At 70.6% G+C, this 55,199-nt stretch carries 55 protein-coding genes, 1 tRNA gene and 1 pseudogene (1 of these 57 cut by a window edge); 19 read left to right on the forward strand and 38 right to left on the reverse strand.

Going from position 1 to position 55,199, the window contains the following annotated elements; genetic code table 11:
* From pyrE to repSA, 10 genes are all read right to left on the reverse strand, one after another.
* Positions 1-261, reverse strand: the start of a protein-coding gene (gene pyrE, locus ACFYZB_RS24310; protein ID WP_351209770.1) for an orotate phosphoribosyltransferase. Its footprint begins 288 nt before the window's first position; the window shows 261 of its 549 coding nt (coding positions 1-261); its start codon is at positions 259-261; its stop codon lies off the left edge, out of view.
* 10 nt (positions 262-271) lie between these two features.
* On the reverse strand, positions 272-1,060 hold the full coding sequence (locus ACFYZB_RS24315) for an aldose 1-epimerase (protein WP_388762206.1): 789 nt from the start codon (positions 1,058-1,060) through the stop codon (positions 272-274).
* A 37-nt stretch (positions 1,061-1,097) separates the two neighbouring features.
* A complete protein-coding gene (locus tag ACFYZB_RS24320) occupies positions 1,098-1,841 on the reverse strand; it encodes an SRPBCC family protein (protein ID WP_388762209.1) in 744 nt (247 codons plus the stop codon).
* Between the two features lie 97 nt (positions 1,842-1,938).
* Positions 1,939-3,576 (reverse strand): polyamine aminopropyltransferase, encoded by a 1,638-nt coding sequence (locus ACFYZB_RS24325; protein ID WP_388762212.1) that lies wholly within the window; start codon positions 3,574-3,576, stop codon positions 1,939-1,941.
* 98 nt (positions 3,577-3,674) lie between these two features.
* Complete coding sequence (locus tag ACFYZB_RS24330) at positions 3,675-4,199, reverse strand: DUF2617 family protein (RefSeq protein WP_388762215.1); 525 nt, start codon at positions 4,197-4,199, stop codon at positions 3,675-3,677.
* A 320-nt stretch (positions 4,200-4,519) separates the two neighbouring features.
* On the reverse strand, positions 4,520-4,852 hold the full coding sequence (locus ACFYZB_RS24335; protein WP_388762218.1) for a hypothetical protein: 333 nt from the start codon (positions 4,850-4,852) through the stop codon (positions 4,520-4,522).
* 287 nt (positions 4,853-5,139) lie between these two features.
* On the reverse strand, positions 5,140-5,661 hold the full coding sequence (locus ACFYZB_RS24340) for a hypothetical protein (RefSeq protein WP_388762221.1): 522 nt from the start codon (positions 5,659-5,661) through the stop codon (positions 5,140-5,142).
* Positions 5,662-5,923: 262 nt separating this feature from the next.
* On the reverse strand, positions 5,924-7,186 hold the full coding sequence (locus ACFYZB_RS24345) for a tyrosine-type recombinase/integrase (RefSeq protein ID WP_388762224.1): 1,263 nt from the start codon (positions 7,184-7,186) through the stop codon (positions 5,924-5,926).
* Positions 7,186-7,380: an AlpA family transcriptional regulator gene (locus ACFYZB_RS24350; RefSeq protein WP_263211546.1), complete on the reverse strand. Its 195-nt coding sequence runs from the start codon at positions 7,378-7,380 to the stop codon at positions 7,186-7,188. The genes ACFYZB_RS24345 and ACFYZB_RS24350 overlap by 1 nt, the downstream gene beginning before the upstream one ends.
* Complete coding sequence (gene repSA / locus ACFYZB_RS24355) at positions 7,377-8,774, reverse strand: replication initiator protein RepSA (RefSeq protein WP_388762669.1); 1,398 nt, start codon at positions 8,772-8,774, stop codon at positions 7,377-7,379. The genes ACFYZB_RS24350 and repSA overlap by 4 nt, the downstream gene beginning before the upstream one ends.
* A gap of 683 nt (positions 8,775-9,457) precedes the next feature.
* Between repSA and ACFYZB_RS24360 the strand changes: the two genes are divergently transcribed.
* From ACFYZB_RS24360 to ACFYZB_RS24375, 4 genes are all read left to right on the forward strand, one after another.
* A complete protein-coding gene (locus ACFYZB_RS24360; protein WP_388762228.1) occupies positions 9,458-10,195 on the forward strand; it encodes a GntR family transcriptional regulator in 738 nt (245 codons plus the stop codon).
* Positions 10,196-10,592: 397 nt separating this feature from the next.
* Positions 10,593-10,895: a hypothetical protein gene (locus tag ACFYZB_RS24365; RefSeq protein WP_388762231.1), complete on the forward strand. Its 303-nt coding sequence runs from the start codon at positions 10,593-10,595 to the stop codon at positions 10,893-10,895.
* A gap of 178 nt (positions 10,896-11,073) precedes the next feature.
* Positions 11,074-12,258, forward strand: coding sequence for a pyridoxal phosphate-dependent aminotransferase (locus ACFYZB_RS24370; protein ID WP_388762234.1), 1,185 nt, complete (start codon positions 11,074-11,076; stop codon positions 12,256-12,258).
* Between the two features lie 109 nt (positions 12,259-12,367).
* The gene (locus tag ACFYZB_RS24375) at positions 12,368-13,561 is read left to right on the forward strand and encodes a hypothetical protein (RefSeq protein ID WP_388762237.1); all 1,194 of its coding nucleotides are present in this window, start codon (positions 12,368-12,370) and stop codon (positions 13,559-13,561) included.
* A gap of 15 nt (positions 13,562-13,576) precedes the next feature.
* On the opposite strand, the gene ACFYZB_RS24380 is transcribed toward ACFYZB_RS24375, so the two are convergent.
* Positions 13,577-14,110 carry a YbjN domain-containing protein gene (locus ACFYZB_RS24380; protein WP_351209756.1) on the reverse strand — a complete coding sequence of 178 codons (534 nt, stop codon included), beginning with the start codon at positions 14,108-14,110 and terminating at the stop codon, positions 13,577-13,579.
* Between the two features lie 268 nt (positions 14,111-14,378).
* A complete protein-coding gene (gene clpB, locus ACFYZB_RS24385; protein ID WP_388762240.1) occupies positions 14,379-16,976 on the reverse strand; it encodes an ATP-dependent chaperone ClpB in 2,598 nt (865 codons plus the stop codon).
* A gap of 118 nt (positions 16,977-17,094) precedes the next feature.
* Between clpB and ACFYZB_RS24390 the strand changes: the two genes are divergently transcribed.
* On the forward strand, positions 17,095-17,487 hold the full coding sequence (locus ACFYZB_RS24390) for a PPOX class F420-dependent oxidoreductase (protein ID WP_351209752.1): 393 nt from the start codon (positions 17,095-17,097) through the stop codon (positions 17,485-17,487).
* Positions 17,488-17,645: 158 nt separating this feature from the next.
* On the opposite strand, the gene ACFYZB_RS24395 is transcribed toward ACFYZB_RS24390, so the two are convergent.
* Entirely contained in the window at positions 17,646-17,981 is a 336-nt protein-coding gene (locus ACFYZB_RS24395; protein WP_351209750.1) for a hypothetical protein, read from the reverse strand.
* Positions 17,978-18,193, reverse strand: a complete 216-nt coding sequence (locus tag ACFYZB_RS24400; RefSeq protein ID WP_388762244.1) for a hypothetical protein — start codon at positions 18,191-18,193, stop codon at positions 17,978-17,980. Before ACFYZB_RS24400 ends, ACFYZB_RS24395 begins: the two co-directional genes overlap by 4 nt.
* A gap of 154 nt (positions 18,194-18,347) precedes the next feature.
* Between ACFYZB_RS24400 and ACFYZB_RS24405 the strand changes: the two genes are divergently transcribed.
* Genes ACFYZB_RS24405 through ACFYZB_RS24415 form a run of 3 tightly spaced genes read left to right on the forward strand, consistent with a single transcriptional unit; the run spans position 18,348 to position 21,348 of the window.
* Positions 18,348-19,331 carry a helix-turn-helix transcriptional regulator gene (locus ACFYZB_RS24405; RefSeq protein ID WP_388762247.1) on the forward strand — a complete coding sequence of 328 codons (984 nt, stop codon included), beginning with the start codon at positions 18,348-18,350 and terminating at the stop codon, positions 19,329-19,331.
* 29 nt (positions 19,332-19,360) lie between these two features.
* The gene (locus tag ACFYZB_RS24410; RefSeq protein ID WP_388762672.1) at positions 19,361-20,362 is read left to right on the forward strand and encodes a helix-turn-helix transcriptional regulator; all 1,002 of its coding nucleotides are present in this window, start codon (positions 19,361-19,363) and stop codon (positions 20,360-20,362) included.
* Positions 20,359-21,348 carry a helix-turn-helix transcriptional regulator gene (locus ACFYZB_RS24415; protein WP_351209744.1) on the forward strand — a complete coding sequence of 330 codons (990 nt, stop codon included), beginning with the start codon at positions 20,359-20,361 and terminating at the stop codon, positions 21,346-21,348. Before ACFYZB_RS24410 ends, ACFYZB_RS24415 begins: the two co-directional genes overlap by 4 nt.
* On the opposite strand, the gene ACFYZB_RS24420 is transcribed toward ACFYZB_RS24415, so the two are convergent.
* Both ACFYZB_RS24420 and ACFYZB_RS24425 read right to left on the reverse strand, forming a co-directional pair.
* Complete coding sequence (locus ACFYZB_RS24420; RefSeq protein ID WP_388762250.1) at positions 21,311-22,357, reverse strand: LuxR C-terminal-related transcriptional regulator; 1,047 nt, start codon at positions 22,355-22,357, stop codon at positions 21,311-21,313. The genes ACFYZB_RS24415 and ACFYZB_RS24420 overlap by 38 nt on opposite strands.
* Before the next feature lie 332 nt (positions 22,358-22,689).
* On the reverse strand, positions 22,690-23,796 hold the full coding sequence (locus tag ACFYZB_RS24425; RefSeq protein WP_388762253.1) for a sugar ABC transporter substrate-binding protein: 1,107 nt from the start codon (positions 23,794-23,796) through the stop codon (positions 22,690-22,692).
* Positions 23,797-24,091: 295 nt separating this feature from the next.
* Between ACFYZB_RS24425 and ACFYZB_RS24430 the strand changes: the two are divergent.
* Positions 24,092-24,669, forward strand: a pseudogene (locus ACFYZB_RS24430) (hypothetical protein); the annotation flags it as partial.
* A gap of 157 nt (positions 24,670-24,826) precedes the next feature.
* Here the strand turns inward: ACFYZB_RS24430 and ACFYZB_RS24435 are convergent.
* From ACFYZB_RS24435 to ACFYZB_RS24455, 5 genes are all read right to left on the reverse strand, one after another.
* The gene (locus ACFYZB_RS24435) at positions 24,827-25,276 is read right to left on the reverse strand and encodes a heat shock protein transcriptional repressor HspR (RefSeq protein WP_351209734.1); all 450 of its coding nucleotides are present in this window, start codon (positions 25,274-25,276) and stop codon (positions 24,827-24,829) included.
* 3 nt (positions 25,277-25,279) lie between these two features.
* Positions 25,280-26,452, reverse strand: a complete 1,173-nt coding sequence (dnaJ, locus tag ACFYZB_RS24440; protein ID WP_351209732.1) for a molecular chaperone DnaJ — start codon at positions 26,450-26,452, stop codon at positions 25,280-25,282.
* Positions 26,453-26,497: 45 nt separating this feature from the next.
* Positions 26,498-27,157, reverse strand: coding sequence for a nucleotide exchange factor GrpE (gene grpE, locus ACFYZB_RS24445; protein WP_388762257.1), 660 nt, complete (start codon positions 27,155-27,157; stop codon positions 26,498-26,500).
* Positions 27,157-29,004 carry a molecular chaperone DnaK gene (gene dnaK / locus ACFYZB_RS24450; RefSeq protein WP_055705133.1) on the reverse strand — a complete coding sequence of 616 codons (1,848 nt, stop codon included), beginning with the start codon at positions 29,002-29,004 and terminating at the stop codon, positions 27,157-27,159. Before dnaK ends, grpE begins: the two co-directional genes overlap by 1 nt.
* A 94-nt stretch (positions 29,005-29,098) precedes the next feature.
* Positions 29,099-30,142, reverse strand: a complete 1,044-nt coding sequence (locus tag ACFYZB_RS24455) for an MraY family glycosyltransferase (protein WP_388762261.1) — start codon at positions 30,140-30,142, stop codon at positions 29,099-29,101.
* 174 nt (positions 30,143-30,316) lie between these two features.
* Here ACFYZB_RS24455 and ACFYZB_RS24460 point away from each other — a divergent pair, with 174 nt between their 5' ends.
* The 3 genes from ACFYZB_RS24460 (at position 30,317) to ACFYZB_RS24470 (ending at position 35,000) form a co-directional block, all read left to right on the forward strand.
* Complete coding sequence (locus tag ACFYZB_RS24460; protein ID WP_388762264.1) at positions 30,317-32,599, forward strand: (Fe-S)-binding protein; 2,283 nt, start codon at positions 30,317-30,319, stop codon at positions 32,597-32,599.
* A gap of 200 nt (positions 32,600-32,799) precedes the next feature.
* Positions 32,800-33,198 carry a hypothetical protein gene (locus ACFYZB_RS24465; RefSeq protein ID WP_388762267.1) on the forward strand — a complete coding sequence of 133 codons (399 nt, stop codon included), beginning with the start codon at positions 32,800-32,802 and terminating at the stop codon, positions 33,196-33,198.
* Positions 33,199-33,239: 41 nt separating this feature from the next.
* A complete protein-coding gene (locus ACFYZB_RS24470; protein ID WP_388762270.1) occupies positions 33,240-35,000 on the forward strand; it encodes a DUF4012 domain-containing protein in 1,761 nt (586 codons plus the stop codon).
* 104 nt (positions 35,001-35,104) lie between these two features.
* Here the strand turns inward: ACFYZB_RS24470 and ACFYZB_RS24475 are convergent, their stop codons facing one another.
* Genes ACFYZB_RS24475 through ACFYZB_RS24490 form a run of 4 tightly spaced genes read right to left on the reverse strand, consistent with a single transcriptional unit; the run spans position 35,105 to position 39,401 of the window.
* On the reverse strand, positions 35,105-35,635 hold the full coding sequence (locus ACFYZB_RS24475; protein WP_388762272.1) for a low molecular weight phosphatase family protein: 531 nt from the start codon (positions 35,633-35,635) through the stop codon (positions 35,105-35,107).
* 25 nt (positions 35,636-35,660) lie between these two features.
* Complete coding sequence (locus ACFYZB_RS24480) at positions 35,661-37,262, reverse strand: polysaccharide biosynthesis tyrosine autokinase (RefSeq protein WP_388762274.1); 1,602 nt, start codon at positions 37,260-37,262, stop codon at positions 35,661-35,663.
* A gap of 37 nt (positions 37,263-37,299) precedes the next feature.
* Positions 37,300-38,373 (reverse strand): hypothetical protein, encoded by a 1,074-nt coding sequence (locus ACFYZB_RS24485; RefSeq protein WP_388762276.1) that lies wholly within the window; start codon positions 38,371-38,373, stop codon positions 37,300-37,302.
* Entirely contained in the window at positions 38,370-39,401 is a 1,032-nt protein-coding gene (locus ACFYZB_RS24490; RefSeq protein WP_388762277.1) for an NAD-dependent epimerase/dehydratase family protein, read from the reverse strand. The genes ACFYZB_RS24485 and ACFYZB_RS24490 overlap by 4 nt, the downstream gene beginning before the upstream one ends.
* 237 nt (positions 39,402-39,638) lie before the next feature.
* Between ACFYZB_RS24490 and ACFYZB_RS24495 the strand changes: the two genes are divergently transcribed.
* A complete protein-coding gene (locus ACFYZB_RS24495) occupies positions 39,639-40,229 on the forward strand; it encodes a sugar transferase (RefSeq protein ID WP_388762279.1) in 591 nt (196 codons plus the stop codon).
* Positions 40,230-40,242: 13 nt separating this feature from the next.
* Here ACFYZB_RS24495 and ACFYZB_RS24500 read toward each other — a convergent pair whose 3' ends face one another.
* Positions 40,243-41,136 carry a hypothetical protein gene (locus ACFYZB_RS24500; protein ID WP_388762282.1) on the reverse strand — a complete coding sequence of 298 codons (894 nt, stop codon included), beginning with the start codon at positions 41,134-41,136 and terminating at the stop codon, positions 40,243-40,245.
* Between the two features lie 344 nt (positions 41,137-41,480).
* Between ACFYZB_RS24500 and ACFYZB_RS24505 the strand changes: the two genes are divergently transcribed.
* From ACFYZB_RS24505 to ACFYZB_RS24515, 3 genes are read left to right on the forward strand one after another with little or no spacing between them, the layout of a single operon-like run.
* A complete protein-coding gene (locus tag ACFYZB_RS24505; RefSeq protein WP_388762675.1) occupies positions 41,481-42,323 on the forward strand; it encodes a glycosyltransferase family 2 protein in 843 nt (280 codons plus the stop codon).
* Between the two features lie 4 nt (positions 42,324-42,327).
* Positions 42,328-43,650, forward strand: a complete 1,323-nt coding sequence (locus ACFYZB_RS24510) for a hypothetical protein (RefSeq protein WP_388762285.1) — start codon at positions 42,328-42,330, stop codon at positions 43,648-43,650.
* On the forward strand, positions 43,647-45,116 hold the full coding sequence (locus ACFYZB_RS24515; protein WP_388762287.1) for an oligosaccharide flippase family protein: 1,470 nt from the start codon (positions 43,647-43,649) through the stop codon (positions 45,114-45,116). The genes ACFYZB_RS24510 and ACFYZB_RS24515 overlap by 4 nt, the downstream gene beginning before the upstream one ends.
* Before the next feature lie 82 nt (positions 45,117-45,198).
* Here ACFYZB_RS24515 and ACFYZB_RS24520 read toward each other — a convergent pair whose 3' ends face one another.
* The 5 genes from ACFYZB_RS24520 to ACFYZB_RS24540 all read right to left on the reverse strand — a co-directional run bounded on the left by ACFYZB_RS24520 (position 45,199) and on the right by ACFYZB_RS24540 (position 48,735).
* A complete protein-coding gene (locus ACFYZB_RS24520; RefSeq protein ID WP_388762289.1) occupies positions 45,199-46,341 on the reverse strand; it encodes a glycosyltransferase in 1,143 nt (380 codons plus the stop codon).
* A 19-nt stretch (positions 46,342-46,360) separates the two neighbouring features.
* Positions 46,361-47,146 carry a WecB/TagA/CpsF family glycosyltransferase gene (locus ACFYZB_RS24525; protein WP_388762291.1) on the reverse strand — a complete coding sequence of 262 codons (786 nt, stop codon included), beginning with the start codon at positions 47,144-47,146 and terminating at the stop codon, positions 46,361-46,363.
* Complete coding sequence (locus ACFYZB_RS24530; RefSeq protein ID WP_388762293.1) at positions 47,140-48,135, reverse strand: NAD-dependent epimerase/dehydratase family protein; 996 nt, start codon at positions 48,133-48,135, stop codon at positions 47,140-47,142. The genes ACFYZB_RS24525 and ACFYZB_RS24530 overlap by 7 nt, the downstream gene beginning before the upstream one ends.
* A 121-nt stretch (positions 48,136-48,256) precedes the next feature.
* A complete protein-coding gene (locus tag ACFYZB_RS24535; RefSeq protein ID WP_388762296.1) occupies positions 48,257-48,535 on the reverse strand; it encodes a hypothetical protein in 279 nt (92 codons plus the stop codon).
* On the reverse strand, positions 48,532-48,735 hold the full coding sequence (locus ACFYZB_RS24540) for a hypothetical protein (RefSeq protein WP_388762298.1): 204 nt from the start codon (positions 48,733-48,735) through the stop codon (positions 48,532-48,534). The genes ACFYZB_RS24535 and ACFYZB_RS24540 overlap by 4 nt, the downstream gene beginning before the upstream one ends.
* A gap of 134 nt (positions 48,736-48,869) precedes the next feature.
* Here ACFYZB_RS24540 and ACFYZB_RS24545 point away from each other — a divergent pair, with 134 nt between their 5' ends.
* On the forward strand, positions 48,870-49,124 hold the full coding sequence (locus tag ACFYZB_RS24545; RefSeq protein ID WP_388762301.1) for a GntR family transcriptional regulator: 255 nt from the start codon (positions 48,870-48,872) through the stop codon (positions 49,122-49,124).
* 34 nt (positions 49,125-49,158) lie between these two features.
* Here the strand turns inward: ACFYZB_RS24545 and ACFYZB_RS24550 are convergent, their stop codons facing one another.
* Entirely contained in the window at positions 49,159-49,482 is a 324-nt protein-coding gene (locus tag ACFYZB_RS24550) for an antibiotic biosynthesis monooxygenase (protein ID WP_208899728.1), read from the reverse strand.
* 117 nt (positions 49,483-49,599) lie between these two features.
* Between ACFYZB_RS24550 and ACFYZB_RS24555 the strand changes: the two genes are divergently transcribed.
* Positions 49,600-50,622, forward strand: coding sequence for a YIP1 family protein (locus ACFYZB_RS24555; protein ID WP_388762304.1), 1,023 nt, complete (start codon positions 49,600-49,602; stop codon positions 50,620-50,622).
* Positions 50,623-50,688: 66 nt separating this feature from the next.
* Here the strand turns inward: ACFYZB_RS24555 and ACFYZB_RS24560 are convergent, their stop codons facing one another.
* The 3 genes from ACFYZB_RS24560 to ACFYZB_RS24570 form a co-directional block, all read right to left on the reverse strand.
* Positions 50,689-51,195 (reverse strand): phosphoribosyltransferase, encoded by a 507-nt coding sequence (locus tag ACFYZB_RS24560; protein ID WP_388762307.1) that lies wholly within the window; start codon positions 51,193-51,195, stop codon positions 50,689-50,691.
* Between the two features lie 13 nt (positions 51,196-51,208).
* Entirely contained in the window at positions 51,209-51,784 is a 576-nt protein-coding gene (gene dcd / locus ACFYZB_RS24565) for a dCTP deaminase (RefSeq protein ID WP_055705140.1), read from the reverse strand.
* A 159-nt stretch (positions 51,785-51,943) separates the two neighbouring features.
* Positions 51,944-52,102: a hypothetical protein gene (locus tag ACFYZB_RS24570; protein WP_388762310.1), complete on the reverse strand. Its 159-nt coding sequence runs from the start codon at positions 52,100-52,102 to the stop codon at positions 51,944-51,946.
* A gap of 280 nt (positions 52,103-52,382) precedes the next feature.
* On the opposite strand from ACFYZB_RS24570, the gene ACFYZB_RS24575 reads away from it, so the two are divergent.
* A tRNA-Gly gene (locus tag ACFYZB_RS24575) sits at positions 52,383-52,456 on the forward strand.
* A gap of 49 nt (positions 52,457-52,505) precedes the next feature.
* On the opposite strand, the gene ACFYZB_RS24580 is transcribed toward ACFYZB_RS24575, so the two are convergent.
* The 3 genes from ACFYZB_RS24580 to ACFYZB_RS24590 are packed head-to-tail and all read right to left on the reverse strand — an operon-like array spanning position 52,506 to position 55,194.
* Positions 52,506-53,675: a tyrosine-type recombinase/integrase gene (locus ACFYZB_RS24580; protein ID WP_388762312.1), complete on the reverse strand. Its 1,170-nt coding sequence runs from the start codon at positions 53,673-53,675 to the stop codon at positions 52,506-52,508.
* Positions 53,675-53,887 carry an excisionase family DNA-binding protein gene (locus ACFYZB_RS24585; protein WP_388762315.1) on the reverse strand — a complete coding sequence of 71 codons (213 nt, stop codon included), beginning with the start codon at positions 53,885-53,887 and terminating at the stop codon, positions 53,675-53,677. Before ACFYZB_RS24585 ends, ACFYZB_RS24580 begins: the two co-directional genes overlap by 1 nt.
* Positions 53,884-55,194 (reverse strand): replication initiator, encoded by a 1,311-nt coding sequence (locus ACFYZB_RS24590; RefSeq protein WP_388762678.1) that lies wholly within the window; start codon positions 55,192-55,194, stop codon positions 53,884-53,886. Before ACFYZB_RS24590 ends, ACFYZB_RS24585 begins: the two co-directional genes overlap by 4 nt.
* Positions 55,195-55,199: the final 5 nt, after the last annotated feature.

A 55,199-nucleotide genomic window follows, 5' to 3' on the forward strand; every position in this document is an offset into this window, starting at 1 on the left:
CCCGCGCGCGGCGGCGGCGTGCAGCATGGCGGCCGCCACCGGATCGGCGCCCATGGTCAGGCCGCCGACCGCGTCGAACTCCAGGTCGGCCGTCAGGTCCAGGAGCACCTGGCCGACCAGCGGGGCGGCCTCGCCGTCGAGGGTGATGCGGCGCAGGTCGACGTAGTAGTCGGCCTCAAGACCCGAGGAGAGGGTCACCTTGCCGTGCACCACGGCCTTGTCCTTGATCTGCTGCAGCAGCGCGCCACGTACGTCCGTCATGCCGACCAGCTTAAAGGCGCCGCCAGCTCCAGGTCGTCGTCGCCTCCAGTGGCTCCAGCGGGGTGACCAGGCGCGGGAGGGTGTTCAGGCCGTTGGGCGGGCCGGTCTGCGGCTCCACGCACACGGCCTCCGCCTGCTCGTCGTAGACGACCACCCACTCCTCGCGGCTGGTCACCTTCAGCTGAAGCCGTCCGGGCCAGGTGAGGGTGACGTCGACGCCGCCGGGCATGCCGAAGCAGTCGTCCCAGGGACCGGGCTCCGGGTCGATCCGGTTGCCGGTGGGCAGATGGTCGTCCCCGCGCTCCTCCTGCCAGGCGGGCTTGAAGTCGACGGTCACGTCCGCACCGCCCAGGTTCCGGTTGAACCAGGGGTGCCAGCCGATCTGCGCCGGGAAGGAGTCGTCCCGCGCCTCCACGGACATCGTCAGCGTCAGGCCGTCCTCGGCGAGCGTGACGACCTGGGTGACGCGGCCGGGGTGCGGCCAGGGGTCGACCAGGTCGTACGTGATCACCGCCTCGTTCTCCGCGACGCGCGCGGTGCGCCAGGCGCCGTCGCGGGCGGTGCCGTGGATGGCGTGCGGCGGGGAGTTGAGCGGCATCTGGCGGACGGTGCCGCCGTCCAGGAAGCGGCCGTCCCTGGTGCGGCCGCACCACGGCACCATCGGGAAGCAGCCGTAGCGGTGGCCTTGCCTCAGCAGTTGGAGGGCGTCGACCTCGAGGCTGCTGATACGGCCGCCGTGGGCGGGGCTGACGCGTACTTCTGCGTTGCCCGCGGTCAGCGTGATGTCTTCGTTACTCACGGGAAGAGGCTACTGGGGGAGACGGGGGCGCTTTCGCTCAGCGGCGTTTGCGCAGTGCCCGGCTGACGACGATCGCCGACGCCACTACCAGCGCCGCCGCCGGAGCCGCCCAGCGCAGTGCCGATGTGGCCGTGACCGTCTGGGGTGCCGGCACGGGTGCGTAGCGCCCCCGCGGCGGGGCATGGTCGACCTCCTCCGCGCTGCGGCCGATCATCGTCCGGCGTGCGTGCGCGGCCTCGGCGGGCGGCTCGCCGGTGTCGGCGAAGTCCTCGGCGAGGCGGTCGGCCGCCGGGTCCAGGGACGGCGGCGGGATCTCGGCCTCGAAGACGGAGGTCTGCCCGGCCTCGGCTTCCGGCGCCTCCTGGGGCGCCGCCAGGTTCTCCACGAAACGGTTCAGCAGGCGGATCAGCGCCGCGTGGACCGCGTCCGGCGGGAGCTCGGCGATACGGCCGTCCGCGTCCGCCGTGCCCTCGACCGTGACCGTCGTACCGCCCTCGGCCTCCGCGAGGCGCAGGGTGAGGGCGAGTTTCACCGCGCCGGTGCCGCGGGCCTCGGTGGCGTCGGCCTCGACGGCGTACGTGCCGTCCTTGCGGGCGACCACCCGGGCCGTACCCCGGTAGGTGACGGAGTGTCCCTGGACGCGGAGCTTCAGGCGTCCGGCGACGGGTTCGGCACCGGCGTCCTGTTGCAGGCCGGGGACCGCGCGGGCGACGCGCGCGGGGTCGGCCAGGGCGGCTCTGAGCGGCTCGAGCGGGACCGCGACGAAGACCTGGTGCTCCATGTCGGGTGAGCCTACCCAGGTGTAACCGGAAATCACCCTCGCCCGACCGGCTCGCCGGCACCCCCGACCTGGCTCGCCGACACCCCCGACCGACTCCTCAGTACCGCGGATGCACCAGCGTCGACGCGGGCAGCCCCCCGATGCGGGTCCGCTGCGCCGCCCGCGCGTCCGCCGTCAGGTCCGCCTGTGTCAGGGTGCGCAGGGGCCCGTTGGCCAGTCGCAGCGGTGGCGGAGTGGTCCCCGGGCGAGCCAGCAGGAACCCCCAGTCGTGCGGGGCTCCGGACGCGCCCGCCGAGCGGTCGGGGCCGGCCGGGAAGCCGGAGTCGTGGCCGAGTACCCGGTAGGGGGAGCCGGCGAGGCCGGCGGCGCTCAGGGTCGCGGCGACCGTCCAGAAGACGCGGGGGCGGCTGGTGACCGACCCCGCGTGGACGACGAGCCGGCCACCGGGGGCGAGGACGCGGCGGGCCAGGCCGTAGAACTCCTGGGAGTAGAGCTTGGTGCTGGCGGTGATGCAGGGGTCGGGGAGGTCGGCGATCACCACGTCGTACCGGGCGGGGGGTGCACCGCGCAGCCAGCCGAGGGCGTCGGCGGTGGTGGTGTGGACGCGGGGGTCGTCGTAGGCGTGGCCGTTGGCGGCGGCGAGGCCGGGGTCGTGGCGGGCCAGGCGGAGCAGGCCGGGGTCGAGTTCGACGACGTCGACGCGGCGCACTCCCCCGTGGCGCAGCACCTCGCGGGCGGCCAGGCCGTCGCCGCCCCCGAGGATCAGCACGCGCGCGTGCGGGCCGTCGGACATGGCCGGGTGGACGAGGGCCTCGTGGTAGCGGCGTTCGTCGCGGCCGCCGACGCGGAGCCGGCCGTCCAGGAAGAGGTCGAGGGGCTTGCCGCCGGTGCCGCCGGCGAGGACGACCTCCTGGACGCCGGTCTGCTCGGCGACCCGGACGTCCTTGCCGTAGACGGCGTGCCGGGCAGCGCGTTCGAACTCGTCGGCGAGGGCCGCGGCGGAGGCGAGGACGCCGAGGACGGTGAGGCCGACGAGGAGCAGGGTCCAGCGGGCCCGGCGGGTGAGGTCGCGGCGGAAGAGACCGAGGACCAGGGCACCGCCGGCCACGACGTTGACCGTGCCGGTGAGCAGCGCGCCCGTCAACTGGCCCAGGACGGGCAGGAGAAGGAAGGGAAAGGCAAGGCCGCCGACCAGCGCGCCGACGTAGTCCGCCGCGAACAGGTCGGCCACCGCGCCGCCCGCGTCCTGGTGGCGGATGCGCTGGATCAGCTCCATCAGCAGCGGGACCTCGGCGCCGATGAGCAGGCCGATGGCGAGGGAGAAGGCGACCAGCAGGCAGCGCGGGCCCTCGGCCCACACCCCGCCCCAGCCGCCGGTCCAGGCGAAGACGGCGTACAGCGCCATCGCGCTGCATCCGCCGATCAGCGCGAGCGCGGTCTCGATCGCGCCGAACCCGGCCGCCGCGTGCCAGCGCAGCCGCTTGGCGCCGAGGGAGCCGATGCCCATCGCGAACACCATCACGGACAGCACGACGGAGGCCTGGGTGACCGAGTCACCCATCAAGTACGAGGCGAACGCGACGAGTTCGAGTTCGTAGACGAGTCCGCAGGCCGCGCAGACGAAGACGCACACAAGGACCAGGAACCGCCCGGTGCCGGGCCGGACGGGCAGCCGGGCGGGGCCTGTCCAGGACGGCGGGCAACCCGGTTGCGCGGGAGCGTGCGGATCGATCACGCTGCGACGTTACGTCACACGCTCGGTACGCTTCGTCACCCACACGTGTGGATCTGAAGGCAGTTGACGTGTAAGGGGTTTATGTCTGCGCGGCGCGCTCAGTTCAGTTGTGCGGTCGGCACCCGCACCCCGACCCGGGTCCGGGTGGCCACCAACTGCCCGTCCTGCGGGTAGGCGTGCCAGGTGCGCCAGTGCACCTGGCCCTCGTGGCGCTGGGCCAGCATCGCGGTGAAGGCGTGCGGGCTGCCCGGGAAGACGCCGGCGAGGCCGTGCGGATGGTCGGAGACGAGGGCCAGCAACTCCTGGGCGCGGCCCGCGAACGAGCCGGGGGTGAGCACCTCGACGCGGGCGGCGAACTCGTACTCCCAGTCGCCGACGCGCTTGGCGACGCCGAGGGGCAGCGGGGTGCTGGAGCCGGGGATGCAGGCGACCGTCTCCGAACAGCGGCCGCGCTCCTCGTCCAGCAACACCTGGTGGGACGCGCCGAGCAGTCTCAACTGGAGCTTCGCCCCAGTGAGTTCGAGGTCGAGGGTGGCCAGGGCCGGCAGCGGCTCGCGTCCCAGGGCCCAGGCCAGGTCGGCAGCCCGTGTATCGGTGTAGGAGGTGTTCAGGGTCGTGAGCATGGATCGGCTCCGCTAACACGCGATGAGGGGGGAGATCTGCCATGTCAGCCCAGCCGGCTCGGCCGGGGCGGGAGGTCTCAGGGACGTCCGAGGGGCTGCGTTGGCGGTTTAGAGGGAATCATGGACAGTGGCGCCCCGACAGCGTTTTTACCCAACTTCGTGGGGTTTCCATCCCTCAGAGGGCTCCACAGTTCAACTGTTCAACCATGGCGCACGCCGGGCGCGCCGAACGAACGGCGAGCGCCCGCCGGCCGTCCTCGTCCGGCGGGCGCTCGCATGCGGCCCGGATACGGCTCCCCCGGGAGCTCGGCTGCCCCGTGTCAGCTGCCTCCCCCGCATCCGCCCCCGCCGCACGACGAGCCTCCGCCGCAGGAGGAGTGGCCGCCGCAGGAATGGCCGCCACCACAGGAGTGGCCACCGTGGTGGCCACCGTGGTGCCCGCCCGACGAACCGGAGTCGGTGCCGCCCGCCCACCAGCTGCCGCTGCCGTCGTACGCCGAGGACGAGGACGACGAGCGGTACGACCCGGACCGGCCACGGCCGCTCTTGCCGAGCGACACCTTGCGCTGCCGGCTCCCGGTCCGGGCGCCGGCCAGCGCCGTGACGGCCACGAACGCGGCCACGACCAGGATGAAGATGATGCCGACGACCATGGCGTCACCCTCCTTCCGTTCCCCCGAAGCGGTCCCTCGTGGACCGCGGTGACCGGCAGATGCCCGGCCGCCTCGGGGCGCAAAGCAGAGTTGAGGAACTTCTGAGGATCGGCAACGGGAAAAGGCCCCTGACCTGCGCACATTGGCAGTTCAGGGGCCGACCGGATGTCACTGGGCCGCCTGCGGGCCGTGTTCATCCTGCATGACGTGCGGAAGCGGTCGGTGGATAACTACCTGTTGGCAAGCAGAGACGACCGGCAGCATGCGAGGACTGGCTGCACGTCAGGTCATGCCGTTGTGCCGTTGTAGCAGACCACCCCGGCGGTGAGTGTCTGAGGCCCGCTGCCGGTGTTTTTGGCGATCGCCGTCCAGCCACTCGAACCCGGGCCAACACCCGGCTGAATTTCAGAGGCCGTTACCTGCCAGGAGTCACCGGGGTTTTCGCTGAAGCCGCCTCCCGTGGGCGCCTTCCCATTCGGGCAGGTCGCAGTCGCAATAGCCACCTCTCCCGGCTGCACGGTAGCGTTCCCGAATTCGGTATCAAACCCGGTCAAACCACCGCCACTCGGGGGTGGCGTCGGGGTCGAGTTCTCATTGCAAGTCACGGTCTGCTGGTTGTTGTTGCCAAGCAGGTTGATCTGCAAGCCACACACCGCTGGCGACAAGATACGCGACAACCGTCCGCCGTCCTGAGCATGGGCGTTGCCGACGCTCAAGCTGCTGATAGCAGCTGCCGCCGCCACGGCCATGGTGAGCCGGAGGGTCTTCCGCACGCCACTCTCCCTCATCTCGAAACTGATTTCGACCATTCATGATGAATGTACTTTTCGGGAGTTTGCGGCTACCGAATCGACATGCGCATAGTCAGCCGTTTGATCGGTGGTGGGGCGGCCACAAGCACTAAGGACCATCTGATACCCAGGACTGTGCGGCGGACCACGAACGGATCCACAGCCGAAATCGCGGTGCCGGTGACCGTGCCGTGGTCGCCACAGTCGGAAGCTCTTGAGTGATGGTCCGTGGCGTACGACGGGCTTAGTGATCAGTTAGGGCTTCCCGTCGCGCCGTGCCTCACTCTGTCAACCGTGGGTCCCGGTCCTCCCCGGAACTGCGCTGGAACACCCGGTCGATTGCCCGACGGGCGCGCTCTCGACTCTCCGGCATTAGGTGCGCGTACACCCGCAGCGTCAGCCCCGGGTCAGCATGGCCCATGTACTCGCTGACGGCCTTGATGTTCTCGCCCGCGTCCAGCAGCGCGGATGCATAGAAGTGCCGGAGGGCGTGCATGCCGTGCTCGCGTGCCGACTCGTACTTGCCGTCGTCATCTGCTTCCGGGATGACACCAGCGGCGGCGAGAGCGGGCTTCCACTCCTTGCCGTTGAAGTTGCTCCGCCACACCATTCCCCCCTGCTCAGCCGTGAAGATCAGCCGGGCCGACACCTTCGGCCCTTCGGGCACGTCCCACGGCAACGTGATCTCTGCGGGTTTGAAGGCGTCCATGTGCGCCCGGACGGCTTCCGCGACGGAGCTGGGCAGCGGCACGGCCCGTTTCTTGCCTCCCTTGGGGAGGGCGAAGACGGGGTGACCCTCCACGTGCTTGATCTGCCGCACCACGTGGAGGGTGCGCCCGTCCACGTCGATGGCGTCCTCGGCCAGGCCGAAGACTTCCCCCTGGCGGAGTCCGCATCCGGCGCCGACGTCGACCATCGCTCGATACCGCTCCGGAAGGGCCGCTCGTACGGCGAACACCTGGGCGGGTACCCACGGGACTACCGGGTGCGCGTCTGGCTTGGGCCGTCGCACGGTCCGCGCGCTGCACGGGTTGCGCGACAGTAGCGAGTCGTCCACAGCAGCAGACAGGACCGACTGAACGTCCGCGAAGATGTTCCGGGTGTAGGAGGCACTCACGCCGGGCTTCGCTTCCAGTGCGGCCAGGAGCTCCCGGATGTGTTCGGGCCGGAAGGTCCCGACCGGTCGAGAACCAAGCACCGGGTAGACGTGCAGCCGGAGGCGCCGGCCGAGTTCCCTTCGGGTCATCGGGCTGGACGTCTTGCAGTCCAACCACTTCTCGGCGTACTGCCGGAACGTGATCCGCACGGACTTGGGATCGGTGTACTGGCCGCGCGTCATGTCGGTCTCGATGGCGCTGAGCCACTTCTCAGCGAGGCGCTTCTTGCCGTCGGGGAAGCTCTTGGACTTCTCGGTGCCGTCGGGGCCGACGTACCGCGCGCGATAGCGCATTCCGGTGCCGTAACGGTCGGTCTTGACGCGAACGGTCTTACCGTCGGCGCCCCTCTGAGCCCTGTACCAGCGGTCTTGGATGTGGCCAGCCATCAGGCGGCCCCTTCCATGAGGGACTCGACCCAGGCCCGCACGTCTTCGGGGTCGAACCGGAGATGCCGGCCGACGCGGAAGCCACGGGGTCCGGTGCCCTTGCGGCGCCACTGGTAGACCGTGTCGACACTCGGCAGACGGAGCATGACCACCAGGTCTTCCGGGGTCAGGTACTGGTCAGGCAGACGCCTCATGCGCACACCTCCCAGTCGTCCGAGTCGGGCATGTCGGCGAGCGCTTCGCGTGCTGTCTCTCGGTTCAGTCGGATCTCCTTCGCGATCGTGGCGGCGAGCCAGGATTCACCGGGGGTGTGGCCCTGTCCGGCGTACGTCCAGTGGGCGAGCACGAGCGTGGAGCCCTCCGTGTCGTCGAGGTCTTCGGAGAGCCCGCGTTCGCGGCGTTCCTGGCGGGCGCGGTAGTCGGCACGCACCTGGCGCAGGGCGCTGAGGGTGGTGGAGTAGCGGCGGGACTTGGTGGAGAAGTGCCCGCGGAAGCCGAGCATGTGAGCCCAGCGGGCCAGTAGCCGTTCGGGGTAGGCGTCGTCCAGGTCCCAGCAGGCTTCGATGAGCCGCCGGGTGTGGGCGGGCAGTGGCAGCCGATCGAGTTCTGACAGCTCCCCGATCCGGTGATCCACCGTGCCGGTGGTCTCGGCCGCTTTGGTGGCGTACTTGGCCACGTAGGAGGCGACGGCCTGTTCGGTCAGTTCCTCCTGCCCGAGCGCGCCGATGGGCTGCACGTCGACCTGAGAGCCCCACCGCAGGACGCGGGCCGGGTGGTCACCGGAGGCGGGCACGGGGACGGAGACCCGAGCGGCGGCAGCCTTGATCGAGGAGTCCAGGAGAGCGACCGTGGCCCATGCCGGCGGGGCGGTGTCGGGGCCGTCCGGGCCGTCGAGGCGGACCACGGCGTGGAAGTGGACGGAGCCGCGCTTCTGGAACTCGGCGACCTTGCCGAAGGAGACCCGGCACACCTCCCGTAGGGCCGTCTGGGTCAGGCCCGCGCGGGCGGCGATCTCGCGGCGGAGGTAGACGGTGAAGCGCCGCCACAGGTCCCCGGCGTGGTTGTTCCACAGCACCGCGCCCGCGTAGTCGTAGCGCTCCGGGTCCAGGGCTGTGCCCAGGGCGGGGTCGTCCTCGGCGTGGGAGATACCGCAGCGGCAGTGTCCGGAGTCGGGCCGGTTGTGCACGGGGCCGAAAGACGGAGCCGTGAGGGTGGCGAAGACGCGGGGGTGATCCCGCACGGTGGCGGGTACGTCCTTGCGTTCGTCGCCGGTGATCCCGGCCCGGATCAGGTGGTAGGTGTCCCCGGCGTAGGTCCAGGCGCAGGCCGGGCAGCGGGAGGCCCGCCGGTTGCCGCAGGCGACCCGGAGCATGCCGCCCGGCTCCTGCTCGGTGCTGTAGGAGTAGAGGACGTCCCCGGTCACGCGGTCGCGGGTGATCGTCTCGCCCCGCAGGCGGATCGGGTGGGCGCAGCCGCCCGTGCGGCGGATCTGTTCCTGCCAGCGGTCGAAGCCCGGCGAGTTCGCCACCCGGAGCAGGTCAGCGAGAGTGATCGGGTCGGTGCCCAAAGAGGCCGCAGCACCAGCCACGGCCTCAGGGGCGACGGGGAAGACCGTCACGCAGCCACCCCCAGCTCACCCACAGGGAGCGGTTCAGGGGCGGTCTGACCGCCGAACGTGCGGTCGGCGGGGCAGATCATGTCACCGTCGTGGGTGAGGACGCGCAGGTCATCGATGCGAACCCAGGTCCACAACGGGGCATGTGTGCGACAGCCAGGGCAAGCTACCGGTCGGTCCAGCAGGTCCAGGCAGGACGGGAACACGCTCATGCTCAGACCTCCACCTCTCCGGTTCCGACGCAGATCGGGCACCAGATGTCGAAGCCAGTGGTGTCGTAGCCGGTGCCGCCGCAGTCGGCGCACTCGTCCCAGGACCGGTTGGCGTACTCGCTCGTGCACTCGGCCGGGTTCGAGCAGCGCCGCTCACCACAGATGGGGCATGCTCGGCCGCCGCGCACCAGGCGAACAGGCGTCCGGGTCGGCCCTAAGACGGGCGGAGCGGCAGGCGTGATGAGGCCGGAAGCGGGCATGATGAAGCTCCCTTCACAGGGGCCAGGGGCGGCGGTTCTTCTTGGCGGTTGAGCGCCGCCCCTGGGCAGACGAGTTAGTGCCAATTCCCACCTGTCGGAGCTTGGGGGCACAGCTCTATAGTGTTTTAGAGCACCCACAGCGTCAAGAGGGTGTTCTAAAGTGCTCTAGAAGGGAGCTGTGCACATGGCCGGGAACTCGCCTGCGCTGCCGCCGTATCGGCGCATTGCGGTGCAGATCAAGAACCGGATTGAGCGCGGCGAGTTGCAGCCCGGAGATCGCATCCCGTCGGTCCGCGAGATCGTTCGCGACGAGGGTGTCTCGGTGGCTACCGCTACGCGAGTCGCGTCCGTTCTGCGGGCAGAGGGATACGCAGAGACCATCCCAGGGATTGGAACGGTGGCGCGTATGCCGAGCAAGCTCACGACCGGACCTGATCGACTTCAGTTGCAACGGACCACCGGCAGCGGCTTCAGGCCCGGCGAGCGGGTGGAGATCATCAGTGCTGAGCTAGTCCCTGCCAACGCCGAAGTCGCTGACGCGCTGGAAGTGGAGGAGGGGACCCAGGTGGTCCAGCGCCGACGCCGGTACCTCGATGAGGATGGGGTGGTTGCCCTGTCCACGTCGTGGCTTCCGGGGGAGTTGGCGGAGGCGGCACCGGAACTGATCTCAACGGGGCCACTCCCGAAGATGACCTTCGGGTTGATCGAGGACCGGACAGGCCGGCGGGCGGTGAAGCGCCGGGACTCGGTGTCGATCGAGGAACTGCCGGAGGACGTTGCGCCGCTTCTGGCCCTTGATCCCGGCACCCCTGTACTGAGCATGGCGAACCACTACTGGGACCAGAACGGGCAGATCACCGAGTACGCCCGGGACTACATGGGGCCAGGGCGCATCCTCGCGGCGGAATACGACCTCCAGTAGGCAGCCTCAGCCACCGGGATGCTTCGCAGCTCCAGTTACAGGTTTCTCTACCTCATCAAGCACCCGTCGTCGCTTCGCTCCTCCGGGCGGGCGCGGGCGGCCGGCGGCGCCCGCGCTCATGTCTCCGCCCCGCTCGGCACCGCCGGCCGCCCGCTCCCGCCCAAGAGGCAGGCACACCGTGCATGAGGTCAGAACACGTCGTGGCTGGGGCGGTCGGCTCCGCGACTTTAGCCAGCCACTTTGGCGCGAGCCTCGAAGATCATGGCCCCAACGTCGTGCTTTACCGGGCAGGTCCACAGACTGCCCGACGCGCCGGAAGCTTACGGGGCCATGATCACTCGCGCCAAAGCAGCTCCCGGCCAAAGTCGCTACGCCGACCGCTGGATACGGTGCACGCATGCATTCTGGCGAGCTGACCCCAACAAGTGGCCACCGTGATCCGCTCCTGAGCACACTGGCAGAAGCCATGGCGCACCTCGTGGCAGCAGTGGACACCAGCACAGATGAGGAAGCCTCGCCGGACGCGGCGTCCACATGGTTCGAGTATCCGGCGTACCTCTTCGGCCGCCTCAGCGCGGAAGATCGGCACCGACTCGCAGACCTGTTCCGCGAAGCGGCCATGAAAGAGCCGGAAGGGCCGTGGCGCGAGGCCCTGCTGGCTGTCCCGGACGGGTTCGGCCTTGACGAGGACGAGGACTGAGCCACAGGCACAACTGCGGTACAGCGGGGCCGTCTGTGGGCCGTCCGAGGGCGGCCGACGACGACAGATGACGACAGCCGAGGACAGCCCTTCCCCTGGTGAGCGATGGTGGGTTGGATACCGGCGCAGGCGCCCATCAGCGAAGCAGTGTTGAGGAACTCCAGAGCTTGGGCGCAGGATGGCCGCCATGACCTCCAGCGCACGCCCTCACCTCAATCGCCGGCTCGCCGGGTTCGGCACGACGATCTTCGCCGAGATGTCCGCGCTCGCCCTGTCCACCGGGTCGATCAACCTGGGCCAGGGCTTCCCCGACACCGACGGCCCGGAGGAGGTCAGGGAGGCGGCCGTACGGGCACTGCGCGACGGCCGCGGCAACCAGTACCCGCCGGGGCCGGGCATCCCGGAGCTGCGCACCGCGATCGCCGCGCACCAGCGGCGCCGCTACGGGCTGGACCACGACCCCGACACCGAGGTACTGGTCACGGCGGGCGCGACGGAGGCGATCGCGGCCGCGCTGCTGGCGCTGGTGGAGCCGGGCGACGAGGTCGTGGCCCTGGAGCCGTACTACGACTCCTACGCGGCGAGCATCGCCATGGCGGGCGGCACGCGCGTACCCGTGACCCTGCGCCCGCACGAGGGCTCCTTCCGCCTGGACCTGGACGAGCTGCGGGCCGCCGTCACCGGCCGCACCCGGCTGCTGCTGATCAACACCCCGCACAACCCGACCGGCACGGTCCTCACGCGCGCGGAGCTGGCCGCGATCGCCGAGCTGGCGGTCGAGCGGGACCTGCTGGTGGTGACGGACGAGGTGTACGAGCACCTGGTCTTCGACGACGCCGAGCACCTGCCGCTCGCCTCCTTCCCCGGCATGCGCGAGCGCACGGTGACGATCGGTTCGGCCGGCAAGACGTTCTCCTTCACCGGCTGGAAGGTCGGCTGGGTGACGGCCGTGCCGGAGCTGGTGAGCGCGGTCCGTTCGGTGAAGCAGTTCCTGACGTACGTCTCCGCGGGCCCCTTCCAGTACGCGGTCGCCGAGGCGCTCGCCCTGCCCGACGCCTACTTCGAGGAGTTCCGCCGGTCCATGCTGGCCCGGCGGGACATCCTCGCGCAGGGGCTGGCGGAGGCGGGTTTCGAGGTCTTCCGGCCGACCGGCACGTACTTCATCACCACCGACATCCGCCCCCTCGGCGAGAAGGACGGCTTCGCCTTCTGCCGGTCCCTGCCGCGGCGGGCCGGCGTCGTGGCGATCCCCAACGCCGTGTTCTACGACGACCGGGAGGCGGGGGCGCCGTTCGTGCGGTTCGCGTTCTGCAAGAGGGAGGAGGTTCTGCGGGAGGCGGTGGAGCGGTTGCGGGCGATGTGAGCCCGCGCCTTCGGGGCGGTTCTCCGTGTACGCGACACAGGTGAACCCGTGCCGCACTCGGCCGCCGCCTGCTCGCTTCCGCACCCGCGCCCTTGCAGGGTGCGGTGATGTGACCCAGGCCAGCACCACCCTCGCCCCGCCCGTAGCCGCGCGGAAGCCGGCGCAGCGAGACCGCGCCCGGCCCTCCCTCGCCCGCGCGGGCGGGGTCGCCGTGGGGCTCTTTCTCGGTGTGCGGCTCACCGGGGTGGCCGTGCTCGCCCTCGTCGCGCACATCGCCGGCCGGCACCCCCTGCACCTGCTCGGCCGGTCCTGGGACTCGGTCTGGTACCTGGGCATCGCGGCGCACGGCTACGGTCACGACCTGCCCTCCCACGACCCGGGCCCGCACAGCGACCTCGCGTTCTTCCCGTTGTACCCGGCGCTGCTGCGGGCGGTGACGGCGCTGGTCCCGGTCAGCGGTGGCGTCGCGGGGCTGCTGATCTCGTGGGCCGGGGCCGCGGTGGCCGCCGCCGGGATCCACGCGGCCGGCTCCCGGTTGCACGGGCGGGCCACCGGTGTCGCGCTGGTGCTGGTGTGGGGGCTGCTGCCGCACGCGGTGGTGCTGTCGATGGCGTACACCGAGCCGGTGCTGACCGCGTTCGCGGCCTGGTCGCTGTATGCGGTGCTGGCCGGGAACTGGGTGTGGGCGGGTGCGCTGGCGGCCGGCGCGGGGCTGGCCCGGCCGAACGGGTTCGCGGTCGCCGCCGCGGTGCTGGCCGCGGCCGGGGCCGAGGTGTGGCGGCGCCGCGGAAGGGTTTCCCACAGGCTGTGGACGGGCGCGGCGCTCGCCCCGCTGGGCTGGACGGGCTATGTGCTGTGGGTCGGGCGGCGCAAGGGGGATCTGTTCGGGGGCTACTTCGAGGTGCAGCGGCTGTGGGGGTCGACGTTCGACTTCGGGCACGGCTCGCTGCAGTTCGTGCGGGCGATGCTGCTGCACGGCAGCCCGTTCGTGTTCCCGATGGCGCTGGTCCTGGTCGCGGCGGCGACGGTGCTGTACGCGCTGCTGCTGCTGGACCGCGCTCCGCTGCCGCTGCTGGTGTTCAGCGGGGTGCTGCTGCTGGTCGCGCTGGGCGGGTCGGGCTTCTTCGAGTCCAAGCCGCGCTTCCTGCTGCCGGCGTTCCCGCTGCTGCTGCCGCTGGCCCGGGGCCTGGCGCGGACGGCGAGAGCCCGGCCCTGGCACGCGACCGTGCTGGTCGCGGCCCTGGCCGGGCTCAGCTATGTCTACGGCGCGTACCTGGTGGTGTACGCGCAGGCACCGCTGTAGGCGGTGGGGCGGCGCCTACTCGCCGTCTTCCTCGGGGTTCTCGTCCGCCTCGTTGACCTCCTGCTCCAGGCCGAGCTGCTCGACGAGCCACCGGTCGAACTCGATCGCGGCCCGCACCCAGCTGACGGTCGAGGAGACGAAGTGGTTGATGTCGACGCCCGTGCCGATCAGCATCTGGGCCTCGCCGATCAGCCGGACCGTGCCGTCGTCGTGGGTGTGGGTGTACACCTTGGGCCACAGGGTGCGGCGGTTCCAGTCGTCGACGGACTCCAGCAGCTGCGGCTTCTCGTCGATCTTGTGCGGCCGGTCGTAGAAGGTCCGCACCGAGAAGACGGCCTGCTCGGCCTCTCCGCGGAACATGAAGTAGGTGCGGAACTGCTCCCACGGAGCCGCGAGGTCACCCTCCTCGTCGACGACGTACTTCAGCTCCATCTGGTCGAGGAGCTGCTTCACGAGGTCCTGATCCGGGACGACGGGGCCCGCCGGTCCTTGGGGCTGCGGTTCGGGCTGGCCCCCGAAGTTCGGAATCGAGGACGGGTCGATGCTCACCGTGTTTTTCCCTTCATGCGGATTCCGCCATCCTCCCCCATGCGGGGAGGGGGGTGGCAAGCCCCGGCGGGGCCTGTCAGCCTTCGGCTGACAAGATCCGGCTGGTCGGGTGGACGGCCGGTGAACCAGTGGGGTCGGCGGATCTCCGTCCGGACCCGAACGGCGCGGGCGGCGACGGGCCGCCGACGCGGACGCGGTCACGGTGCAGGTGACGTACGAGGGCCCCGGCCGGGCCCTCGTACGGTTCACCGCGTTCAGCGTGTGAGCGTCACAGCGTCTTGCCGGTCGCCGGGCCCACCAGCAGGCCCTCGCCGAAGCGGTCGACGCGGACGGTGTCGCCGTCCTTGATCTCGCCGGCGAGGATCTCCTTGGCGAGGCGGTCGCCGATGGCGGTCTGGACGAGGCGGCGCAGCGGGCGGGCGCCGTACGCCGGGTCCAGGCCCTCCTCCGCCAGCCAGGCCAGCGCCTCGGGGGTGACGTCCAGCGTGAGCCGGCGCTCGGCCAGGCGCCTGCCGAGCCGGTCGATCTGGAGCTGTGCGATCCGCTCCAGCTCGGGCTTGGTCAGGGCCGAGAAGACGACCAGGTCGTCGAGGCGGTTGAGGAACTCCGGCTTGAAGGAGCTCCGGACGACCTCCAGGACCTGTTCCTTCTTCTCCGCCTCGCTCGTCAACGGGTCGACCAGGAACTGGCTGCCCAGGTTGGAGGTGAGCACCAGGATGGTGTTGCGGAAGTCGACCGTGCGGCCCTGACCGTCGGTCAGGCGGCCGTCGTCCAGCACCTGGAGCAGGATGTCGAAGACCTCGGGGTGGGCCTTCTCCACCTCGTCCAGGAGGACGACGGAGTACGGGCGGCGGCGGACGGCCTCCGTGAGCTGGCCGCCCTCCTCGTAGCCGACGTAGCCGGGAGGCGCGCCGACCAGCCGGGCCACGCTGTGCTTCTCGCCGTACTCCGACATGTCGATGCGGACCATGGCCCGCTCGTCGTCGAAGAGGAAGTCGGCGAGCGCCTTGGCGAGTTCGGTCTTGCCGACGCCGGTCGGGCCGAGGAAGAGGAAGGAGCCGGTGGGGCGGTCGGGGTCGGCGACGCCGGCCCGGGAGCGCCGTACGGCATCGCTCACCGCGCGGACCGCCTCGGTCTGACCGATGAGCCGCCTGCCCAGCTCGTCCTCCATGCGCAGCAGTTTCTGCGTCTCGCCCTCCAGCAGGCGGCCGGCCGGGATGCCGGTCCAGGCGGCGACGACGTCCGCGATGTCGTCGGAGCCGACCTCCTCCTTCACCATGGTGTCCCTGGAGGCCTCCTCCTCGGCCTCGGAGGCGGCCTCCAGCTCCTTCTCCAGCTGGGGGATCTCGCCGTACAGCAGCTTGGCGGCGGTGTCGAAGTCGCCGTCGCGCTGGGCGCGTTCGGCCTGGCCGCGCAGGTCGTCCAGCCTCTCCTTCAGCTCACCGACCCGGTTGAGGGACTGCTTCTCCTTCTCCCAGCGGGCGGTCAGGTGCCGCAGCTCCTCCTCCTTGTCGGCGAGGTCGCGGCGCAGCTTGTCCAGGCGGGCGACGGAGGCCGGGTCGGTCTCCTTGGCGATCGCCAGCTCCTCCATCTTCAGCCGGTCGACGGCGCGCTGGAGCTCGTCGATCTCCACCGGCGAGGAGTCGATCTCCATGCGCAGGCGGGAGGCGGACTCGTCGACGAGGTCGATGGCCTTGTCGGGCAGGAAGCGGGAGGTGATGTAGCGGTCGGAGAGGGTGGCCGCGGCGACCAGCGCCGAGTCCGCGATCTGGACCTTGTGGTGGGCCTCGTAGCGGCCCTTGAGGCCGCGGAGGATCGCGATCGTGTCCTCCACGGTCGGCTCGGCGACCAGTACCTGCTGGAAGCGGCGCTCCAGCGCGGGGTCCTTCTCGATCCGCTCCCGGTACTCGTCCAGGGTGGTGGCGCCGACCATGCGCAGCTCGCCGCGGGCCAGCATGGGCTTGAGCATGTTGCCCGCGTCCATGGCGGAGTCGCCGCCGGCACCGGCGCCCACGACGGTGTGCAGCTCGTCGATGAAGGTGATGATCTGGCCGTCGCTCTCCTTGATCTCGGACAGCACGGCCTTCAGACGCTCCTCGAACTCGCCGCGGTACTTGGCCCCGGCCACCATCGCCCCGAGGTCGAGCGCGACCAGCCGCTTGTCCTTCAGCGACGACGGCACGTCACCCTTCACGATGCGCTGGGCGAGCCCCTCCACGACGGCGGTCTTGCCGACGCCGGGCTCGCCGATGAGGACGGGGTTGTTCTTGGTACGGCGGCTCAGCACCTGGACGACACGCCGGATCTCCTGGTCCCGCCCGATGACCGGGTCGAGCCGGCCCTCGCGGGCGGCGGCGGTGAAGTCGGTGCCGAACTTCTCCAGGGCCTTGTACTGGCCCTCGGGGTCGGCGGTGGTCACGCGGCGTCCTCCCCTGGCCTTCTTGAAGGCCTCCAGCAGCTTCCTGGCGTCGGCGCCCTGCTGTGTGAGCAGCTCACCGGCCCGGCCGCCCTTCGCGGCGATGCCGATGAGCAGGTGCTCGGTCGACAGGTACTCGTCACCGAGCTCCTTCGCGCGCTCACCGGCGTCGGCGAGCACGGCCAGCAGCTCGCGGTTGGGCTGCGGGGGCGCGACGGTGGACCCGGTGACGCTGGGCAGCGCGGCCAGCAGCTTCTCCGCCCCGGCGCGTACGGCGGCCTGGTCGGCCTCGACGGCGGCGAGCAGGTCGGTGATGTTCTCGTTGTCCTGGCCCTGCAGCAGGGCCAGCAGCAGGTGGGCAGGGGTGAGGTCCGGGTGCCCCTCGGCCACGGCCCGGTTGCCGGCCGCGTTGATCGCGTCCCGGCTCCTGTTGGTCAGCTCGGCGTCCACGTCGTCCGTTCTCCTCCTCGGGCACACTCTCCACTGCTGACCTAACCAGCGTACACAAAGTTGAGTCTATTCCGCTCAAGGCAGAGGGGAAGGTCCTGCGGGGACTAGGTTGCGGAGCATGGCGATCCACTCCGAGCAGTACCTGGCGTTCTGGCGGGAACGCCATCTGTGCACCCTGACGACGCTCCGGCCCGACGGCAGCCCCCATGTGGTGCCGGTGGGGGTGACGTACGACGCGGAGGCCGGGCTGGCCAGGGTGATCACCAACGGGACCAGCGCCAAGGCGGGACATGTGCGCGCGGCCGGACCGGAGGGCGCCCGGGTCGCGGTGTGCCAGGTGGACGGCCGGCGCTGGGCCACGCTGGAGGGGCGGGCGCGGGTACGGACGGAACCGGAGCGGGTCGCGGAGGCGGTACGGCGCTACGCCGAGCGCTACGAGCGGACGCCGAGGCCGAATCCGGCGCGCGTGGTGATCGAGATCGAGGTGGAGCGAGCCTTGGGGAACGGCTGAGACGACCGAAAACTTTCAGCCACCCTGGAACCGGTCCCATACCGTGAAAAACCGTGGAATGTCCGCAGAAAACTGCAGCGGCGTCACCGTGTTCAGGTCACGGTGACGCCGCTGCGGGGGGAAGCACCTGAGCGATCTTTTACGACGGGGGAATCGCGTCAGGCACTGCGGGGGGTGGCTGAGATGGTCCTCAGGTCCTGGTCCGTCGGCTCGGCGAGCCGGTGGTCACGCTGGTCGAGGTTCACAAAGATCATTCCGTACCGGATGGCACACCGCACGGGCTGGGGGGCGCCACGCGGCTTGCGCAGGCACCGGTACGCCCGCACGTCCTCTTCCTCGTCCCGCGTCACGACGACCGGCTCACCGAACACGGTCACCATCAGCGAGTCGCCGCTGTGGGGGATGGCGGTGACCAGGTCGATGAAGTGCCAGCCGGAGCGGTAGGCCGTGGCCATTTCGCGGCGGAAGGAGCGGTCGTCGGGTGGAGTGGTCATGCTGCCGCGTCCGCCGGAGTCGACCAGCCGACGTCCGAGCTGCCGCCGGCCACGACGTCCCAGCCGACGTCCGAGGGGCTGCCACCGGCCACGACCCCCCAGCCGACATCCTGGGCCGACGTGTGCGCGGTCTTGGTCGGGCTACCCCAGCCGACGTCAAGAGGACCAGCCGCACCGCTGGCCAGCGCGACTACGAAGGCAGTGGCAAGCACCGAGCGAAGCATTCTCTTTTTCATGGTCGGCTTCGTCCTCACTTGATGGCTTCCTCTCCCCCGTCTGACAAGACGATGGCTCATTCAGGCACGTCAATGCCACACAGGAGATGCATCATGTTCCTGCACGTTCAGGACCCTGGGGGGTGGAGATTTGCCAACTAAGCGCACAAAACCGACACATCCTCATGACATCACAGCCCTGTGCGCCGACGGTTCGCGTCTCTACGCCAGTGCTCTCAGTTCCGGACGTATCTCCCGGCAAGAGGCCGAGAACGCGCCCTGTCTGCTCGAGTTCGCCCTGCTCCACCCCGATCCGGACGATCCGGGCTGGCTGCGCCCGGTTCCTCCGTCCGTCGTGCTCGCCCAGCAACTCCAGCCCCTGGAGCGTGAGATCCAGGACCGGCGCCGCGCCACCCTGGAACTGGCGGACACCTTCCAGCCGTTCCTGGACATCAGTGCCCAGAAACCGGCGACCACGCACGCGATCACCGTGCTCGAGGGCATAGACCGCATCCACGCGGCGCTCGACGGGGCCATCGCCGAGGCCCGGACCGAGGTCCTGACCGTGCAGCCCGGGGGCAGCCGGCCGGAGCACATCCTCAGTCAGGCGCTCAAGCGCAGCAAGCCGCTGATCGAGCGGGGCATCTCCATGCGCACGCTCTACCAGCACACCGTGCGGCACAGCCAGAGTACCTACGCGTACATGGACCAGATGGCGGGCGCCAAGGTCGAGATCCGCACGCTCGAGGAGCTGATCGAGCGACTGATCATCTGTGACACGTCCGTCGCCTTCATCCCCGCCCAGGACGACCGGCAGGTCGCCCTGGAGCTGCGCCACCCCGGTCTTGTGCAGTACCTCATCAAGGTCTTCGAACAGCTCTGGCAGCGGGCCACCCCGCTGATGGACGAGGTGCCCTACGAGTCCACCCCCGAGGGCATCACCGGCGTCCAGCGGTCCATAGCGAAGCTGCTCATCGAGGGGCATGTCGACGAGGCGATCGCCCGCCGCCTCGGTATGAACGTCCGCACCTGCCGGGCCCACATCGCCAAACTGGCGGCCGCCCTGGGCAGCGGCAGCCGGGCCCAACTCGGCTTCCTCATCGCGCAGTCCGGCATCCTGGACCGGGAGAGCTGACCGTGGTGCCGGGTCAGGGGATCGGCGCGGTGGGCGGATCGCCGCACCCCGCACACGGTGCCGAGGAACTGTGCGCCCCGGGACGGGAGTTGTACCTGCGCGCCCTGCGTGAGGGACACCTCTGCCGTGCCGAGGCGGAAGCGGTTCCCTGTCTGCTCGCCCTGGGGCTGCTCCAGCCCGCCGTGGCCGACCTGGACCGGTTCGAGCCCGTACCCGCGGCCGTGGCCCTGCAGGAGCTGTTGCGCACCTCGGCGGAACGCATCGCCGACGAACGCCGGCGGGAAACCGGTCTCGCGCAGACCTTCGAGCCGCTGCTGCGGGCGAGCGCCGACCACGCCGGTGGCTTGGGAGAGGCACCGGACATCCGCGTCCACTGCGGCCTCGACCGGATCAACCGGGCCATCTCCACGGCCATGGCCGACGCCCGCGAAGAGCTCCTGTCGATCCAGCCGCACGTCGCCCACACCAGCATGCCGCTGGAACGGCGGGCCCTCTCCCTCCGCCGCGACCAGGCCCTGCTGGACCGGGGCGGCCGTATCCGCACCCTCTACCAGCACACCCTGCGCCACGCTCCCTCCGTCCACAGCCGTTACGAATCGCTGCGGGGCGATGCGGAGGCCCGCACCCTGAACGAGGTCACCGAGCGGCTGATCGTCCTCGACCGCGGCGTCGCGTTCCTCCCCGCGAACAAGGACCGCACCCTCGCCCTGGAAATCCGCATCCCCGCCCTGGTCGACTTCTTCGTGACCGTCTTCGACCGGCTCTGGCACCTGGCCACGCCCCTGTACCGGCAGACCGCCCGGCAGCCGTCCCCGGACGGCGTCACCCCCCGCCAACGCGCCATCGCCGCCCTCCTCGTCGAGGGCCACACCGACGCCGTCATCGCCGACCGGCTCGGCATGAACGTCCGCACCGCCCGGCTGCACATCGCCAAGCTCGCCGCCACCCTCGGCAGCGAGAGCCGCGCCCAACTGGGCTACCTCATCGGGCAGTCCGGCATTCTCGACGAGCGGGGCGAGGTGAGCGCGTGACGCACCGGGAGCACGGGGTCGAGGAGTTGTGCGCCGCCGGGGAGGAGGTGTACGAGCGGGCCCTGCGGGAGGGGCGGATACCCGCCGGCGATGCCGCCGAGGTGCCCTGTCTCACCGACTTCGGGCTGCTCCACCCGGTCCTGGACGACGTCGGACTGCTCGAACCGGTCGCGCCCGCCGCGGCCCTGCACCGGCTGCTGCGCGCCTCCGCGGCCCGGGTCGCCGAGGAACGGCGGCGCGAGGACCGGCTGGTGGAACGGTTCGGGCCGCTCCTGCGGATCGGCGTGGGACAGCCGCCCGGCACCGGTACCGAGCCGGCGATGCTGCGCCTGCTCAGCGGCACCGAGCAGATCAACCGGGCCATCACGGACGCGATGGTCGACGCCACCGAGGAGTCCCTGACCATCCAGCCGCACGCCGGCCTCACCGGCCCGCGCGGAGAGACGGCCCGCGGCACCGCGTTCGGGCGCGACCAGGCGCTGCTGGACCGTGGCGGCCGTATCCGCACCCTCTACCAGCACACCCTGCGCCATGTGCCGGAGGTGTACGGGCCGTTGGAGCACTTCCGGCGCGGCGACACCGAGGCCCGCAGCCTGGACGAGGTGCCGGACCGGCTCATCGTCATCGACCGCAAGGTCGCCTTCCTCCCGGCGGACGACGACGGCACCCTCGCCCTGGAGGTCCGCCACCCGGCCCTGATCAAGTACTTCGTGACGACCTTCGAGCGGCTGTGGCGGCTGGCCACGCCGATGTTCCCGAAGGCGGTGCAGCCCCCGTCGGTGAACGGCGTCACGCCCCGTCAGCGCGCCATCGCCGCCCTCCTCGTCGAGGGGCACACCGATGCCGTCATCGCCGACCGCCTGGGCATGAACATCCGCACCGCCCGGCTGCACATCGCCAAGCTCGCCGCCACCCTCGGCAGCGACAGCCGGGCCCAGCTGGGCTATCTCATCGCACGCTCGGGGATTCTTGATCAGGAGCCGTGAGCGCGCCGGCCGGCAGTCCGGACCCGCGGTGGCCGTCCAGGCCGACCTGGGCGATCCGGACGCCCAGCTGGGTACGGCTGGCCGCACCCAGGGTCTCCGACAGCCGGGCGATGTGGGCGCGGCAGGTGCGCACGCTGATGCCGAGCCGTTCGGCGATGACGGCGTCCTGGTGGCCCTCGGCGAGCAGCGCGGCGATGGACTGCTCGCGGTGCGAGATGCCCTCGATGCCGGTGTCGGGGAGGGGGGCGGTGAGCGGGATGGCCAGGCGCCAGAGCCGCTCGAAGACCGTCACCAGGTAGGCGACCAGGGCAGGGTGGCGCAGTTCCAGGGCCATCGTCCGGTCGGCGTTGGCGGGGATGAAGGCCACCGTGCGGTCGAAGAGGATCAGGCGGTCGATCACCTCGTCCAGGGTGCGGGCCTCCACCGTGTCGCCCATCAGCTCCAGGTAGTTGAGCAGGCCCTGGCCGTGCCGGGCCACATGCGTGTACAGGTCGCGCATGCGCACCCCGCGGCCGCGCAGGGCCAGCGCCCGGTGCAGCCCCTCGGTCAGCTCCGCCTCCCGGCGGATGCCGCCGGGCTGCACGGTGAGCACCTCGGTGGTGCACGCCTCGGTCGCCTCGTCCATGGCGGCCTGGATCCGGGAGAGCCCGTCCAGCACCCGGATCGCGCTGCCCTCGGCCGGTGCGGACAGTGCGCCCAGCTGACGGCCGAGTCCGGCGTACCACTCGAAGGCGGCCACCGCCGAGCCCACCCGGCGCTGGCTCTCGCTGACCTCGTCGTAGACCCCGCGCAGCAGCCGGGTCATGACCTCCTGCGGGGAGGTCGGCACCAGCCAGTCCATGTCGTCGGGGTCCGGGTGCAGCAGGGCCAGCTCCAGCAGGCAGGGCACCGTCTCGGCATCAGTGCGCGGCACCCGCCCCCGGCGTACGGCCCGGGAATAGACCCGGTCGCCGGCCGCGCACAGTCGGTCGGCGCCGTGTGGATGTTCCTCCGCCCCGCGCCCGGCCATCGCCCATTTCACCCCCGGTGTGCTGCCACTTCCGCAGCGCAACTATGCGCGGGCGCCGACCGGGTCCGCAACACGGCTCTCCACAACAGGGCCGCCGCAAAACGCTGTTATGTCCGGGTATCGGCCAGGCTCCGCCCCTCGCATTGCAACAAGCTGATGGTGGTGGGGCGGACCGCGTCACGGCATCGTTGGTCCCGCTTCCCCCGGGTGTCACTCCAGCACCCGGACCGGCCCCCGGCCCGGCACCCCCGCCCCGCCGGGGCCGTGCCCCGCGCCCACGGGGGTGGCGCGGGGCGGGAGCACTCCGCGGAAGTGCGACCTGCTCCGGGGGCCTACTTCAGGCCGAGCGCCGCGCAGGCCGCCTTGTACTTGGGCGTGCAGATGTCGGCCACCGTGTAGATGCCGTCCGCGACGACCGTCGACCTGATGTTGCTCTTGGTCAGGGCGACCGGCTGGATCAGCTTGGACGGGATGCCCTTGGTGGTGGGACTGTCGACCTTGTCCTGGGTGAGCGCGTCGAACTGGATGTCCTGGCCCTGGACCTTGGCGACGGCCATCTGCGCGGCGGCCTCGGCCTCGTCCGGGTAGGCCTTGTAGACGCTCATGTACTGCTCGCCGGCGACGATCCGCTGGACCGCGTCGAGTTCCGCGTCCTGGCCGGTGACCGGGGGCAGGCTCGTGACACCGGCCGCCTTCAGGGCCTTGATGACACCGCCGGCCATGCCGTCGTTGGCGGCGTAGACACCGGCGATGTTGCTCTTGCCGATCGCGGCGATGGCCTTGGCCATCTCGGTCTCGGCGAGCTCCGGCTTCCAGTCCGTGGTGTCGTACGTCTCCGCGATCGTCACCTTGCCGGTCAGCTCGGAGAGCGCGCCCTGCTTGAACTGCTTGGCGTTCGGGTCGGTGGGCGAGCCGTTCACCATGACGACCTTGCTGGAGGTGTCGGCGCTGGAGCCGAGGGCCTCCAGCAGGGTGCGGCCCTGCACCTCGCCGACGAGCTCGTTGTCGAAGGAGACGTAGGCGTCGATCGGGCCCTCGGCGAGACGGTCGTAGGCGATGACCGGGATGCCCGCGTTTTTGGCCTTCTGCACCTCGGGGGCGATCGCGTGCGAGTCGACCGCGTCGATCATGATGATGTCGACCTTCTCGTCGATCATCTTCTGCATCTGCGAGGCCTGCCGGGTGGCGTCCGCGTCGGCGTTGGCGTACTCGACCTTGCCCTTCTTGCCCGTCAGTTCGGCCACCTTGTTCTGGATGATGGGGTAGTCGAACTTGTCGTAACGGGTGTTCGCCTTCTCCGGCAGCAGCAGACCCACGGTGATGTCGTCGCCCTTGCTCGGGCTCGCGCTCGCGCCGCTCCCCGTGGCTCCCAGCACGCCACAGCCGGCGAGCGAGAGGGTCATCGTGGACGCGGCCACGGATATGGCGATACGACGCATTCGAGGGCTCACTTCAGGTGCGTTCCGGACGTAGGGCTGCTATACGACCCAGGTGTCTGAAAAGACAACGCGGAGGCCGCACCCGGCGTCAAGCGGAACTACTTAACGAGTCCGCAACACCACGCTCAGCTGACCCTGTGAAGGGCGAGCGGAATCACCTCCAAACTCTCTTTACGGACCCTCCATTCAAAGACAGCCCATGGGTCGGCAAAGATCGGTACAACCAACCCGGTTCACCGCGAGTCGTGATCACCGGCGGCCGTGCTCCGCTCTTCCGACTCGGCCAGAGGACCGAATGAACCCAGCCAGACGCGCGACCGCCACGGCCGTCGTACTCGCCACCGCCGGCGCCCTGCTGAACGCGGTCACCACGCCCGCCTCCGCCGCGGTGAACTGCGCCTCACCCGCGTACAAGCGGACGTTCTACGCCAACACCACGTTCTCCGGCACACCGAAGAAGACGGACTGCGACACCGCCGTCGACCAGAACTGGACCGGCGCGCCCGCCTCGGGGCTGCCGAGGGAACCTCGGGCACACGGGCGAAGACCGTCTGCGTCACCGTCCCGGCCGGCACCCACACCCTGCGCGTCGACCACGTCGACTGGACCGGCGCCGCGAGCGTCAGGTTCGCCTGCACCCCGCGCACGTCCGCCACCGTCGACGAGGTCAAGCCCCTTGTCCCGACCGGCACTTCGGTCACTTACGACACCGCGACCGGAAAGGCCCGGCTCGCCTGGGCGAAGAACAAGGAGATGGACCTCGCCGGCTACCGCCTCTACCGGCGGCCGAAGGGCTCCCCGTACCCCGCCGAGCCGCTGGCCGCGACCGCCGCCACCACCTACACCGACACCCCGCCCGCGACCGGCGGGACCCGTCTCGTACTACCGGGTGGTCGGGGTCCGCGCCGACGGCACCGAGACCGCGCCCGCGCATCCCTACCGGATCCGGCCCGACCTGCTCTGACCCGTCGACCCGGCGGAACGCCGAAGGGGCCCGCGGTCTCCCGCGGGCCCCTTCACCGTGTTCCCCTCAGTCCTGCTGCCGCCCCTTCGGGCGCCACACCACCAGCGCACTGGTCTGCTGGACCTCCTGGTACGGGACCAGGTCGCGGCGGTAGGAGGCGTGGACGGCGGCCTCGCGCTGCTGCATCGCGGCCGCCGCGCCGTCCAGGGCCGCCTGCAGCTCCGCGACGCGGGACTGCAGCGCGGCGACCTGGTTCTCCAGTTCGATGATCCGCTTGATGCCGGCCAGGTTGATGCCCTCGTCCTGCGACAACTGCTGCACCTGGCGGAGCAGTTCGATGTCGCGGGCCGAGTAGCGCCGGCCCCGCCCGGCGGTGCGGTCCGGGGAGACCAGACCCAGCCGGTCGTACTGGCGCAGCGTCTGCGGGTGGAGTCCGGAGAGCTGGGCCGCCACCGAGATGACGTAGACCGGGGTTTCCTCGGTCAGTTCATACGGGTTACGTCGACGGCCGTCCATCTCTCAGTCTCCCTTCGCGGCCTCGAACAGCTCCGCCCGCGGATCCTCGCCCGCGGTCGCCTCGCGATACGCCTCGAGCGCTTCACGAGCCTTCCCCGACACGTCCTCGGGCACACGCACCTCGACGGTGACCAACAGGTCGCCGCGGGTGCCGTCCTTGCGGACCGCGCCCTTGCCCCGGGCGCGCATGGTGCGGCCGTTGGGCGTGCCGGGCGGCAGTTTCAGGGTGACGGGCGGGCCGCCGAGGGTCGGTACCCGCACCTCGCCGCCGAGGGCCGCCTCGGGATACGTCACCGGCACGGTGACGGTGAGGTTGTCGCCCTTGCGGCCGAACACGGGGTGCGCGCCGACGTGCACGACCACGTACAGGTCGCCGGCCGGGCCGCCCCGCTCGCCGGGCGCGCCCTTGCCGCGCAGCCGGATGCGCTGGCCGTCGGTCACCCCGGCCGGGATGCGGACCTGCATGGTCCTGGACGACTTCGCACGGCCGCTGCCCTTGCACTCCATGCAAGGGTGCTCGGCGATCAGGCCGCGGCCCTTGCAGTCGGGGCAGGGGTCGGTGAGCGAGAAGCCGCCGCCGGAGCCCCGGGCGACCTGCCCGGTGCCGACGCAGGTCGGGCACACCCGCGGCGTGCCGTTCTTGTCGCCGGTGCCCGAGCAGGCCTTGCAGGGCGCCTGGGAGGACATGCGCAGGGGCACCGTGGCGCCCTCGATGGCCTCCGTGAAGCTCAGCGTGACCTCGGTGTCGATGTCCTGGCCGCGGCGCGGCTGGGTGCGCGTCGTCCCCGTGCCGCCGCGGTTGAACAGGCCCCCGAAGACGTCACCGAGTCCGCCGCCGAAGCCTCCGCCCTGGGTGGTGGTCCCGCCGCCTCCGAAGAGGTCGCCCAGGTCGAAGTTGAAGGAGCCGCCGGCGCCCGGCCCGGGGCGGAAGCCGCCGTTGCCGAACAGGGCGCGTGCCTCGTCGTACTCCTTGCGCTTCTTGGGGTCGCCGAGTATGTCGTTCGCCTCGGAGATCTCCTTGAAGCGCTCCTCGGCCTTGGCGTTGCCCTTGTTGGCGTCCGGGTGGAACTCGCGGGCGAGCTTCCGGTACGCCTTCTTGATCTCGGCCTCGGTGGCGTCCTTGGGGACGCCGAGGACCTTGTAGTAGTCCTTCTCGATGAAGTCCTTGGTGCTCATCCCCGACGTACCCCCTTTCTCGGCTTCCCCGTGGGTGTCTTCACGTCAGCCCTCGTCCGGGCCACCGTTCTCCTTGTCGTCGGCCTGCTTCGCCTCGGTCTTGTCCTCGGCCTCGGCCTTGACGGTCTGCGCGCCGGGCTGCGGCTCGGCGACAGCCACCCGCGCGGGGCGGATGGTGCGCTCGCCGATGCGATACCCGGGCTGCAGGATCGCCACGCAGGTCGTCTCGGTGACGTCCGGCGCGTAACTGTGCATCAGGGCCTCGTGGATGGTCGGGTCGAAGGGCTCGCCCTCCTTGCCGAACTGCTGCAGGCCCATCTTGGCCGCGACGGTCTCCAGCGACTCGCCCACCGACTTGAAGCCGCCGACCAGTTCGCCGTGTTCCCGCGCGCGGCCGATGTCGTCGAGCACGGGCAGGAGTTCGGTCAGGAGGTTCGCGACGGCGATCTCCTTGACCGTGATCCGGTCGCGCTCGACCCGGCGGCGGTAGTTCTGGTACTCGGCCTGGAGGCGCTGGAGGTCCAGCGTGCGCTCGTTGAGCGCGGTGCGCACCTGGTCCAGCTGGGCCACCAGACCCACGTTCTCGTTTCCGTCCCCGGCCGGGGCCGCCCCCTTCTCGGGGGCGGCCTTCGACTCGGCGTCGTCGGGGGTGGCGCCGGAGGGGACGTCGGGCTTCTCGTCAAAACCCGGGGTCTCCTCCGTCATTACGCGGCTCCGTCCTTGCGCTCGTCGTCCACGATCTCGGCGTCCACGACGTCGTCGTCGGCGGCCTTGCCGCCCTGAGCGGCGCCCTCGGGGCCGCCCGCGGCCTGCGCGGCCTGGGCGTCGGCGTACATGGCCTGGCCCAGCTTCTGCGAGACGGCGGCGACCTTCTCGGTGGCGGTGCGGATCTCGGCGGTGTCCTCGCCCTTGAGGGCTTCCTTCAGCTCGCCGACCGCGGCCTCGACCTCGGTCTTGATCTCGCCGGGGACCTTGTCCTCGTTGTCCTTGAGGAACTTCTCGGTCTGGTAGACCAGCTGCTCGCCCTGGTTGCGGGCCTCGGCGGCCTCGCGGCGCTTGTGGTCCTCCTCCGCGTAGCGCTCGGCCTCCTCGCGCATGCGGTCGACCTCTTCCTTCGGGAGCGAGGAGCCGCCGGTGACGGTCATCTTCTGCTCCTTGCCGGTGCCGAGGTCCTTCGCCGTGACGTGCATGATGCCGTTGGCGTCGATGTCGAAGGAGACCTCGATCTGCGGGACGCCGCGCGGCGCCGGCGGCAGACCGGTCAGCTCGAACATGCCGAGCTTCTTGTTGTAGGCCGCGATCTCGCGCTCGCCCTGGTAGACCTGGATCTGCACCGACGGCTGGTTGTCCTCGGCCGTGGTGAAGATCTCCGAGCGCTTGGTCGGGATCGTGGTGTTGCGCTCGATCAGCTTGGTCATGATGCCGCCCTTGGTCTCGATGCCGAGGGACAGCGGGGTGACGTCGAGCAGCAGGACGTCCTTGACCTCGCCCTTGAGGACACCGGCCTGGAGCGAGGCGCCGATGGCGACGACCTCGTCCGGGTTCACACCCTTGTTGGCCTCCTTGCCGCCGGTCAGCTCCTTGACGAGCTCGGCGACGGCGGGCATACGGGTGGAGCCACCGACGAGCACGACGTGGTCGATGTCGTTGATGGAGATGCCGGCGTCCTTGATGACGTTGTGGAACGGCGTCTTGCAGCGCTCCAGCAGGTCGGCCGTCAGCTGCTGGAACTGGGCGCGGGTGAGCTTCTCGTCCAGGTGCAGCGGGCCCTCGGCGGACGCGGTGATGTAGGGCAGGTTGATCGAGGTCTCGGTGGAGGAGGACAGCTCGATCTTGGCCTTCTCGGCGGCCTCACGGAGGCGCTGGAGGGCCATCTTGTCCTTGGACAGGTCCACGCCGTGACCGGACTGGAACTGCTTGACGAGGTAGTCGACGACGCGCTGGTCCCAGTCGTCACCACCGAGGTGGTTGTCACCGTTGGTGGCCTTCACCTCGACGACGCCGTCGCCGATCTCCAGCAGGGACACGTCGAAGGTGCCGCCACCCAGGTCGAAGACGAGGATGGTCTGGTCGTCCTTGTCGAGGCCGTAGGCCAGCGCGGCGGCGGTCGGCTCGTTGACGATGCGCAGGACGTTCAGACCGGCGATCTCACCGGCCTCCTTGGTCGCCTGACGCTCGGAGTCGTTGAAGTACGCCGGGACGGTGATGACCGCGTCGGTCACCTTCTCGCCCAGGTAGGCCTCGGCGTCCCGCTTCAGCTTCTGCAGGATGAACGCGGAGATCTGCTGCGGGTTGAAGTCCTTGCCGTCGAGCTGGATCTTCCAGTCGGTGCCCATGTGGCGCTTGACGGAGCGGATGGTCCGGTCCACGTTGGTGACCGCCTGGCGCTTGGCGACCTCGCCGACGAGCACCTCACCGTTCTTGGCGAAGGCGACGACGGACGGCGTGGTCCTGGCGCCCTCGGCGTTGGTGATGACGGTGGGCTCGCCGCCCTCCAGAACGCTGACGACGGAGTTAGTCGTGCCCAGGTCGATGCCGACCGCACGTGCCATGGTTGATTCCTCCAGCTGACTTGAGTGGAACGGACTCAAGTGTGCACGACGGCCCCCGCCGGGTCAACAGACCTGAGTCGGCGCGACTCAAGTCTTATCCGTTCCTTACACGCAACTGGCCGGTCGCCTGCTCCCTGACCTGCGTCGATGGCCCGCGCCGAGGTGTCTGGGCGGGGATACGGACACGGATGCGAAGGAGTACGAGAACGGCGAACAGCACCCCTCCGGCCACCCACAGCACGGCCCCCTCCCCCGTCCACCCGGTGTGCACCAGCACGCCGACGAGCACCGCCGAGAAGCAGCCCGCCCCCAGCAGCACGACCGACCCCGCCGGGGTGAGCCCGAGCCCACGCAGCCGGTGCGCGAGGTGGTCGGGGCCACGCCGCAGCAGCGGACGCCGGGCCAGCCCCCGGGCGAGGACGACCAGGACGGCGTCGGCGAGGGCGACCGCGGCGAGGCAGAACACCACCGCGGCGCTCGACCTGAGGGCGTACCCCGCGCGCGTGAAGACGACGGACGACGACAGCAGGAACCCGGTGAACAGCGAGCCGCAGGCGCCGAGCCCGATCCGCGCGGGAGGCCAGTTGTGCATCAGGAAGCCGGTCAGGGCGGCGGCCAGGACGCTCAGCAGCACGGCGAGCCCGTCCATCACCTCGGCCGCCGCACAGGCGCCGGCCCCGAACGCGGTCACCACCCCGACCGTCCCGGCCAGCCCGTCCGCGTGATCGAGCCCCTTGAAGACGAGCGAGGCGAGCACGATCCAGCCGACGGCGAGCAGGCCGCCCAGTACGCCCGTCTCGTCGTACGGCACCACCCAGGCCGCCGCCAGGGCCGTACCGGCGACGAGCACGCGCGCGCGGAGCCGCCAGACGTCGGCGACCAGGCCCAGCGCTGCGACCACGGCGGCGGCGACCAGCAGCTCGTCGACCCCCTCGCCGAGCGGCGCGATCCCGGTCCGCTGCCCCACCCAGGCGACGAGACAGGTGACGGACACCACCGCGAGCCCGCCGAGCAGCGGCAGGCGCCGCTGCCGGCGCCGGTCGACGATGCCCGCCCGCAGCGCGGGCACCCTGAGCAGCGCCGCGAGCAGTGCGGCGAGAAGCAGGGAGGCGGTAGCAGCGGCGATCCCGTAGAGCACGGCTCTAAGGTAGGGGCGAAAGTATCAATTCGGTACGAATAACACGATCCGATGACCCGTGGGATGATGCGCATCACCCCGCGCCCGGCTGCAACCCGACGGAAGATGGGGGTAGTCTCAGACGGACTGCATAAGTTACCGCTTAGTAAGTTCGAGGCCGCCTCAGGAGCCCCAATGCAACTCGCCGCGATCATCGTGTCGCTGGTCCTGATCGTGGTCGGCGTGGCACTGTTCAGCCGCGCCCTCCTCCAGATCTACAACTTCATGCGGCTGGGCCAGTCGGTGCCGGCCGGAACGCGGACCAACGACCCCGCACAGCGCACCATGACCGTGGTCAGGGAGTTCCTCGGCCACACCCGGATGAACCGCTGGGGCGTCGTCGGTGTGGCGCACTGGTTCGTGGCGGTGGGCTTCTTCACCCTGCTGCTCACGATCGTCAACGCGATCGGGCAGCTGTTCAAGGCGGACTGGATCCTGCCGGTCATCGGTGAATGGGCGCCGTACAACATCTACGTCGAGTTCATCGGCACGATGACGGTCGTCGGCATCCTCGTCCTGATCGCGATCCGCCAGCTGAGCCACCCGCGCAGGCCGGGCCGCAAGTCCCGCTTCGCCGGCTCCAACTTCGGCCAGGCGTACTTCGTCGAGGCCGTCATCCTCATCGTCGGCGTCTGCATCTTCATGCTGCACGCCCTGGAGGGCGCCCAGCACCACGTCGACGGCTACGAGGCCTCGTTCTTCATCTCGTACCCCGTGGTGTCCTGGCTGAAGGGCATGGACGTCTCCACGCTCCAGAACCTCACCTACTTCTTCGCCGGCCTGAAGATCGCGACCTCCTTCATCTGGATGATCACGGTCGCCCTGAAGACCGACATGGGTGTGGCCTGGCACCGCTTCCTGGCGTTCCCGAACATCTTCTTCAAGCGCAACGCCACCGGTGAGACCTCCCTCGGCGCCCTGCTGCCGATGACGTCGGGCGGCAAGCCGATCGACTTCACCGACCCCGGCGAGGACGACGTCTTCGGCGTCTCCCAGGTCGAGCAGTTCTCCTGGAAGGGCCTGCTGGACTTCTCCACCTGCACCGAGTGCGGCCGCTGCCAGTCGCAGTGCCCCGCCTGGAACACCGGCAAGCCGCTCTCCCCCAAGCTGCTGATCATGTCCCTGCGGGACCACGCGCACGCCAAGGCGCCGTACCTGCTGGCGGGCGGCGGCAAGACCATGGAGGGCGAGGAGAAGGCGTCCGAGGAGCAGCTGAAGGACGTCCCCGCCGCCGCTCTCGCCGAGGCCGAGCGCCCGCTGATCGGCACCGCCGAGGAGAACGGCGTCATCGACCCGGACGTGCTGTGGTCCTGCACCACCTGCGGCGCCTGCGTCGAGCAGTGCCCGGTGGACATCGAGCACGTCGACCACATCGTCGACATGCGCCGCTACCAGGTCATGATCGAGAGTGCCTTCCCCTCCGAGGCGGGCACGATGCTCAAGAACCTGGAGAAGAAGGGCAACCCCTGGGGCCTGGCCAAGAAGCAGCGCCTGGAGTGGACCAAGGAGGTCGACTTCGAGGTCCCGGTCGTCGGCAAGGACATCGAGGACCTCTCCGAGGTCGAGTACCTGTACTGGGTCGGCTGCGCCGGCGCCCTCGAGGACCGCGCCAAGAAGACCACCAAGGCCTTCGCGGAGCTGCTGCACATCGCGGGCGTGAAGTTCGCGATCATGGGCGGCGACGAGAAGTGCACCGGTGACTCCGCCCGCCGCCTCGGCAACGAGCCCCTGTTCCAGGAGCTCGGCATGGAGAACGTGGCCGCGCTGAACATGGCGTTCGGCGAGGAGACCGACGAGGACGGCAACGTCACGCCGGAGTCCGCCAAGCCGAAGTCCGCGAAGAAGATCGTCGCCACCTGCCCGCACTGCCTCAACACGATCGGCAACGAGTACCCGCAGCTCGGCGGCGACTACGAGGTCATCCACCACACCCAGCTGCTCCAGCACCTGGTCGACGAGGGCAAGCTGGTCCCGGTCACCCCGGTCGAGGGCATCATCACCTACCACGACCCGTGCTACCTGGGCCGCCACAACAAGATCTACACGCCCCCGCGCGAGATCATCGGCAAGGTCCCGGGCCTGCGCAACGAGGAGATGCACCGCCACAAGGAGCGCGGCTTCTGCTGCGGCGCCGGCGGCGCCCGGATGTGGATGGAGGAGCGCATCGGCAAGCGCATCAACAACGAGCGCGTCGACGAGGCCCTCTCCCTGAACCCCGACATCGTGTCCACGGCCTGCCCGTTCTGCCTGGTCATGCTGACCGACTCGGTCAACGGCAAGAAGAACGAGGGCAAGGCCAAGGAGTCCATCCAGGTCGTGGACGTGGCCCAGCTGCTCCTCGACTCGGTGAAGACCCCGGTCGACCCGGCCGGCGCGGCCGAGACGGAGAGCGAGCCGGAGCCCGAGCCCGTCAAGTAACAGCGGTTCCACGCCGTACGACGCCCCCCTGCCCACGCCGGGCAGGGGGGCGTCCGTGTGCTGTCTGCGCTACACCATCCGGTGGCTTATGGACGCCACGGCGTGATCGATGCCGGAAAGTTCGTATTTATTCCACTATTCAGGTTCTGAGCGCTGCCTCCGCCGCGCTCTGCCAACTCACCTCAAGGAGAGTGGAAGAGATGACGACATCGCCGAGCTGGCGATCTGTAGTGGCCTCGGCCGCCGCGGCTGCTGCGCTCTTCGCAGCACCGCTGGCAGGCGCGGCAGCCGCCCATGCCGAAGGCACCCCCTACCCGCCGCATCCGTCGCACGCTCCGTACCCGCCCTACCCACCCAAGCCGCCGCACCACCACGACCACGACCACGGAGAGGACCACGACCACGGTCAGGACGACGACGACCACGGTCAGGACCACGACCACGGGGACGAGCAGGAGCACGGTCACAACGGGAGCAAGGGGCACCTCGCCCACACCGGTGCCGACCACACGAAGGAAGTCGTCATGGGCGGGGTGGCAGCCGCTCTGATCGCGGCAGGTGCGGGAACCATCCTGGTTGCGCGCCGCCGTAGCTCATGACACGTCGGCTTGACCGCCGTACGCGCCTCAGGATCGCGCTCATGGCCGCCGCCGCCCTTCCCCCGGCGGCGGCCGCCTGGATCGGAGTCACGGGCTGGCTCGCCCGTACCGAACTCCTGGCGGCGCAGCACGACCTGAACGCACTCCGGCAGTCGGTGGCGGCCGCGGTGGTGTCCCACCCCGCGGCCGTCGCCGCGGGCGCCCCGGCGGAGTCCGCCCAGGAGCGGCTGCTGCGCTCCGCTGCCGCCCATGCCGCGCGCGCTCACCGGCTCACCACCGGACCGGCCTGGTACACCGCGGCCCAGCTGCCCTTCGCGGGCGCCCCGGTCGAGACCGTACGCGGCCTCGCGAAGGCCTCCGACGAACTGGCCGGCGAGGTTCTGCCGCCTCTGGTGCGGGCGGTTCCCCGGCTGTCCGCGGGCGCCCACGCGGGCGGCCTGGCACGCGCTCTGACCGAGCTTCAGGGCCAGGGGGACGCGTTCGCGCGGGCCGCGACGGTCGCGGCCGACGTGCGGGGCGACGTCCGTCGTCTTCCGCACTCCACCTGGCTGCCCGCGGCCGACAGCGGACGCGTGCAGTTGTCGGCGCAGCTCGACCGGCTCGTCCCGTCGGCACGGGACGCCGCCGTCGCGGCGCGCGTGGTGCCCGCGATGCTCGGGGCGCACGGGCCGCGGCGCTACTTCCTCTCCTTCCAGAACACGGCCGAGGCCCGGGGCACCGGCGGCCTCCCGGGTGCCTTCGCGGTCCTGCGGACCGACCGGGGACGGGTGTCCTTCGAGCGCTTCGGCAACGACACGGAGATGGACGGCGTCCGTACGGACCCGAAGTTCGGGGCCGACTTCGCCGACCAGTACGGGGACAACGAGCCGGGCAGCGTCTGGCAGAACTCCAACATGAGCCCGCACTTCCCGTACGCGGCCCGGATCTGGACCTCGGCGTGGCGCGTCCACACGGGCCGGCGCCTGGACGGCGCGATCGCCCTCGACCCCGGTGCCCTGGGTCTGCTGCTGCGGGCCACGGGATCCGCCCGGATGCCCGACGGCAGGGCGGTCACCGCGGCCAACGCCGTGGACCTGACCGAGCGGTCCGCCTACGCGGACTACACGGACGTGGACGAGCGCAAGGCGTTCTTCGTCGAGGCCGCGCGCGCCGCCGCCGGCCGGGTGATGCGCTCGATGGACGACCCGAGGACACTGCCCGCGCTGCTGGGCGCCGTGCACGACGTGGAGCGGGCCGGGCGCCTGCAGGTCTGGAGCGCCCACGCGGCGGAGGAACGGCTGCTGGAGTCACGGCCGTTCGGCGGCGCCTTGCCCGACGCGCCCGGTCCCTTCGCGGGGCTCGTGGTGAACAACGCGGCCGGCACCAAGCTGGACTACTACCTCGACCGGAGCCTGCGCTGGGCGCCCGGCGCGTGCACGGGCGACGGCCGCTCGGTCACCGTGACCGTGACGCTCACCAACCGGGCGCCGGCCGGTCTGCCCGACTACGTCACGCAACGGGTCGACCACCCGCCCTACCCGACCCGCCCGGGCGACAACCGGCTGCTGGTGTCGTACTACGCGGGCACGGGGGCGCATCTGACGTCCGCCACCCTGGACGGCCGCCGGCTGGAGATGATCTCCGGCACCGAGCGCGGCCACCCGGTGTACACCCTCGACCTGGAGCTGCCCAGGGGGGCCGGCCGTACGTTGGTGCTGCACCTGCGGGAGCCCGAGGCCGACCGACCGCCGACGATTCTGCGGCAGGCCCTGGTGACGCCCCTGCGGGCCACCGTCGAGCCCGCGCCCGCCTGCCACGACTGACGGGACGACTGACGGTGCGGACGCCGTCGCCGTCCTGTCCGTGTGTCCGACCGGCACGTGCCTCGCCCTCCCCCCGGCGCGCGCCGGAAGGGCGGCGCACGACGTCACGGCGCCAGGATTCCCGCCAATGTCCGGACCGCGTCACGGACCTCCAGCGCCCGCGCCCGGTGCACCTCGGGCGGGGCGCCGACCGGGTCGGCGATGCCGTCCGTGTCGTCCGGCGGGGGAGGCACCGCCCCGCGCCGGGACGCGGCGAGCCGGACCGCCTGGTGCGGGGTGCCGGGGTCGGTGCCGTCCGTGAGCCGGAGGAACTCCCGGAGGGTGAAGCAACGGCGCAGCGCCAGCGGGCTGAGCCGCACCGCGGCCTCCCGGTGACACCGCTCCAGGCCGAGCACCAGGTCGGCCCGTTCGACGTGTCCGGCCTCCAGCGCCCGCGCGGTGAACTCCCGTGCATCCCCGCCCAGTTCGGCGAGGATCGAGCGCGTCACGGGGTCCAGTGCGGCCGGCCGGGCCTCGGTGCCCGCGCTGCGCACCCGGAAGCGGGGGTCCGGGAGCGCAGCGGCGAGGAGGCGTTCGGCGATGGGTGAGCGGTGGCGGTTGCCGGTGCAGATGAACAGCACCTCGAAGCCGGTCACCGGGCCCGTCCCGCGACGTGCCGGCTCATGTACCCGCCGAGTCGGATCGCGAGGCGGACGTAGCGGGCTCGGCGGACGCGACGGACGCCACGGGCTCGGCTGACACGACGGCCTCCGAGGCTTCGGAGGACTCAGAGGACTCGGCTGATGCGACGGACCCGGCGGACTCGGCGGACTCGGCGGGCGGCACGGATTTGGCGGACGGCACGGACTTCTCGGTCACGGGTGCCGGGCGGGGTTCGGGGACCTCCGCGGCGCCGTAGCCGTAGCCATAGCCCTTGCCCTTGAGGGCGGAGGACATGCTGAACACGGTGCCGAGGACGCGTACGCCGATCCGGCTCAGCGACTCGGCGGCGCCGCGGATCTGGTCCCGGCCGGTCCTGGAGGCGCGCACGACGAGCAGAGCCCCGTCGGCGAGCGGCGCCAGGCCGATGGTGTCGGCGACCGGGAGCAGCGGGGCGCTGTCCACGATGACCACCTCGTAGTCGTCGGCGAGTTCGCCCAGCAGCTCCTTCATCCGGCCGCAGGAGAGCAGCTCGGTCGGGTTGGGTGGCACGGCCCCGCTGGTCAGCACCGCGAGCTTGCCGTCGGCCTGCTGAACGACGTCCTCGACGCCGGCCTTGCCGATGAGCACCGTGGTGAGTCCGGCGTCCTGGACGAGTCCGAACGTGCGGGCGACGGCCGGGCGGCGCAGGTCGGCGTCGACGAGACAGGTCCGGATTCCGGCGTCCGCGAGGGAGAGGGCGAGGTTGACGGCCGTGGCGGTCTTGCCCTCGCCGGGGACCGGGCTGGTCACGACGATCACCCTGGGCCGGTCGTCGACCTGGGCGAACTGGAGGTTCGCGCGCAGCTTGCGGAAGGCCTCGGCGCGCACGGAGGTGCCGGCCGCGACCCTCTTCTGGGAGGCGCTCTTGTCGTACGGGATGGAGCCGAGGACCGGCAGCGAGGTGAGTTCGCCGAGCGCGTCGCTGGTCTTGATGGTGGTGTCGAGCGCCTCGCGCGCGGCGACGATGCCGGCGCCGAGCACCAGCCCGCCGAGCAGTCCGGCGGCGAGGTCGAGCAGGAGTTTCGGGGAGACCGGCCGGTGCGGCACGTCGGCCTGCTGGGTGACGCCGAGGGAGACCGGGGAGAGGGTGGAGAGGGTGGAGACGGATCCGTTGCCGGGTTTGCGGGGTTCGGGTGCGCGCTTCGGGGTCTCCAGCCGCTCGACGACGGTGACGAAGTGGTCGGCGACGGCGTCGGCGATCCTGGCCGCCCGTTTCGGCGCGGTGTCGCGCACCGCGATGTTGATGAGAACGGTGTTGAGCGGGGCGTCGGCGGTGATCCGGGAGGCGAGTTCGTCCGGCGTGGTCCTCAGCCGGAGTTCGCGGATGACGGGCTCGGTCACCTGACGGGTGGCCACGATCGCCGCGTACGACTGGACCCGGGCCTGCGAGAAGCTCTGCCCCTGGTTCAGTTCCGTGGTGTCGGCCCCGCTGCGGGTGGCGACGAAGAGCTGGGTGCGGGCCTCGTAGACCGGCGTGCTCGCCAGAGTGGCAGCCTCGCCCGCGCCGATTCCGAGCAGCAGGCAGATCAGGACGGTCGGCCAGCGTCTGGCGAGTACTTTGAGATATCCACGCAGGTCCAATGTGCACCCCTCACAGGGCTAGAAATGTCCGATTCGATTACACTCGACACCATTTGCGCCGCCCAGAATAGGGTTTGAGCTGCATGAACCTCCCGTAACCCGCTCGAAGCCGCCGGTGAAGGCGGTCGTCCATGCCCTCGCGCAGGACCCGTACGGCGGCCTCGACCAGGCCGGCGCCGGGGCGTGGCGGCCGGACCGACATCAGCGTGGCGACCCGTTGCCGGAACTCCCCGGCGGGCGAGGTCCAGAACCACGACGAGGGGTCGATCGCGTGCGGATACAGTCGCTGGAAGCCGCGGTCCTTCTCGAAGCACAGGTTCCACAGGGTGAGTTCGTCGACGACCTCGTGCCGCTCGGGACAGCGCAGCCACGGCACGGTCGAGAGACAGCGTGTGTACGCGCTCAGCTCCGCCACCGGTACACCGCGCAGCGCGTAGTTCATGAAGTGCTCGTCGGTAAAGAACGCGCGTCTGCCCTGCCGGTGCCGGTCGAGGCCGAGCCGCCAGGCCCGCTCGACCCGTTCCAGCAGGACCGGGAGGTGGCGCTCGGGCACGACGTAGACGGAACCGCTGAACACCTCGTGCCGGCCCGTGCGTTCACCGAGGTCGCGGTGCATGTCCTCGCAGAGCTCCCAGTACCAGCTCCAGCGCCGTGACTCGGGCCGCATCAGCGCCGGTTCGTACTGGGCTCCCACCCGGTCCCCGACCTCGACCAGCATGGCGTCGAGCGGCCGCATGCACAGCACGTCCGGCTCGCTGAACACCAGCGTCCCGCCCCGCGCGGCCAGCGCCTGCATCGCGTCCAGGTGGTAGAGGGAACTCGCCCAGCCGGTGCCGAGTCCTTCAGGCGGGCGGTGTGCGAAGGGGGCGAGGACCGTCTCCACCCCGATGCGGTCCAGCTGCCCCGCGTACGGCTCCGGCAGCGGCTGCGCCGTCACCAGGACGAGATCGGCCTCCGGGTTCCACCGGCGCACGGACCCGAAGGCGGAGGCCATGCAACGGAAGTACGACAGGGCCGGCTCCTCCCCCGGTCGCCCCCGGCACTGGGCGCTCTCGGCCTTCGGCATCCGCACGAAGGCCATGGCCACCGTGACCCCGGCGTCGCCGGTCACTCCTGCCTCGCCAGCGCGGTCCGGGCGTCGTCCGCGCGGCTGCCGGCGTCGTCCGAGGGGACGGCAGGCGCGGGTACGACGGTCGGGCCGCACCCTGCCTCCATGCGGCCCGCGAACCACTCGATGGTGCGCAGCAGTCCCTGTTCGACCGGCGTGGCCGGCTGCCAGCCCAGCTCGGACATGGCCAGGCGGATATCGGGCCTGCGCCGCCTGGGGTCGTCCGTGGGCAGGGGCACGTGCACGATCTCGGAGTGCGAACCGGTGAGCCGCCGGATCCAGTGGGCGAGTTCGAGCATGGTGACCTCGTGCGGGTTGCCGAGGTTCACCGGTCCGCCGAAGGATGCCTTCAGCATCCGCAGGACGCCGTCCACGAGGTCGTCGACGTAGCACAGCGAGCGGCTCTGCGAACCGTCTCCCGTCACCGTCATCGGGTTGCCCTCGAGCGCCTGCCGGATCAGCGTGGGCACGACGCGTCCGTCGTCGTGGCGCATCCGGGGCCCGAAGGTGTTGAAGATCCGCACGATCCCGGCATCGGTGCCGCGCGCCCGCCGGTGGGCCGTCGTCAGCGCCTCGGCGCACCGCTTGGCCTCGTCGTAGCAGCTGCGCGGGCCGACGGGGTTCACATGGCCCCAGTACGACTCCGGCTGCGGATGCACCTGCGGATCGCCGTACGCCTCGGACGTCGACGCCAGCACCATGCGCGCGCCCTTGGCCGACGCCAGTTCCAGCGCGTGCCGGGTGCCTTCCGTGCCGACCCGCAGGGTGGCCAGCGGGTGCCGCAGATAGTCGGCCGGGGACGCCGGGGAGGCGAAGTGCAGTACGGCATCGACGGGACCCTCGACCTCCAGACCGCGAACGACGTCACAGCCCACCAGCTCGAATCTTCGATGCTCTGTCAGACTCGCGATGTTCTCTGGACTTCCGGTGAGGAAGTTGTCGACGCACACCACCTCGTAGCCGACGTCCAAAAGCCGTTCACAGAGATGAGAACCGATGAATCCGGCGCCTCCGGTCACCACCGCACGCATGCCCGCTTCCTTTCTGGTTCGCCACCCCCTTCCGACGGAACACATCATCTGACGGATGTGTCCGGAAAGCCGGGCTGAACTGCCGGAACCGACGCCCCGATCTCCCACGAACGGACCTAATACAAAGAGGATTTCGTGTTGTCGGCGTGGCACCCCTTGCACATCATGCGAAAGTCCGACCAGAAGCTGGGATTTCATGACGATAGCCAGGCAAATCCACGAATGGATGCGACCCGTATGCGAACCAAGCGCCTCGTCGACGTGACCGCGAGTCTGATCCTGATCGCCCTGGCGGCACCCCTCTGCCTCCTCATCGCCTTCGCCGTCGCCACCACCTCACCGGGCGGTGTGCTCTTCCGGCAGGTACGGGTCGGTCGGGGCGGCCGTCCGTTCAGGATGCTGAAGTTCCGCACCATGTACGCGGGCGCGGAGGGTGCCCGCTCCTCGCTCGCCGCACGCAACGAGACGGACGGTCACCTCTTCAAGATGCGCGACGACCCCAGGGTCACCCCGGTGGGACGGCTGCTGCGACGGCTGTCGCTGGACGAACTTCCCCAGCTGGTCAACGTGTTGCGCGGGGAGATGTCACTCGTGGGGCCCCGCCCGCTGCCGCTGTCCGACTCCGGCTACGCCGGACCGGCCCGCGCCCGGCTCGCCGTGCCGCCCGGCCTGACCGGGCTGTGGCAGGTCAGCGGCCGCTCGAACCTGTCGTGGGGTGAGATGGTCCGGCTCGATCTGCACTATGTGAGGCACCGGTCGCTGAGCATGGACCTCACCATCCTCGCCCGGACGATTCCGGCGGTACTCACCGCACGAGGGGCCCACTGACCGGGGCGGGGGCTCAGCGCGGGCGCAGCGACGCCGTCAGCTGCACCATACGGGTGTACACGGGCCTCAGCCGGCCCTGCATCCGTTCCGTCGTGAGTTTTTCGACGACATCGCCACACGCGTTGAGCAGAGCGCGCTGTGGCGTCCGCCGGGTGACCGAGAGCATCGCTCCGGCCCGCCTGCGGAACTCCTGGGGGGAGGACGTCCAGAACCATGACCGCGGGTCCACGGCGTCGCGGTACATGCGCTGGAACCCCAGATCCTTCTCATGGGGAAGATTCCACAGCGTCAGTCCCAGGATGATGTCGCGGTCGGTGAGGTATCGCCGGTAGGGCGCGGTGGGAATGACCCGGACATCGCTGCTCATCTCCCGGACAGGAGTGCCGCGCAGCGCATAGTTCATGAAATGCTCGTCCGTGAAGAATCCTCGCTCGCCCTGCTCGTGCCGGGCCATCGAAAGTTGCCACGCCTTGTCGATCCGCTCGCCGAGGACCGGTGCCCAGCGTTCGGGAATGACGTACACCGAGGCGTTGAAATATTCGTGGTCCGCCGTCGGTTCACCGAGTTCGATGTGCATCGGCGTGCACAGTTCCCAGTACTCGTCCAGCTTCCTCGTCCCTGGCTTGGCGCAGTCCTCGAGGCGTTCGCGTTGCGCGCCCACGGCATCGCCCACGCGCGCGATCAGCCGGTCCAGCGGTCGCACACACAGCACGTCGGGCTCGGTGAACACCTGCACGCCAGCCCTGCCGCGCAGCGCCCGCATGGCGTCGAGGTGGTAGAGGGAGGCCCCCCACACCCTGGCGTAACCCTCCGGGGGCCGGTGGGCGAACGGGGTCAGCAGAATCTCGACGCCGAGGCGGTCGAGTTGCCCACTGAACGGCTCCGGCGGAGGGTCGTTGGTCACCAACACGAGGTGGGCGTCCGGGTTCCAGCGGCGCACCGAACCGTAGGCAGAGGCCATGCACCGGTAGTACGTGTACGCCGGTGGCTCACCCAACCGGCCACGGGCGTAGGGGCTCTGGGCTGACGGCATCCGCACGAAGGCCATGGCCACGGTGACGTCGTGCGACGAAGAACTCTCGTTCATTCCCTCTTGCTCCAGGACACACGGGCGGCACGCACATCGCCCGAAGACGGCATAAAAGGACTTGTATGTCAGTTTTAGGTGTATATGTAGCAGAGCTTTCGCTCCCCGTCCGAGACTGCTTGCTCCAAGGAGCCCATGTGGACGTGCCGTGCATCGCCGTACTGATGACCTGTCACAGCCGCTGCGACAAGACGCTTGCCGCGCTGGAGTCGCTGGAACGGCAGCGGAACCTTCCGCCCGGCACATCCGTGCGTGTTCACCTGGTGGACTCGGCGAGCACCGACGGCACCGCCCGGCGCGTCGCGGAGCGCTTCCCGCACGTCGAGGTGACGAGCGTCGGCGACGACGTCTTCTGGGGCGAGGGCATGCGCATCGCCTCCGACCGCAGCCTCGACCCCCAACTGACCCCCTGGACCCACCAGTTGTGGCTCAACGACGATGTCGTGCTCGCCGACGACGCGCTGGCCATGCTGCTCGACACCGACCGCGAGGTCGGCGGAAGAGCGGTGGTGGTCGGGGCTGTTCACTCCTTCGACCGCGCGCGCACCACGTACTCCGGGTCGCGGCACACCGGTCGCCCCTGGTGGCACCCGTACCGGCACGACGCGGTGCTGATCGAACCGAGCGGGCGCCCGGAGAGCTGCGACACGCACCACGGCAACGTGGTGCTCGTACCCCGCCCGGTGTTCGACCGCGTGGGCCCCATCGACCGGCGGTTCCCGCACAGCATGGGGGACAACGACTACGGCTACCGCGTCCGGCGCGCCGGCCTGGGCGTGTTCGTGGCACCCCGGCACGCGGGCGCCTGCGACGACAACCCTCCGCTGACCGGGTCCAGGGAACCCGGCATCGGCGTGCGTGAGGCGCTGCGCCGGGTCACCTCGCGGCGCGAGCTGCCGCCCCGCGCGTGGTGGGCCTACTGCGCCCGGCACATGGGACCGTACGCGCCGGTCCTGATGTTCTCGCCCTACGTCAAAACCGCCCTGCGCGCGATGCGGAGCCAGTGATCCCGTGCCGATCGCACACGACCCCGCCAGCGTGATCCTCGCCTGCGGCGCACTGGCCGCCCTCGCCCTCCTGGTAGCCGTGTTCGTGCGGTTCCCGGCGACCGGCATCGGCCTGCTCATGGCAGGACAGTGCACCGCGCTGGTCTTCGGGTCTCCCACCGCGGTCGTCTGCGGCCTGAACCTCTCGTCGGTGGACATCCTGGTTGCCGCCGCGATGCTGGCGACCGGAGTCAATCTCGCGCTGCACCACCGCGGGCACCCGAACCTTCAACGATGCCTCCTCTGGGTGCTCTGTGCGGTCGTGCTGGGCTCCCTTCTCTCCGGCATGGCCACACACGGGCTGCAGACCGCCGGAAACGACGCACGCGTGCCGTTCCTCTGGGTCTTCGGTCCGGGCCTCTACGTCGTCACCGCGCGGCCCTCCCAGGATCTGACGGTCGTTGTCGTGCGCACCTGGACCGCCATGGCCACGCTCTACGCGGTGAGTACGGTGGCGTGGTGGTGGAGGTTCGGGGTCGGCTCCAGTTCCTCCCAGGTGATGGTGGCCGGCCACCTCGTCAGCGGGCGCGGGCTGCCCGCCGCGGCGGCACTCCTCATCGCCCAGGCAGCGGTGATGCGGCTCGCGTTGCGCGGCACACGCCCACGGGCCCTGCTCCTGACGATCCCCCTCCTGCTCGTCGTCCTGCTGATGCAGCACCGCTCCGCGTGGACCGCCACCGCCGCGATGATCTCCGGATGGCTCCTGCTGCGCCCCGGACGGGTCGTGCCGAAGGCGATCACCGCCGCCGCCACGGCTCTCGTCGGGGTGATCGCCGTCGCCGTCGCCACGGCCCTGCCCACCAGTCGGCTGACCGTGGACCTCACCGAATCCGCATCGGACGGCAGCTCCTGGCACTGGCGGGTCATGGGATGGCAGCAGCTGATCGGCCGCCTGCACGGGCCGCGCGACTGGCTGTTCGGCCTCCCTTTCGGCAGCGGATACGAACGCTTCACCGGCACCGTCTTCACCGGGGTCAACCCGCACAGCTACTACGTCCTCATGCTGCTCAGGACCGGAATCGTGGGTCTGGCCCTGCTCTCGCTCATCGTCGTCACCTCGCTCGGCGCCTGCGGCCTGCGCACCCGTGCCGGACTGCTGATGTGGCTGCTGGCCGCCGGCGAAGTGGCCTTCTCGCTCACCTATGAGCCGTCGCTCCCCGACGGCCTGCTGCTCGGGCTGCTGGTCCGGTGTGCCGCACAGGCCACCGCCGGGCCGCCCCTGCCCGCGCCCAGGAGGAGGAGTGTCCCCCCGGCAGCGGACGCGCCCCTGCCCGAGCACGTGGCATGAGCCGCATCCCGACCGCCGCCGGACGGGACCCGTCCGGCGCCCGCGGCGTCCTCTCCGTACTGGCCTGGAACTCCTCCGGCGCGATCGTCGGCACGGTCCTCCAACTCTGCTACACCGCCTACACGGCCCGCCTGGTGCCCCCCGGCGCGTACGGGGCCTACGCCGTCTCGTCCACCCTCATGACCCTCCTCGGGCCGTTGGCCTTTCTCGGACTGGGCACCTATCTGCTGCGCGCCGAGCGGCTGACCCGGCAGACGGTGCGCAGCGCATGGAAGGTGTCGGCGGCGACCGGCGTGCTGTGCTGTGCGGCGGTGCAGGGCGTCACCCCCCTGTGTGTCGCTGCCTGGCACCTGCCCACGGCAGGGCCCCTGCTGCGACTGGCCGGACTGCAGTTCCTGGTCCAGCCCGCGGCGGCGGTCGCGGTGGCGGCGTTGCGGCGGCTCGGTCACGGCCGCTTCTCGGCCCTGACCGAACTGCTCGGCGGGGTCTGCGGAACGGTCACGGCCGCCGCTCTGCTCGCCCTGGGCTGGAACCCCTACGCCCTGGCGGTGTCTTCGGCCCTGAGCGCCGTGTACACGCTCGCCCTGAGCGCGCCCCGGCTGGCCCGCGCGGCGGCGGAGGACGGGCCACCGGTGCCGTTCCGCTCCATGCTCGGTCTGTCCAGCGCGTTCGCCGGGTACAGCCTGATCCAGTTGCTGACGCTCAGCGCGCCGATCTGGGCGGTCACCCGCGCCCTCGGCGCCACCGCCGCCGGACAGCTCTCCCGGGCGTCCCTCACCTGCGCCCTGCCGGGCGACATGCTGTTCCACAGCCTGCACCGGGCTGTCACGCCGACTCTGGCCCGTCGCAACGGCGACGGTCTGCCGCTCGGGCCCGCTGTCCGGGACGTGCTCAGCGCCGCTTCCGCGCTGTCGTTCATCGCCTTCGGCGCACTCGCCGGAGTCGGCCCGGCCGCCCTGCGACTGCTCCTCGGCCCGGGCTGGGAGACGGCCTGCGCACTGGTACCGGTCCTCGCCGTGGGAGCCGCGTTCTCCATGCTCTATTCCGTCTGTTGCGTCGTGGACGAGGTGCGCAAGGTCATGCACAGACTGCTGCGTATCCAACTGGCCGTCACCAGCATGACGGTGGCCACCGCCGTGGCCGCGGCGACGGCGCGCGATCTCACACTGACCGCCACCGCCGTCGCTGTCGGCACCGGCGTCGGCCATCTGCTGCAACTGCGCAGTTGGCAACGGGACGGTCTGTGCCGTCCACGCGCGCTGCTCCGGCCCTACCTCGTGCACGCCGCCGTCGGCACGGCGCTGTGCGCGAGCGGTCTCGCCGGTGCGTCGCTGAGCAAGACGCCCGTTGCCGCGACCTGTTGTTCGGTGCTCGGCATGGTCCCGGTGGCCCTGTTCTGCCTGGCCCTGCGCCGACGGATGCCCCTGTACATGCTCGCGGCCCGACGTGGCCTCGTGTCCCCGTAGGCCGAGGCAGCCCGCGGGGGAGCAGAGCGAGGGGGGCACCCTTCACCCGGCCGACGGCCGCGTGTCCGACACGAGAGCCGGGTCAGCTGCTCCGGTGCGGCCCGGTGCTCTTCCGCGGCGAAACCAGCCGCCGGTAGATCCCCACGTGCTCGGCCACGCCGCGTGCCATGCCGAAACCGGCCCGCACCGCGGCGGCCCGGGGGCCGCGTTCGGCGGGCGGCAGTGCCGCCGCCTCGGTGAGGGCCCGGGCGAGGGGCTCCGGCGTGACGTCGGCCAGGACCACCGCAGGGCCGGCGTCCGCCATGCCGCGCAGGCCCGGCACGTCCGCGAAGACCGCCGGGAGCCCCGTGGCGAGGGCCTCCAGGGCGGCGATGCTCATGCCTTCGTGCCGGGACGGCATGGCGTAGGCGTCGGCCGCGTGCAGCGCCTCCAGCGGGTGCCGGACGCCCAGGAAGCGCACCCGGTCGGCGACGCCCAGCCGGTCGGCCAGCCGGCGTTCGCTTTGCTCCGCGTCCTCCTGACCCACGTGCAGGTACACCAGACGCGGCGGAGCCGCCGGGTGCGCCAGGGCCTCCAGGACCGCCTCGTGGCGCTTGACGGAGGAGCAGTTGCCGACGCTGACCACCACGAGGTCGTCGTCCCCGAGGCCCAGCGCCTCCCGGGCCCGGGCCCGCTCCTCGGGCGTCGGTGGCGTGAACACGGGGTCGTACCAGTTCTCCACCACCCGCGCCGGATTGCCGAAGCGGCGGCGCTCGTTGGCCGCCACATCCGCGCTGACGGCGATGTGGACGACGCCCAGCGCTCTGAGCACCGCGCGCTGCACGATGCGCTTGGCGCGTGCCTTGCCACGGAGCGGAAAGACGTTGTGCACCGTGCTGGCCACCGTCGCCCCGGTGCTGAGCGCGGCCAGGGCGAGCCAGAAGTTCACCGGCTCGTCGTGGAGGTGGACCACGTCGTATCCGCCGGCCCTGACCCGCCGTCTGAACCGGATCACGAGACGCCACAAGGGGCTCATCGCCTCATGGCTCACGCCGTAGCCGGCCGCGCGCAGATCGGTGGCGAAGGCGCCGACGGCCGGGGCCACGGCGATGACGTCCGCCTCGACGCCGTGCTCCTTCCACTGGGCGGCCGCTCCGCGCAGCATGACCTCGGCGCCCGACGGGCGCAGTTCGTTCAGGGCGTGCAGGACGCGCAGGCACGCCCGCGCACCAGGCCTGTCCTCCATCACCACCTCCGGGGCCGCCTCATGCGAGGACTTCCACGGCCGTCGTCAGCCGGGGCGGACGCAGGGTGATCCGCGCCAGGTAGGCGGGGTTGTTGCGCAGATAACGGCGCCACAGGCGGCGCGGCTCCTTCGCCAGCCGGTAGGCCCACTCCAGGCCGCGCTGCTGCAACCAGCCGGGGGCCTGGGTCTTGAGTCCGGCGTGGAAGTCGAAGGCGGCCCCCACCCCGATCAGGGCGGACGCCTGAAGCCGGTCGCGGTGTTCGGCCATCCACCGTTCCTGCTTCGGGGTGGACAGCCCCACCCAGACCAGATCGGCGCCGGAGGCGTTGATGGTCGCGACGACCGCGTCCGACTCCTGCGCGGTGAGCGGCCGGTACGGCGGCGCGTACGCACCCGCGATCTTCAGCCCGGGGATGCGTCCCACCAGCCGCTCACCGAGCAGTTCGGGCACGCCCTCGGCCCCGCCGTACAGGAAGGAGGACCAGCCTTCCGCCGCGGCGCGTTCGAGGACCGCGAGCATCAGGTCTGGCCCGTAGACACGGCTCATCCAGGTCGCCCCCGCACGGTGGCCGGCCCACACCATGGGCATGCCGTCGGGGACGGTGAGGCCCGAGTCGTTGTGGATCCGGCGCAGCACGGGGTCGCGCCGGCACTCCATCACTCCGTGGACCCCGGTGACGCAGACATAGGACCGTTCGCCGGTCTCGATCCAGCGGGCGATCTCCTCGACGGCCGAGTGCGAGGAGACGGCGCTGATGCCGACGCCCAGGACGTCCACCCGCGGGTGCTGCCGGGCGGTCAGCATGTGACGGGGCGGCCGTCGAGCTGCGCCTTCACCTGGTCGTACACCCAGCGGTAGGTGGCCTCCAGGCCCTGCAGCAGCGGGGTCTCGGGCGTCCAGCCGAGCTCCTTGGAGATCCGGGTGTTGTCGCTGTTGCGCCCGCGTACCCCGAGCGGACCGGGGACGTGGCGGTGGTGCAGCGAGACGCCCGCGATCTGCTCGACCATCGAGTACAGCTGGTTGATGGACACGAGTTTGTCCGAGCCGATGTTGATCGGGTCGGTGTGCTCGCTGCGGGTGAGGCGCAGGGTGCCCTCGACACAGTCGTCGATGTAGGTGAAGCTGCGGGTCTGCTCGCCGTCACCCCAGATCTCCACCTCGCCGCTCCCGGTGAGCACGGCGAGGGCGACCTTGCGGCACGCGGCGGCGGGCGCCTTCTCCCGGCCGCCCGTCCAGGTGCCGTACGGGCCGTAGACGTTGTGGTAGCGAGCGGTGCGGGTGGCCAGCCCGTAGTCCTCGCGGAAGTGGCGCGCCATACGCTCGCTGAACAGCTTCTCCCAGCCGTAGCCGTCCTCGGGCATGGCGGGGTAGGCGTCCTCCTCCCGCAGCGGGAGCACGTCGGCGTCGGTCTGCTTCTCCGCGGCGTACACGCAGGCGGACGAGGAGTAGAAGTACCGGCCGGCACCGGCGTCCCGGGCCGCGAGGAGCATGTGCGTGCTGGAGAGCACGGAGAGCATGCAGGCGGCCTTGTTGTTCTCGATGAAGCCCATGCCGCCCATGTCGGCGGCGAGGTGATAGACCTCGTCGGCACCGCCGTCCAGGACCGCCGCGCAGGTCTCCCGCAGGGAGACGTCGCCCACCACGTTCTCCGCACCGGCGTGCAGTTGGTACCACTCGTGGAGCGGCTTGCGGTCGACGGCCCGCACGCTGCGCCCCTCGGCCAGCAGGACACGCGTCAGCTGTCCGCCGATGAAGCCTCCGGCACCCGTCACCACTGCGCCGATGCCACCCATTGGCACTCCTTTAGCTGTTCCTTACTACGGACAGGAGATACCATGCGTGGCTAAATAGCTCATATCACTGCATTGAGAGAGCGCACTGCGCCGAGCCCACCCACCTGGCGTACGACTGGGCTCACCTCACCCGCTCCAGCCGCCGGCCCCGGCTCTCCGCGACACGCAGGGCGTCAGCGAGGGCCTGCGTCAAACACTCGGCCAGAAAACGGAGTTCGCCGGGCGGCATGTCCGGCAGGATCTCCCGGGCGTGGGCGAGGAGTTGCCCACCCATACCGAGCTGCACGGACTCCGTGGCATCGGCCAGCCGGGAGAGCGGGCCTTCGCGGTCGTCGCTGATCAGGTAGCAGGGCTTGCCCTCGGATCCGGCCCAGGGCAGCAGGCGGGGCACCTCCGTCACGCCGCCTCCACGTACGGCCGTACGGCCCTGGTGGCGGTCGCGTCGAGGGGCGTGTCGAGGCCGTACGGGCTCCGGTGAGGGGGCAGGGGCACCAACGAGGTCTGGATCGAACGGGGTTCGAGGTACGGCAGCCGCTCCCTTCCGGGCGGGAAGAGCAGAAGGCGCACGCATGCGGCGAGGCGGCGGATAAGGTCGGTCACGTCATCGGCTCCGATTCAGCTGGTGGCCACGCCTCGGGACGGCGGCAACCGTCGCCGGGGCTCCGCCCTCAAGAGCGGTATACCGCAGTCTACCGCGGTCGCGCGGTCTACCGCAGAGTTTTAGCGTCAACTGCATGACCCCCGAGCTTGACCGCACTCGCCCGGTGTGGCGCCAGGTGGCCGAGGCCATCGCCACGCGAATCGCCAGCGGCGAGTATCCCCTGGGAGCCCGCGTGCCTTCCGTTGTCGAAATGTCCGCCGAGTTCGGCATCGCGACCTCGACCGCACAGAAGGCGCTGGCCCACCTCAAGGCCGAGGGGCTCATCCGAGCCGAGGTCGGTCTCGGTTCCTTCGTGGCGAAGCGCCCCGCTGCCGAACCGCCCGCGTAGGGCCTCCGGCGACGGGGCGCCCCGCGCGGCAGCGCTACGCCTTCGGCCCCGCCTGCTGGACCACCTCGAAGGACCACAGCGTCGAACCGGAGGCGGCCGGCTTCGGGCGCTCGGCGCCCTCTCCGCCGCCTTGGTGCGCGGACTTCATCGGGCCCTCCATCCACGCCTGGAAGGACTCCTCGTCACGCCAGCGCGTGTAGACGAGGTAGGTGTCGGTGCCCTCGACGGGGCGCAGCAGCTCGAACCACTCGAAGCCGTCGGAGCTCTCCACCGCGTGGGCGCGGGAGGCGAACCGCTTCTCCAGCACCTCCCGCTGCTCGGCAGGCACGGTCAGCACATTGATCTTGACTACGCTCATGGCACCATCCTGACCCACCACCCCCCGCGCTCCCGCACCGCCCCGGGGTGTCGCGGCGCGGTCTCCTCGGCAAACCCTGGAAAACCCCGGGACCGTCCCCTGACGGTCCCTTAGGGGATGTCACAGGTCGGCCGCAAAGCCCGGCCCGAACACCCGGGCCCGGCACGCCACTCTCCGGGACCAGGTACGTTCGATGACGTGGCTGGATTCAGGAACGGACGCGGGGGCCGGAACAACCGCACCCCCCAAGCACAGCAGGCGCCGCAGGGACCGTCGTACGGCCGGCCCGGACCGCAGGCCGGGCAGCCGGGACCGTCGTACGGGCAGCCCGCGGGTCCCGCACACGGCTACCCGCAGGCGCCGCAGCGGCCGTACCCGCAGCCGGGACAGCAGTCGTACGGCCGGCCGGGTCAGTCGTACGGCTATCCGGGCCCGGCCGACGACGGGCCGGAGTACTTCGGGGACGACGGCGGCCAGGACCCGTACGCGGCCAACAACCCGGGCCACACCCAGGCGTTCTCGATCGACGAGGCCGCCGGTTACACGCAGGGCTCGACCTACCAGGCCGGCTCGGCCGCGGCGCCCGCCGCCCCGCTGGGCCCGCCGCTGCACTGGAAGGAGCTGCTGAAGGGGATCATCACCTCCCCCAACCAGACCTTCCTGCGCATGCGGGACTACACGATGTGGGCCCCGGCGCTCATCACCACCTTCCTCTACGGCCTGCTGGCCGTCTTCGGCTTCGACGGCGCCCGCAAGGACGCGATCGGCGCGACGCTGTCCAACGCGGTGCCGATCGTGCTGATCACCGCGGTCGTGATGGTGCTCGGCCTGTTCATCCTGGGCGTGGTCACCCACACCCTGGCCCGTCAGCTCGGTGGTGACGGCGCCTGGCAGCCGACGGTCGGCCTGTCGATGCTGATCACGGCCCTCACGGACGCGCCGCGGCTGCTGGTCGCCATGTTCTTCGGCGGCGACGCGGCCTTCGTCCAGCTCCTCGGCTGGGCCACCTGGATCGGCGCGGGGGCCCTGCTGACCCTGATGGTCTCCCGCTCCCACGACCTGCCCTGGCCGAAGGCGCTGGGGGCGTCGGCGATCCAGCTGGTCGCGCTGCTGTCGATAGTGAAGCTGGGCACGTTCTAGTTCGTGGACAGGATGCGTAAGGGCCCCGGCGGCTGCCGCCGGGGCCCTTACGCGTATCCGGTGTGCTCAGGCGTCGAGCACCTGCCCGGCCCGCTTCACGACGGGAGGCAGGACACTCCACGGGAAGTTGATCCAGTCGTCGGTCCGCTTCCAGACGTACTCGCACTTCACGAGGGAGTGGGACTTCTCATAGATCACCGCGGAGCGGACCTCGGCCACCGTGTCGAGGCAGAAGTCGCGCACGAGCTTCAGCGTCTTGCCGGTGTCGGCGACGTCGTCGGTGATCAGCACCTTCTTGTCGGAGAAGTCGATCGCGTTGGGGACGGGCGCGAGCATGACCGGCATCTCGAGAGTGGTCCCGACCCCGGTGTAGAACTCCACGTTCACGAGGTGGATGTTCTTGCAGTCGAGGGCGTAGGCGAGCCCGCCGGCGACGAAGACCCCGCCCCGGGCGATGCTGAGCACGATGTCGGGCTCGTAGCCGTCGTCGGCGATGGTCTGCGCGAGGTCGCGGACGGCGCCGCCGAACGCCTCGTAGGTCAGGTTCTCCCGCACGCCCTGCGTGTCACTCATGCTGCTGTGGCCCTCACACCTGGGTCCGATGGAAATTGACGTAGGACCGCGAGGCGGTCGGCCCGCGCTGCCCCTGGTACCGGGAGCCGTAGCGCTCGCTGCCGTACGGGAACTCGGCGGGCGAGCTGAGCCGGAACATGCACAGCTGCCCGATCTTCATCCCGGGCCAGAGCTTGATCGGCAGGGTGGCGAGATTGGACAGCTCGAGGGTGACGTGCCCGCTGAAGCCGGGGTCGATGAACCCGGCGGTGGAGTGCGTGACGAGCCCGAGCCGCCCGAGCGAGCTCTTTCCCTCGAGCCGCGAGGCAAGATCGTCGGGCAGGCTGATGACCTCGTACGTGGAGGCGAGCACGAACTCCCCGGGGTGCAGGATGAACGGCTCGTCGCCCTCCGGCTCGACCAGCCGGGTCAGGTCGGGCTGCTCGACCGAGGGGTCGATGTGCGGGTACCGGTGGTTCTCGAACACCCGGAAGTAACGGTCCAGCCGAACATCGACGCTCGACGGCTGCACCATGGATTCGTCGTAGGGATCGATCCGTACCCGCCCGGCGTCGATCTCGGCCCGGATGTCCTTGTCTGAGAGAAGCACGTAGCGAGGATACGCAAGGCGCGCGGAGCCGTGACAATCGTGACGACTTCGCGCGCCTGTGTTACCGCCGCGGTCTGTGGTACATCCGCCGGCCTCTGTTACCTCTGTCTGTCTCCGTTACCTCTGTGTGTCTCTGCCACCACTGTCGCCTGTTCCCCGCTAGCGCCTCTCCAGGGCGACCGGCACCACGCTGCGGAGCCGGGCGCACCGGGGACACCTCATGAGCCGGCCGGGGCCGAGCCGGTCGGCCTGCTGCATCGGGAACGAAGCGGTGCTGAAGACGTGCCCGTCCGCGCAGCGGACGACGGTGCGTTCCATCAAGTCCCTCAAGTCCCTTCCCCAAGAGCCTCGTCGGGCTCGACGCCCCGACGACAAAAGCCACATTACGGGATCAAAGAGACGAGTCTCCAGGCGGCGCTCCGGCCTCCCCCGACCCCTGCGCCAGGCCCCCACGGTACGCCCCAACTCGGCCCACCCGCAGCCGGATCCCTCCCCTGAAACAGACTCAGACCCCCGGCTCTCGGCACCAGGGGTCTGCGATGATGTACAGTGAGCAAGGTCCGGGCACCGGTTCCGCGAGGATCATGTCCGTACTTACGCGGGTGTAGTTTAATGGTAGAACATCAGCTTCCCAAGCTGAGAGCGCGAGTTCGATTCTCGTCACCCGCTCCATGATGAAGGCCCAGGTCAGAGACCTGGGCCTTGTTGTTGGGCGGTGTGATCAGCCGCCGCGTGCCAGATTCGTGCCAGAAGGCTCGTCGGGGGCCTTTCTGGCTGCCGCAGCCCGAGCCTTCCGGACGGTGGCGTCGAGGCCGGCGGCGACCTCTTGCTGTCGCTCGTCGTCGGAGTGCTGGTAGATCAACGCGGCCTTCTCGGAGGACTGCCCCGCGCGGACCATCGTGTCCTTGAGGGTGGCACCGGAGCGGGTGGAGAGCGTGTGCCCGGTGTGCCGGAGGTCGTAGAACCGGAAGCCCTCAGGCATGCCGACGATCTCACGCGCCTTGCGCCACCTCCGGCCGAAGGTGCTGCGACGGAAGGGTGCTCCCTTCTCCCCCACGAAGAGCAGCCCATCGGGCCCCGGCTCGGCGTACGACTCCAGGTGCCAACGGAGCTCCCGTCGGAGGAACGCGGGAAGAATCACAGTTCTCGTTCCGGCCTCACTCTTGGTCTCACCCTGCACGCGTCGCCCATCCATCCGCTCCGGCTCGGCGAGGCGAACGCGGATGCGGAGGGTGTCCAGGTCGACGTCCCGGCGACGAAGGCCCGCCAGCTCTTCCGGCCGCATCGGCCCGTAGGCGCCGAGGTAGACCATGAGCCGCCAGCGCATCCCCACGGCTTCGGCGAGAGCGTCGACCTGGGCGACGGTGGCGATACGGCGCTCGGCAGCCTTCTCCTTACCGGCCCCCTTGATCCGGCACGGGTTGCGCTGAATCAGCTCGTCGTCGACAGCCGTCTCCATGATGGCCTTGAGGAGTCGGTACGCCTTGGCGGTCATCGTCTTGGCACCCGTGACGCGGAGCCGCTCGGCGCGCCATTCGCGGACGCGCGGGGCGGTGATCTCGTCCAAGTCCAAGTCAGCGAAGGCGGTCAGGTGCTTGTCGAGGAGGTAGCGGTAGAGGTCCTGAGTGAGCGGGGCCAACTCGCGTTCCTCCACCCACTTGTCGGCGTAGGCACGGAAGCTCACCGCTCCCGCCTCAGGGTCCCTCCACTCTCCCCGCCGGATCTCGGTCTGTTTCTCCGCAAGCCAGTCGTCGGCATCTGCCGTCGTCTCGAAGGTGAACGGTGCCGGACGCATGACGCCGTCCGGGCCCGGATAACGCGCCTGGTACCGGCCGGAGGGAAGCCGTCTGATCGCTCCGAAGCGACGCCGTCTGCCCCTGCCGTTGGCCATCAGGCAGCCCTTCCGTAGCGGAGTCGAGGCCGCCTCAGCGGCTCCACCGTGCGGGACTTGATGAACTCCTCGACCGCGCTCTCTGGGATGCGGACATGCCGGCCGACCTTCACGTACCGGATGCGCCGCTCCTCGATCAGCCGCCGGGGAAAGCGGGCGGTCGTGCCAAGCAGCTCGGCCACCTGGTCGACGGACAGGTAGCGGTCGTTCATGCGGTGGGCTCTCCTTCCGTTCCGGGAGCGGGTTCGAGGGATGCGGCTAGCCAGGCTTCGGCGTTGGAGAGGCCGGTCCCTGCGAAGACCCAGTGCGCGAGGACGAATGTCGTTTCGGGTTCGGGCCCGTTGGCTGCTGCGGCTTGGGCTCGGCGCCATTCGGCTCGGGCGTCGCGGAGGGCGCCGAGTGTGGTCGAGTAGCGGCGGGACTTGGTGGAGAAGTGGCCGCGGAAGCCGAGCATGTGGGCCCAGGCACGTAGGCGGAGGTGTTCGAGGTCCTTGCGCGCGCCGAGGGTCCAGGCAGTGCGGACCATGCGCCGGGCGTGGTCGCTGATGTCGAGCTGGGCGAGTTCGGCGGCGAATTTCAGCGGGCGGTCGAGAGCTCCCGTCGCTGTCTCGGCGCCCTTGGTGGCGTACTTGGCGATGTAGGCGGCGACCGCTCGCTCGGTCAGCTCCTGGCCGCCGTTGAAGTCGGCCGATCGGATCGTGCGGATGTCGAGTTGGCGTCCGAAGGTGAAGGTGTGTGCGCGGCCGTCGATGACCGGCCCGTCCACGCGGACCTTGGCAGTGGCGGTGCGGATGGCATCGGTCAGCAGCTCGGCAGTCGCCCAGGCCGGAGGCGCGGTGTCTCCACCCGTAGGCCCGTCGAGGCGGATGACGGCGTGGAAGTGGACGGCGCCGCGCTTCTGGTACTCGGCCACCTTGGCGAAGGACACGCGAGCGTGTGCGCGGAACCGGCGCTGGGACAGGCCCGCGCGCTTTGCCACCTCCCGGCGCAGGTAGATCGAGAAGCGCCGCCAGAGGTGACCAGCGTGCGCGTTCCAGAGGACGGCCGCGTCGTAGTCGTAGGTGTCCGGGTCGAGCGGGGTGCCTAGTGCGTCGTCGTCCTGGTCGTGGCGGGTGCCACAGCGGCAGGGCCGGGAGGCGCCGGCCGGACCGGTGGGCCGGTTGTGAACCGGGCCGAAACTGGGAGCGGTGAAGGTGGCGAAGACGCGGGGGTGAGCGGCGACGTGTTCGGAGATGCCCTTGCCACCGCGCAGGCCTGAGGTGATCAGGTGGAAGGTGTCGCGGCGGTAGACCTCGGCGCAGGCCGGGCAGCGGGTAGTGCGGCGGTTGTTGCAGCGAACGAGGAGCTGCCCGGCAGGGAGGTTCGCCGAGTCGATGTGGTGGACGACATTGCCGATCTCGCCGGTGGCGGTGTCGAGGCCGTATTCGGTGCGGTGGCCGTCGAGGCGGATCGGGTGGGTGCAGCCGCCGAGGCCGGAGAGCTGGCGGAGGATACCGGGCAGGGTGCCGTCCGAGGCCAGGTTGC

It is taken from the genome of Streptomyces sp. NPDC001852 (assembly GCF_042891825.1).
Taxonomy (GTDB): Bacteria; Actinomycetota; Actinomycetes; order Streptomycetales; family Streptomycetaceae; genus Streptomyces.

Excerpts from the sequence above, each read along its gene's own strand:
- ACFYZB_RS24495 (WP_388762279.1), top strand. The coding sequence starts at position 39,639 with ATGCGAACCAAGCGCCTCGTCGACGTGACCGCGAGTCTGATCCTGATC.
- ACFYZB_RS24425 (WP_388762253.1), bottom strand. The coding sequence starts at position 23,796 with ATGCGTCGTATCGCCATATCCGTGGCCGCGTCCACGATGACCCTCTCG.
- ACFYZB_RS24525 (WP_388762291.1), bottom strand. The coding sequence starts at position 47,146 with ATGCTGACCGCCCGGCAGCACCCGCGGGTGGACGTCCTGGGCGTCGGC.
- ACFYZB_RS24365 (WP_388762231.1), top strand. The coding sequence starts at position 10,593 with ATGCATTCTGGCGAGCTGACCCCAACAAGTGGCCACCGTGATCCGCTC.
- ACFYZB_RS24465 (WP_388762267.1), top strand. The coding sequence starts at position 32,800 with ATGACGACATCGCCGAGCTGGCGATCTGTAGTGGCCTCGGCCGCCGCG.
- ACFYZB_RS24345 (WP_388762224.1), bottom strand. The coding sequence starts at position 7,186 with ATGGCTGGCCACATCCAAGACCGCTGGTACAGGGCTCAGAGGGGCGCC.
- ACFYZB_RS24460 (WP_388762264.1), top strand. The coding sequence starts at position 30,317 with ATGCAACTCGCCGCGATCATCGTGTCGCTGGTCCTGATCGTGGTCGGC.
- ACFYZB_RS24515 (WP_388762287.1), top strand. The coding sequence starts at position 43,647 with ATGAGCCGCATCCCGACCGCCGCCGGACGGGACCCGTCCGGCGCCCGC.
- ACFYZB_RS24390 (WP_351209752.1), top strand. The coding sequence starts at position 17,095 with ATGGCGATCCACTCCGAGCAGTACCTGGCGTTCTGGCGGGAACGCCAT.
- ACFYZB_RS24360 (WP_388762228.1), top strand. The coding sequence starts at position 9,458 with ATGGCCGGGAACTCGCCTGCGCTGCCGCCGTATCGGCGCATTGCGGTG.
- ACFYZB_RS24505 (WP_388762675.1), top strand. The coding sequence starts at position 41,481 with ATGACCTGTCACAGCCGCTGCGACAAGACGCTTGCCGCGCTGGAGTCG.
- ACFYZB_RS24320 (WP_388762209.1), bottom strand. The coding sequence starts at position 1,841 with ATGGAGCACCAGGTCTTCGTCGCGGTCCCGCTCGAGCCGCTCAGAGCC.
- ACFYZB_RS24560 (WP_388762307.1), bottom strand. The coding sequence starts at position 51,195 with ATGAGTGACACGCAGGGCGTGCGGGAGAACCTGACCTACGAGGCGTTC.
- ACFYZB_RS24420 (WP_388762250.1), bottom strand. The coding sequence starts at position 22,357 with ATGGCCGGGCGCGGGGCGGAGGAACATCCACACGGCGCCGACCGACTG.
- ACFYZB_RS24585 (WP_388762315.1), bottom strand. The coding sequence starts at position 53,887 with ATGAACGACCGCTACCTGTCCGTCGACCAGGTGGCCGAGCTGCTTGGC.
- ACFYZB_RS24490 (WP_388762277.1), bottom strand. The coding sequence starts at position 39,401 with ATGCGTGCGGTGGTGACCGGAGGCGCCGGATTCATCGGTTCTCATCTC.
- dnaJ (WP_351209732.1), bottom strand. The coding sequence starts at position 26,452 with ATGAGCACCAAGGACTTCATCGAGAAGGACTACTACAAGGTCCTCGGC.
- ACFYZB_RS24570 (WP_388762310.1), bottom strand. The coding sequence starts at position 52,102 with ATGGAACGCACCGTCGTCCGCTGCGCGGACGGGCACGTCTTCAGCACC.
- grpE (WP_388762257.1), bottom strand. The coding sequence starts at position 27,157 with ATGACGGAGGAGACCCCGGGTTTTGACGAGAAGCCCGACGTCCCCTCC.
- ACFYZB_RS24530 (WP_388762293.1), bottom strand. The coding sequence starts at position 48,135 with ATGGGTGGCATCGGCGCAGTGGTGACGGGTGCCGGAGGCTTCATCGGC.
- ACFYZB_RS24370 (WP_388762234.1), top strand. The coding sequence starts at position 11,074 with ATGGCCGCCATGACCTCCAGCGCACGCCCTCACCTCAATCGCCGGCTC.
- ACFYZB_RS24470 (WP_388762270.1), top strand. The coding sequence starts at position 33,240 with ATGGCCGCCGCCGCCCTTCCCCCGGCGGCGGCCGCCTGGATCGGAGTC.
- ACFYZB_RS24330 (WP_388762215.1), bottom strand. The coding sequence starts at position 4,199 with ATGCTCACGACCCTGAACACCTCCTACACCGATACACGGGCTGCCGAC.
- ACFYZB_RS24340 (WP_388762221.1), bottom strand. The coding sequence starts at position 5,661 with ATGGTCGAAATCAGTTTCGAGATGAGGGAGAGTGGCGTGCGGAAGACC.
- ACFYZB_RS24335 (WP_388762218.1), bottom strand. The coding sequence starts at position 4,852 with ATGGTCGTCGGCATCATCTTCATCCTGGTCGTGGCCGCGTTCGTGGCC.
- ACFYZB_RS24520 (WP_388762289.1), bottom strand. The coding sequence starts at position 46,341 with ATGGAGGACAGGCCTGGTGCGCGGGCGTGCCTGCGCGTCCTGCACGCC.
- ACFYZB_RS24545 (WP_388762301.1), top strand. The coding sequence starts at position 48,870 with ATGACCCCCGAGCTTGACCGCACTCGCCCGGTGTGGCGCCAGGTGGCC.
- ACFYZB_RS24350 (WP_263211546.1), bottom strand. The coding sequence starts at position 7,380 with ATGAGGCGTCTGCCTGACCAGTACCTGACCCCGGAAGACCTGGTGGTC.
- ACFYZB_RS24395 (WP_351209750.1), bottom strand. The coding sequence starts at position 17,981 with ATGACCACTCCACCCGACGACCGCTCCTTCCGCCGCGAAATGGCCACG.
- ACFYZB_RS24555 (WP_388762304.1), top strand. The coding sequence starts at position 49,600 with ATGTCACAGGTCGGCCGCAAAGCCCGGCCCGAACACCCGGGCCCGGCA.
- ACFYZB_RS24435 (WP_351209734.1), bottom strand. The coding sequence starts at position 25,276 with ATGGACGGCCGTCGACGTAACCCGTATGAACTGACCGAGGAAACCCCG.
- ACFYZB_RS24580 (WP_388762312.1), bottom strand. The coding sequence starts at position 53,675 with ATGGCCAACGGCAGGGGCAGACGGCGTCGCTTCGGAGCGATCAGACGG.
- dnaK (WP_055705133.1), bottom strand. The coding sequence starts at position 29,004 with ATGGCACGTGCGGTCGGCATCGACCTGGGCACGACTAACTCCGTCGTC.
- ACFYZB_RS24550 (WP_208899728.1), bottom strand. The coding sequence starts at position 49,482 with ATGAGCGTAGTCAAGATCAATGTGCTGACCGTGCCTGCCGAGCAGCGG.